Annotated in this window: 54 protein-coding genes, 3 pseudogenes and 1 other annotated feature (1 of these 58 running past the window's edge); of the genes and pseudogenes, 33 read left to right on the forward strand and 24 right to left on the reverse strand. The window is 62.4% G+C overall.

Annotated features, from left to right (window positions below):
- Positions 1-1345: 1345 nt before the first annotated feature.
- From ACT6VE_RS16800 to ACT6VE_RS16865, 14 genes are all read left to right on the forward strand, one after another.
- The gene (locus ACT6VE_RS16800) at positions 1346-1711 is read left to right on the forward strand and encodes an IS5 family transposase (protein WP_444799688.1); all 366 of its coding nucleotides are present in this window, start codon (positions 1346-1348) and stop codon (positions 1709-1711) included.
- Positions 1687-2100: a transposase gene (locus tag ACT6VE_RS16805; RefSeq protein ID WP_444799689.1), complete on the forward strand. Its 414-nt coding sequence runs from the start codon at positions 1687-1689 to the stop codon at positions 2098-2100. The genes ACT6VE_RS16800 and ACT6VE_RS16805 overlap by 25 nt, the downstream gene beginning before the upstream one ends.
- A 469-nt stretch (positions 2101-2569) precedes the next feature.
- Positions 2570-4228 carry a cytochrome-c oxidase, cbb3-type subunit I gene (gene ccoN, locus ACT6VE_RS16810; protein WP_444799690.1) on the forward strand — a complete coding sequence of 553 codons (1659 nt, stop codon included), beginning with the start codon at positions 2570-2572 and terminating at the stop codon, positions 4226-4228.
- A gap of 3 nt (positions 4229-4231) precedes the next feature.
- A complete protein-coding gene (ccoO, locus tag ACT6VE_RS16815) occupies positions 4232-4984 on the forward strand; it encodes a cytochrome-c oxidase, cbb3-type subunit II (protein WP_444799691.1) in 753 nt (250 codons plus the stop codon).
- Positions 4985-4993: 9 nt separating this feature from the next.
- Positions 4994-5164: a cbb3-type cytochrome c oxidase subunit 3 gene (locus tag ACT6VE_RS16820; RefSeq protein ID WP_312414975.1), complete on the forward strand. Its 171-nt coding sequence runs from the start codon at positions 4994-4996 to the stop codon at positions 5162-5164.
- Entirely contained in the window at positions 5155-6036 is an 882-nt protein-coding gene (ccoP, locus tag ACT6VE_RS16825; RefSeq protein WP_444799692.1) for a cytochrome-c oxidase, cbb3-type subunit III, read from the forward strand. The genes ACT6VE_RS16820 and ccoP overlap by 10 nt, the downstream gene beginning before the upstream one ends.
- On the forward strand, positions 6037-6234 hold the full coding sequence (locus ACT6VE_RS16830; RefSeq protein ID WP_444799693.1) for a hypothetical protein: 198 nt from the start codon (positions 6037-6039) through the stop codon (positions 6232-6234). It abuts the gene before it with no gap.
- A 15-nt stretch (positions 6235-6249) separates the two neighbouring features.
- A complete protein-coding gene (locus ACT6VE_RS16835; RefSeq protein WP_444799694.1) occupies positions 6250-7056 on the forward strand; it encodes a DUF2189 domain-containing protein in 807 nt (268 codons plus the stop codon).
- A gap of 5 nt (positions 7057-7061) precedes the next feature.
- Positions 7062-9299, forward strand: coding sequence for a heavy metal translocating P-type ATPase (locus ACT6VE_RS16840; protein WP_444799695.1), 2238 nt, complete (start codon positions 7062-7064; stop codon positions 9297-9299).
- Positions 9296-9496, forward strand: a complete 201-nt coding sequence (gene ccoS, locus ACT6VE_RS16845) for a cbb3-type cytochrome oxidase assembly protein CcoS (protein ID WP_444799696.1) — start codon at positions 9296-9298, stop codon at positions 9494-9496. The genes ACT6VE_RS16840 and ccoS overlap by 4 nt, the downstream gene beginning before the upstream one ends.
- Positions 9493-9762 (forward strand): hypothetical protein, encoded by a 270-nt coding sequence (locus ACT6VE_RS16850; RefSeq protein ID WP_444799697.1) that lies wholly within the window; start codon positions 9493-9495, stop codon positions 9760-9762. Before ccoS ends, ACT6VE_RS16850 begins: the two co-directional genes overlap by 4 nt.
- A gap of 157 nt (positions 9763-9919) precedes the next feature.
- Positions 9920-9975, forward strand: a sequence feature (sul1 is cis-regulatory element that is thought to sense ions involved in sulfur or methionine metabolism; They are found in Alphaproteobacteria).
- Between the two features lie 69 nt (positions 9976-10044).
- Positions 10045-11532, forward strand: a complete 1488-nt coding sequence (locus ACT6VE_RS16855; RefSeq protein WP_444799698.1) for a SulP family inorganic anion transporter — start codon at positions 10045-10047, stop codon at positions 11530-11532.
- A 191-nt stretch (positions 11533-11723) separates the two neighbouring features.
- Positions 11724-12827: a flavodoxin family protein gene (locus ACT6VE_RS16860; protein ID WP_444799699.1), complete on the forward strand. Its 1104-nt coding sequence runs from the start codon at positions 11724-11726 to the stop codon at positions 12825-12827.
- 84 nt (positions 12828-12911) lie between these two features.
- On the forward strand, positions 12912-13793 hold the full coding sequence (locus ACT6VE_RS16865; RefSeq protein ID WP_444799700.1) for an alpha/beta fold hydrolase: 882 nt from the start codon (positions 12912-12914) through the stop codon (positions 13791-13793).
- 49 nt (positions 13794-13842) lie between these two features.
- On the opposite strand, the gene ACT6VE_RS16870 is transcribed toward ACT6VE_RS16865, so the two are convergent.
- Positions 13843-15105: a DUF763 domain-containing protein gene (locus ACT6VE_RS16870; RefSeq protein WP_444799701.1), complete on the reverse strand. Its 1263-nt coding sequence runs from the start codon at positions 15103-15105 to the stop codon at positions 13843-13845.
- A 555-nt stretch (positions 15106-15660) separates the two neighbouring features.
- Here ACT6VE_RS16870 and ACT6VE_RS16875 point away from each other — a divergent pair.
- From ACT6VE_RS16875 to ACT6VE_RS16890, 4 genes and pseudogenes are all read left to right on the forward strand, one after another.
- Positions 15661-16125 (forward strand): hypothetical protein, encoded by a 465-nt coding sequence (locus ACT6VE_RS16875; protein ID WP_444799702.1) that lies wholly within the window; start codon positions 15661-15663, stop codon positions 16123-16125.
- A gap of 27 nt (positions 16126-16152) precedes the next feature.
- Positions 16153-17244, forward strand: coding sequence for a YihY/virulence factor BrkB family protein (locus ACT6VE_RS16880; protein WP_444799703.1), 1092 nt, complete (start codon positions 16153-16155; stop codon positions 17242-17244).
- A gap of 68 nt (positions 17245-17312) precedes the next feature.
- Positions 17313-17840: a DUF4142 domain-containing protein gene (locus tag ACT6VE_RS16885; RefSeq protein ID WP_444799704.1), complete on the forward strand. Its 528-nt coding sequence runs from the start codon at positions 17313-17315 to the stop codon at positions 17838-17840.
- 18 nt (positions 17841-17858) lie between these two features.
- A pseudogene (locus tag ACT6VE_RS16890) lies at positions 17859-18185 on the forward strand (GFA family protein).
- A 55-nt stretch (positions 18186-18240) separates the two neighbouring features.
- Here the strand turns inward: ACT6VE_RS16890 and ACT6VE_RS16895 are convergent.
- Entirely contained in the window at positions 18241-19554 is a 1314-nt protein-coding gene (locus tag ACT6VE_RS16895; RefSeq protein WP_444799705.1) for an Nramp family divalent metal transporter, read from the reverse strand.
- Positions 19555-19856: 302 nt separating this feature from the next.
- Here ACT6VE_RS16895 and ACT6VE_RS16900 point away from each other — a divergent pair, with 302 nt between their 5' ends.
- The 6 genes and pseudogenes from ACT6VE_RS16900 to arsH all read left to right on the forward strand — a co-directional run bounded on the left by ACT6VE_RS16900 (position 19857) and on the right by arsH (position 23375).
- Positions 19857-20210 (forward strand): ArsR/SmtB family transcription factor, encoded by a 354-nt coding sequence (locus ACT6VE_RS16900; RefSeq protein ID WP_444799706.1) that lies wholly within the window; start codon positions 19857-19859, stop codon positions 20208-20210.
- Positions 20207-20647 (forward strand): arsenic resistance N-acetyltransferase ArsN2, encoded by a 441-nt coding sequence (arsN2, locus tag ACT6VE_RS16905; RefSeq protein ID WP_444799707.1) that lies wholly within the window; start codon positions 20207-20209, stop codon positions 20645-20647. The genes ACT6VE_RS16900 and arsN2 overlap by 4 nt, the downstream gene beginning before the upstream one ends.
- Before the next feature lie 15 nt (positions 20648-20662).
- Positions 20663-21189: pseudogene (locus ACT6VE_RS16910) on the forward strand (arsenate reductase ArsC).
- Positions 21189-22247, forward strand: a complete 1059-nt coding sequence (gene arsB, locus ACT6VE_RS16915) for an ACR3 family arsenite efflux transporter (RefSeq protein ID WP_444799708.1) — start codon at positions 21189-21191, stop codon at positions 22245-22247. The pseudogene ACT6VE_RS16910 and the gene arsB overlap by 1 nt, the downstream one beginning before the upstream one ends.
- Before the next feature lie 2 nt (positions 22248-22249).
- Positions 22250-22672, forward strand: a complete 423-nt coding sequence (gene arsC / locus ACT6VE_RS16920) for an arsenate reductase (glutaredoxin) (RefSeq protein WP_444799709.1) — start codon at positions 22250-22252, stop codon at positions 22670-22672.
- Positions 22647-23375 carry an arsenical resistance protein ArsH gene (gene arsH / locus ACT6VE_RS16925; RefSeq protein ID WP_444799802.1) on the forward strand — a complete coding sequence of 243 codons (729 nt, stop codon included), beginning with the start codon at positions 22647-22649 and terminating at the stop codon, positions 23373-23375. The genes arsC and arsH overlap by 26 nt, the downstream gene beginning before the upstream one ends.
- Here arsH and arsK read toward each other — a convergent pair.
- Together arsK and ACT6VE_RS16935 are read right to left on the reverse strand one after the other, a co-directional pair.
- Positions 23367-24611 carry an arsenite efflux MFS transporter ArsK gene (gene arsK / locus ACT6VE_RS16930; RefSeq protein WP_444799710.1) on the reverse strand — a complete coding sequence of 415 codons (1245 nt, stop codon included), beginning with the start codon at positions 24609-24611 and terminating at the stop codon, positions 23367-23369. The genes arsH and arsK overlap by 9 nt on opposite strands.
- Positions 24577-24945 (reverse strand): ArsR/SmtB family transcription factor, encoded by a 369-nt coding sequence (locus tag ACT6VE_RS16935; protein ID WP_444799711.1) that lies wholly within the window; start codon positions 24943-24945, stop codon positions 24577-24579. The genes arsK and ACT6VE_RS16935 overlap by 35 nt, the downstream gene beginning before the upstream one ends.
- Positions 24946-24988: 43 nt before the next feature.
- Between ACT6VE_RS16935 and ACT6VE_RS16940 the strand changes: the two genes are divergently transcribed.
- On the forward strand, positions 24989-25498 hold the full coding sequence (locus ACT6VE_RS16940) for a DUF6428 family protein (RefSeq protein WP_444799712.1): 510 nt from the start codon (positions 24989-24991) through the stop codon (positions 25496-25498).
- 82 nt (positions 25499-25580) lie between these two features.
- Here the strand turns inward: ACT6VE_RS16940 and ACT6VE_RS16945 are convergent, their stop codons facing one another.
- The 13 genes from ACT6VE_RS16945 to ACT6VE_RS17005 all read right to left on the reverse strand — a co-directional run bounded on the left by ACT6VE_RS16945 (position 25581) and on the right by ACT6VE_RS17005 (position 40048).
- A complete protein-coding gene (locus ACT6VE_RS16945; protein WP_444799713.1) occupies positions 25581-26687 on the reverse strand; it encodes an ABC transporter ATP-binding protein in 1107 nt (368 codons plus the stop codon).
- Between the two features lie 38 nt (positions 26688-26725).
- Positions 26726-28129: an NAD(P)/FAD-dependent oxidoreductase gene (locus tag ACT6VE_RS16950; protein ID WP_444799714.1), complete on the reverse strand. Its 1404-nt coding sequence runs from the start codon at positions 28127-28129 to the stop codon at positions 26726-26728.
- On the reverse strand, positions 28126-28995 hold the full coding sequence (locus tag ACT6VE_RS16955; RefSeq protein ID WP_444799715.1) for a PfkB family carbohydrate kinase: 870 nt from the start codon (positions 28993-28995) through the stop codon (positions 28126-28128). The genes ACT6VE_RS16950 and ACT6VE_RS16955 overlap by 4 nt, the downstream gene beginning before the upstream one ends.
- The gene (locus ACT6VE_RS16960; RefSeq protein WP_444799716.1) at positions 28992-29837 is read right to left on the reverse strand and encodes a sugar phosphate isomerase/epimerase family protein; all 846 of its coding nucleotides are present in this window, start codon (positions 29835-29837) and stop codon (positions 28992-28994) included. The genes ACT6VE_RS16955 and ACT6VE_RS16960 overlap by 4 nt, the downstream gene beginning before the upstream one ends.
- A gap of 10 nt (positions 29838-29847) precedes the next feature.
- Positions 29848-30708, reverse strand: a complete 861-nt coding sequence (locus ACT6VE_RS16965) for a carbohydrate ABC transporter permease (protein ID WP_444799717.1) — start codon at positions 30706-30708, stop codon at positions 29848-29850.
- Positions 30705-31670, reverse strand: a complete 966-nt coding sequence (locus ACT6VE_RS16970; RefSeq protein ID WP_427140922.1) for a carbohydrate ABC transporter permease — start codon at positions 31668-31670, stop codon at positions 30705-30707. The genes ACT6VE_RS16965 and ACT6VE_RS16970 overlap by 4 nt, the downstream gene beginning before the upstream one ends.
- Positions 31671-31683: 13 nt before the next feature.
- Entirely contained in the window at positions 31684-33009 is a 1326-nt protein-coding gene (locus ACT6VE_RS16975; RefSeq protein ID WP_444799718.1) for an ABC transporter substrate-binding protein, read from the reverse strand.
- Positions 33010-33090: 81 nt separating this feature from the next.
- Positions 33091-34104 (reverse strand): SIS domain-containing protein, encoded by a 1014-nt coding sequence (locus tag ACT6VE_RS16980; RefSeq protein ID WP_444799719.1) that lies wholly within the window; start codon positions 34102-34104, stop codon positions 33091-33093.
- A gap of 166 nt (positions 34105-34270) precedes the next feature.
- Positions 34271-35293 carry a LacI family DNA-binding transcriptional regulator gene (locus ACT6VE_RS16985; RefSeq protein WP_444799720.1) on the reverse strand — a complete coding sequence of 341 codons (1023 nt, stop codon included), beginning with the start codon at positions 35291-35293 and terminating at the stop codon, positions 34271-34273.
- Positions 35294-35441: 148 nt separating this feature from the next.
- On the reverse strand, positions 35442-36572 hold the full coding sequence (locus ACT6VE_RS16990; RefSeq protein ID WP_444799721.1) for an NAD(P)/FAD-dependent oxidoreductase: 1131 nt from the start codon (positions 36570-36572) through the stop codon (positions 35442-35444).
- A gap of 44 nt (positions 36573-36616) precedes the next feature.
- Complete coding sequence (locus ACT6VE_RS16995) at positions 36617-37624, reverse strand: Gfo/Idh/MocA family protein (protein WP_050746681.1); 1008 nt, start codon at positions 37622-37624, stop codon at positions 36617-36619.
- A gap of 18 nt (positions 37625-37642) precedes the next feature.
- Positions 37643-39151 (reverse strand): amino acid ABC transporter permease/ATP-binding protein, encoded by a 1509-nt coding sequence (locus ACT6VE_RS17000; RefSeq protein WP_444799722.1) that lies wholly within the window; start codon positions 39149-39151, stop codon positions 37643-37645.
- Between the two features lie 60 nt (positions 39152-39211).
- Positions 39212-40048, reverse strand: a complete 837-nt coding sequence (locus ACT6VE_RS17005; RefSeq protein WP_444799723.1) for an ABC transporter substrate-binding protein — start codon at positions 40046-40048, stop codon at positions 39212-39214.
- A 229-nt stretch (positions 40049-40277) separates the two neighbouring features.
- On the opposite strand from ACT6VE_RS17005, the gene ACT6VE_RS17010 reads away from it, so the two are divergent.
- On the forward strand, positions 40278-41348 hold the full coding sequence (locus ACT6VE_RS17010) for a LacI family DNA-binding transcriptional regulator (protein WP_444799724.1): 1071 nt from the start codon (positions 40278-40280) through the stop codon (positions 41346-41348).
- 13 nt (positions 41349-41361) lie between these two features.
- Here ACT6VE_RS17010 and ACT6VE_RS17015 read toward each other — a convergent pair whose 3' ends face one another.
- The 3 genes from ACT6VE_RS17015 to ACT6VE_RS17025 all read right to left on the reverse strand — a co-directional run bounded on the left by ACT6VE_RS17015 (position 41362) and on the right by ACT6VE_RS17025 (position 45847).
- A complete protein-coding gene (locus ACT6VE_RS17015; RefSeq protein ID WP_444799725.1) occupies positions 41362-43413 on the reverse strand; it encodes an oxidoreductase in 2052 nt (683 codons plus the stop codon).
- A gap of 11 nt (positions 43414-43424) precedes the next feature.
- The gene (locus tag ACT6VE_RS17020) at positions 43425-44264 is read right to left on the reverse strand and encodes a sugar phosphate isomerase/epimerase family protein (protein WP_003501627.1); all 840 of its coding nucleotides are present in this window, start codon (positions 44262-44264) and stop codon (positions 43425-43427) included.
- A gap of 98 nt (positions 44265-44362) precedes the next feature.
- Positions 44363-45847 (reverse strand): FAD-dependent oxidoreductase, encoded by a 1485-nt coding sequence (locus ACT6VE_RS17025; protein ID WP_444799726.1) that lies wholly within the window; start codon positions 45845-45847, stop codon positions 44363-44365.
- A gap of 146 nt (positions 45848-45993) precedes the next feature.
- On the opposite strand from ACT6VE_RS17025, the gene ACT6VE_RS17030 reads away from it, so the two are divergent.
- Genes ACT6VE_RS17030 through ACT6VE_RS17040 form a run of 3 tightly spaced genes read left to right on the forward strand, consistent with a single transcriptional unit; the run spans position 45994 to position 48673 of the window.
- A complete protein-coding gene (locus ACT6VE_RS17030; protein ID WP_444799727.1) occupies positions 45994-46995 on the forward strand; it encodes an SIS domain-containing protein in 1002 nt (333 codons plus the stop codon).
- An 18-nt stretch (positions 46996-47013) separates the two neighbouring features.
- Entirely contained in the window at positions 47014-47724 is a 711-nt protein-coding gene (locus tag ACT6VE_RS17035) for a GntR family transcriptional regulator (protein ID WP_003501633.1), read from the forward strand.
- Between the two features lie 10 nt (positions 47725-47734).
- Complete coding sequence (locus ACT6VE_RS17040; protein WP_003501635.1) at positions 47735-48673, forward strand: ornithine cyclodeaminase; 939 nt, start codon at positions 47735-47737, stop codon at positions 48671-48673.
- Positions 48674-48677: 4 nt separating this feature from the next.
- Here the strand turns inward: ACT6VE_RS17040 and ACT6VE_RS17045 are convergent, their stop codons facing one another.
- The 3 genes from ACT6VE_RS17045 to ACT6VE_RS17055 form a co-directional block, all read right to left on the reverse strand.
- The gene (locus ACT6VE_RS17045) at positions 48678-49466 is read right to left on the reverse strand and encodes an amino acid ABC transporter ATP-binding protein (RefSeq protein WP_444799728.1); all 789 of its coding nucleotides are present in this window, start codon (positions 49464-49466) and stop codon (positions 48678-48680) included.
- Entirely contained in the window at positions 49463-50383 is a 921-nt protein-coding gene (locus ACT6VE_RS17050) for an amino acid ABC transporter permease (protein ID WP_035243839.1), read from the reverse strand. The genes ACT6VE_RS17045 and ACT6VE_RS17050 overlap by 4 nt, the downstream gene beginning before the upstream one ends.
- 91 nt (positions 50384-50474) lie before the next feature.
- Entirely contained in the window at positions 50475-51320 is an 846-nt protein-coding gene (locus ACT6VE_RS17055; RefSeq protein WP_003501639.1) for an ABC transporter substrate-binding protein, read from the reverse strand.
- A gap of 260 nt (positions 51321-51580) precedes the next feature.
- On the opposite strand from ACT6VE_RS17055, the gene ACT6VE_RS17060 reads away from it, so the two are divergent.
- From ACT6VE_RS17060 to ACT6VE_RS17075, 4 genes and pseudogenes are all read left to right on the forward strand, one after another.
- A complete protein-coding gene (locus ACT6VE_RS17060) occupies positions 51581-52669 on the forward strand; it encodes a LacI family DNA-binding transcriptional regulator (protein WP_444799729.1) in 1089 nt (362 codons plus the stop codon).
- 238 nt (positions 52670-52907) lie between these two features.
- Positions 52908-53795 (forward strand): PfkB family carbohydrate kinase, encoded by an 888-nt coding sequence (locus ACT6VE_RS17065; protein WP_444799730.1) that lies wholly within the window; start codon positions 52908-52910, stop codon positions 53793-53795.
- Positions 53796-53996: 201 nt separating this feature from the next.
- A pseudogene (locus tag ACT6VE_RS17070) lies at positions 53997-54908 on the forward strand (IS110 family transposase); the annotation flags it as partial.
- A complete protein-coding gene (locus ACT6VE_RS17075) occupies positions 54878-55318 on the forward strand; it encodes a hypothetical protein (RefSeq protein ID WP_444799731.1) in 441 nt (146 codons plus the stop codon). The pseudogene ACT6VE_RS17070 and the gene ACT6VE_RS17075, both read left to right, overlap by 31 nt.
- A 232-nt stretch (positions 55319-55550) precedes the next feature.
- On the opposite strand, the gene ACT6VE_RS17080 is transcribed toward ACT6VE_RS17075, so the two are convergent.
- Positions 55551-55967, reverse strand: the 3' portion of a protein-coding gene (locus ACT6VE_RS17080; protein WP_444799732.1) for an ABC transporter substrate-binding protein. 747 nt of this gene lie beyond the right edge of the window; 417 of the gene's 1164 nt are visible here — the last part of the coding sequence; the start codon falls outside the window, past its right edge; the stop codon is at positions 55551-55553.

Consider the following 55967-nt stretch of genomic DNA (forward strand, 5'->3'; position numbering starts at 1 on the left):
TGATGGAAGCGACGTCGTGCACCAAGGACAACGGGCGGCAGCGCCGGGAACATGCCGGTTACAGGTGGCACAGGTGGGACGAGATCTGAAAGGGTACATGGATACGCTCCATTGACACGTCGCGAAGCGACGCGAAACGAACCGCACTCTCAATTGTGTGGTTCCCGGAGCGGCTGGGGTATGTGGCGGCGTTACAGGATCAGTGCTGCCAGCTCCGGGTAAGGGAGCGTGCTTGATTAGTAAGCCTCGAAAAGATTGTGATCATGGTAGCTTGCATGACGCATATCTGCGCGAAGACCGCTTAGACTTCAAGATGTCTTTTCGCCGCATGATCGAAAAGTGTTCCAGAGCGTTCCACATTGCCGGTTACCGCCCCGTCTGCGAGGGCTTGAAATGGCTGTCGGTATCGAAGCGTGTCGAACCGCCTACGCTGTTTCACGTGACGCTTTTGCACACACTGAGGCCAAAATGCGATAGTAGTAAACCACCGCGACGCCGCTTCGCGTGCATATTGCTGAATGGACGCCATCGGTGTGAAAAGCAATAAAGCCGAGGCGTATACGCGATACAGCACCCCGGCTTAGTCACGAGACGTTCGGGGGAACCTTCGCAACGGCTATAGATTAGCACGACCCGGCACTGGCGAAAAGACATCCAAGATTAAGAGAGAAAATATCCAGTCTGTTCGACTGAGGAAATGCGTGTGACGATGCCTTTTTCCTCCTGGCACTATCTAGGGTGCTGGCAAAATTCGTCTCGCCCTCGTTGCCCGTCCGGTGCGGGATCCCCAGGTTACAGGACTACAAACGCTTGCGACTACTATCCAATACTCAGTCACAATACGTTGTGAAATTGCTTTCAATCTCACGCAACATCATAATCGATCGAAATTACAGTTGACTTCTAGCTTGCAGCCTTCCTGTAATTGGGCTCTGTAATTTATAGCGCGTGCGCGCCACCTCCTCTATACTATCGCGGTGAAGGTTTGCATCGTATCCTCGGCTCGCAAAGGACTCGACCAAATACTGGGAGAACGCGTACCGAAATGCAGGATCGAACCATGGCTCGTTACTGATTTCGTTGAACACATTCTCAAGCGCGGTTAAGTCATCTACTTGGCAGTTCCCACGTCCGCCCATTCTCCCACCTTTTTTTAGCGCTACGGAACAAGCATGGGGGGACATAACCCCTGGGTTGCTTATGCGCGTCATAGACTTGGATGCCCAATTAGGTATCCGGTGAGCGCTCCATTCGGATTAGTCTTATTGTGCACTAGGCAGTGTCCCCATAACGGGGTTCATGTCGGTGACGTTGTGTGATTCAATCTCCAAGAAAGGAGATTGTGATGCGCCGTCACGAACTGACCGACGAGGAATGGGCGGTTATCGCGCCGTTGCTGCCGACCAACAGCCGTGGAGTTGAGCGCGTCGACGACCGCCGGGTGATCAATGGTATCCTATGGCGCTTCCGGACCGGCTCATCCTGGCGTGATGTGCCGGAGCGCTATGGTCCGCGCACGACGCTCTACAATCGCTTCTCGCGCTGGCGCCAAGCGGGTGTCTGGGATCACCTTCTTGGCGCTGTTTCAAGGCATTATGCCGGAGAGATCGTCATGATCGACTCCTCCTGTGTTCGCGTTCACCAGCATGGTGCCAACGCAAAAAAGGGGGGCCTGCCGATCCTTGCATGGGACGTTCGCGTGGCGGCCTGACGACAAAGATCCACGCGCTCGTCGACGCTGATGGTTTGCCTGTTCGACTGGAGTTGAGCGCAGGTCAGGCCGCCGATGCTCCCATGGCCGAAAAGCTGCTGAGTGACATTCAGCCTGGCTCGACGCTGCTTGCCGACAAGGCCTATGACACCGACGCGATCCGTAACTTTGCCAAGCAACGTAAATGCTGGGCAAATATCCCCGCCAAGGCCACCCGTAAACAGATTCAGCTTCAGCAGCTGGGTCTATCGCCAGCGCAACCTGGTGGAGCGTTTCTTCAATCGCATCAAACAGATGCGTGGTCTGGCAACGCGATACGACAGACGTGCAGACAATTACCTCGCCGGGCTCAAACTTGCCGCGACGAGAATCTGGATCGCTTCAGCTAATGAGTCCACGCCCTAGTGGCCAGAGCTTACATTTCTTGGGATAATGCATGCACGAACACCCACAAGAGCGATTCCGATAGGCGCGTGATCAAATGCGAAATCGAACAGTCCATTCTCGCTTCCGGGGTTTCCAATTGAAAATGTGGGCCATCGTTTTCCATATGTAAGCATCGAACGCTTTGATCAACAATGGTCGTCCTTCATTCTTCCCGAAGGCATATGCCGCGTTTATGCGTCGAAGTGTTGGCATGGCTAACGGCTTGTTGCGCTCCAACTTCCATTACGTTCATCTAAAGATAGCCGCGAGCGCACTCAGAGCCGACCGAAGGACTTGCCATTCGTCAAGTTCACGGCGATTTTGTGCTGCGTAAGGATTTTTTTTCACCGCTCAGTCTTGAATTCGAGGAACGTCGTGTAAGTTCCCAAGGGAGAAATTTGCGGCGCGCTATAGCATGGGGAGACGTCGAAGATGGGGCAACTCACGACGGGGGAGCGGGATTTCGGTGCGATCATCCTGATCGTCCTTGCGATCATCGGTATCGCGATGGCGGCAGCGGGGCGCGCCGATGTCCTCGGTATTCACGGCGCGATGGTCCTCCTCTACAGTCTAGCACTGCTTTTTGTTCTCTTCTCGGGTGCCTTCGGAACGCCGCCAAGCCCCGCCCGCCTCACCCGCTACTATGACGATCCGATCAAGGTCGGCGTCGTGCTGACACTGTTCTGGGCAATCTTCGGCATGTTCATCGGTGTGTGGGCCGCCGCGCAGCTCGCCTGGCCAAGCCTCAACTTCGATACGTCCTGGGCGAGCTTCGGCCGCATCCGCCCGGCGCACACGTCCGGCGTCATCTTCGGCTTCGGCGGCAACGCCCTGATCACCACCTCGTTCCATGTCGTCCAGCGCACCTCGCGCGCCCGGCTGGCCGACCAGCTTTCGCCGTGGATCGTGCTGTTCGGCTTCAACCTCTTCTGTCTCATCGCGATTTCGGGCTATTTCCTCGGCGTCACCCAGTCCAAGGAATATGCCGAGGCCGAATGGTATGCCGATATCTGGCTGGTCATCGTCTGGGTGACCTATTTCGTGCTCTACGTGCGCACGCTTGCCCGGCGCAAAGAGCCGCACATCTATGTGGCCAATTGGTACTACATGGCCTTCATCCTCGTCGTGGCCATCCTGCACATCGTCAACAACCTCGCAGTTCCCCTCTCCTTCGCCCACGCCAAGAGTTACACGATCTGGGCGGGCGTGCAGGATTCAATGGTGCAATGGTGGTACGGGCATAACGCCGTCGCTTTCTTCCTCACCGCCGGCTTCCTGGCCATGCTCTACTACTACCTGCCCAAGCGCGCGGAGCGGCCGATCTTCTCCTACCGGCTGTCGATCCTCAGCTTCTGGGGCATCACCTTCTTCTATATGTGGGCGGGCTCGCACCATCTGCACTACACCGCCCTGCCCCACTGGGTGCAGAACCTCGGCATGACCTTCTCCGTCATGCTGCTCGTGCCCTCCTGGGCGTCCGCCGGCAATGCGCTGCTGACCCTCAACGGCGCATGGCACAAGGTACGCGACGACGCCACACTGCGCTTCATCATGATGGCGGCGTTCTTCTACGGGCTTTCGACCTTCGAAGGTTCCTTCCTCGCGATCCGCCCGGTCAACGCGCTGTCGCACTATACGGACTGGACGGTCGGCCACGTCCATGCCGGCGCACTGGGCTGGGTCGCGATGATCACCTTTGGCTCGCTCTATACGCTGGTGCCGGCGATCTGGAAGCGCGAGCGGATGTATTCGGCGGCCCTGGTCGAGGTCCATTTCTGGCTCGCACTGGTCGGGACGCTCATCTACGTCTTCGCGATGTGGAACTCCGGCATCATCCAGGGCCTGATGTGGCGCACCTATTCCCCGGACGACACGCTCGTCTATTCCTTCGTGGATACGCTGCTGGCGATGTATCCCTATTATATCGCGCGCGCCTTCGGCGGTCTTCTCTTCCTCATCGGAGCGATCGTCGCGGCCTACAATATCTGGATGACCGTGCGCAGCCCCGCCACCGCCACGCTTCCCCTCGATGAGGATCTGCCCGTCGACGAGCGGCCGGTCGGCGGCGCAACCCCCACGCCTGCGGAGTAGCCGATGCCGGAACTGATGCACAGGAAACTGGAACGCTCCGCAACGGGCTTCATGCTGGCCATCATCGCTGCCGCCAGCGTCGGCGGCATCGTCGAGATCGCCCCGCTCTTCACCATCGACGACACGGTCGAAACCGTCTCCGACATGCGGCTCTATACACCGCTGGAACTGGCCGGACGGGACATCTACGTGCGCGAGGGGTGTTATGCCTGCCATTCGCAGATGATCCGCACCCTGCGCGACGAAGTGGAGCGGTATGGCCCCTATTCGCTGGCCGTCGAATCCCAGTACGACCATCCGATGCTGTGGGGATCGAAGCGCACCGGGCCGGACCTTGCGCGCATTGGCGGCAAATATTCGGATTTCTGGCACGTCGCCCATCTGAACAATCCGCGCGACGTAGTGCCGGAATCCAACATGCCCTCCTATCGCTGGCTCGGCACGACGCCGCTGAAGCTCGCCGACCTGCCGCTCGCCCTTCGCGCGCAACGCGCCGTGGGGGTGCCCTATACCGACGAGATGATCGAAAATGCCGCGCGCGACGCCTACGGCCAGGCCGTGCCCGAAAGCGAACAGTCGTCGGGCGTGACGGAGCGATACGGCGAGGCGACGCAGGTCTCGGCCTTCGACGGCGTGACGACCAACGTGACGGAGATGGACGCGCTCGTCGCCTATCTCCAGGTGCTCGGCCAACTCACCCGCGCGGCTTACGAGAACACTGCCGCGCCCGAACAGATGCCGAACCCGGACAATTGAGGTGACGAGATGGCGTTGACCCATGAGACACTGCTCGAAGGCTCGAAGATGTGGGGCCTTTTCTACCTGATCGGTTTTTCGATCTGCGTGCTGATCTACACCTTCCTGCCCTCCAACCGGGAGCGCTTTGAACGGGCTGAGCGGGATATCTTCGACGAGGACGATGCCCCATGGAAGTAAAAGAGGTCGACCCCGTCAGCGGCCGCAAGACGACGGGCCATATCTGGAACGGCATCCGGGAACTCGACACGCCCATTCCGCGCGGCGTGCTGCTCTTCCTGATCGTCACGCACATCTTCGCCGTGCTCTGGTGGGTGCTGATGCCCACCTGGCCGCTCGGCAGGACCTACACCAAGGGCGTTCTCGGCGAGAACCAGAAGACCACCGTAGAAGCGTCGATCAAGGAGGGTGCAGGCGCGCGGACGCCGTGGACCTCTCGCATCGAGAACCTGTCCTTTGACCAAATCCGCGCCGACGAGCGGCTGATGGAGACGGTGCGCGCCAACGGCCACCAGCTCTTCGGCGACAATTGCGCCGCCTGCCACGGCCGGGATGGAAAGGGTCGGGAGAACTATCCCGATCTGACCGACGACGACTGGATTTGGGGCGGCGGGCCGGAGGCCGTCGCCCAGACCCTGACGGTGGGCGTCAATTCCCGCCACGCGGAAAGTCGCGTCGGCCAGATGCCCGCCTTCGGGCGCGACGAGATGCTCGATGCCAAGCAGGTCGTGGACGTTGCCACCTATGTCAGTTCGCTAAGCGACCCCGCCGTTTCCACCGCCGAGAACGTCGACCAGATCGACCGTGGGCGCGAGGTCTTCCAGACGACCTGCATCGCCTGCCATGGCGAGAATGCCAAGGGCAATCCAGAACTCGGCGCGCCCAACCTCACGGATAACAGGTGGATCTATGGCGGCAGTCTGCAGCGCATCATCGCGACCATCCATGGCGGTCGGCAGGGCCATATGCCGACCTGGGACGAGCGGCTGACGCCGGTCGAGATCAAGGTTCTGGCGCTCTATGTCGACGATCTCGGGAAGAGGACACCATAGATGATGAATGCCGCGCCCACCCGCACACGACGGTTTCACCTCCTCTGGATTTTGACAGCGGCGGCGATGACCGTATTCGTGAGCGCCAATGCCCATCTCGTCTACGTCGCCGTTTCCAGCGAGCCGGGATGCGTAGCGCATTTGAAAGACAAGAGCGGAACGCCGGGCGGATATCGCGCGGCCAAGTCTGCGTGCTGACGGGGAGACGGTGAGATGGTCGCAAGGCAACAGGCACCCGAACTCATATCCGAGGTATCGGATATCGAGGAGACGCGCAACGAGCGCTGGAAGCGCCACCTTTCCGCACGGGCGCCCGTGCAGTGGCTCGCCAGCGGTTGGCGTGACCTGTGGAGGAACCCCATGCCGAGCCTCCTCTACGGTCTCGCCGTCTTCCTCGCCTCGATCGTCTTCATCGTCTACATGTTCGATACCGGACGGGATTATTTCTTATTCCCGGCACTGGCAGGCTTTCTGATCGTCGGCCCGCTCGTCGCGGCCGGCCTCTATCTCAAGAGCCGCGACCTGGAGGCCGGGATACGGCCGACGCTGCGCTCCATGCTCGCAGTACAGCCGATGGCGGGAGCGCAGGTGTTTTTTACTGGCATGTTGCTCGCCATGCTGATGCTCCTGTGGATGCGCGCGGCCGTCCTGGTCTATGCGCTGTTCTTCGGCGTCCGCCCCTTCCCCGGGCTCGACCACATCGCCGAGATGCTCTTCACCACGCCGACCGGTTGGGCAATGCTGGTCGTCGGCAGCCTGATCGGCGCGCTCTTTGCCGGCTTCGCCTTCGCCGTCAGCGTCTTCTCCATTCCCATGCTGCTCGACCGGCGCGTCGACGCCCTGACGGCGATGGGCGTCAGCACGGCGCTGGTCTGGAACAACCTCGCCCCGATGCTGGCCTGGGGCGCCATTGTACTCGGCTTATTCCTCCTCTCCGTCGCGACAGGACTTCTCGGCCTGATCGTGGTCTTCCCCTGGCTCGGGCACGCCACGTGGCACGCCTATAAAGAGATGCGGTAGCGGCCATGTCCTGCTGTTCCGCCGAGATAGGACTGGATATCTCGCTGAGGCGCACCGGCTGCTCCGCCGACGAACTTGCGATTGCCAGCAGGGATCTGGGCAACGGGCTGCGGCAGAGTGTGCTCTCAATCCCCACCATGCATTGCGCTGCCTGCATTGGCGCGGTGGAAGCCGTCCTTGTCGACGTGCCAGGCGTGGAGCGGGCACGTGCCAATCTCTCGCTACGCCGCGTCACGATCGACTGGCGGCGACATCGAGAAACCGTGCCGGACCTTCTCGGAGCACTTGCGTCCATCGGATACCAGGCCGACCTTCCGACAGCCGAGATCGACGGCGAGGATAAGGTGCTTGCCGGACTGGTGCGTGCGCTCGCCGTCGCCGGCTTCTGCTCCATGAACATCATGCTGCTGTCCGTTTCCGTCTGGTCGGGGGCGGACGGGGAGACCCGACAAACATTCCACGCAATCTCGGCCCTGCTCGCGCTGCCGGCGGTTTTCTATGGCGGCGCCGGTTTCTATCGCTCCGCCTGGCAGGCGCTTTCCCATGGCCGAACCAATATGGACGTACCGATATCCGTCGGCATCCTCCTCACTTTCGCGCTCAGTCTCTACGACACCATCACCGACGCTCCCCATGCATATTTCGAAGCCGCCACGTCGCTGATTTTCGTCCTACTCATCGGCCGGGTGCTTGATCATGCGATGCGGCGGAAGGCGCGCTCCGCCGTCGCCGCCCTGACGCGGCTCATCCCGCGCGGCGCGAGCGTAGTGCAGCCTGATGGTCGCCTGGGCTATGTGGAACTGGGAGAAATCGAGGCCGGAATGCGCCTCGCCATCGCGGCCGGCGAGCGTGTGCCGACCGACGGCGTGGTGGAGGAAGGCCGCTCCGAGCTGGACGCCGCCCTCATCACCGGCGAGAGTCTTTGGCGCAGCGTCCGCGCCGGAGACAGCGCGCGCGCGGGCGAGCTGAACCTCGCCAACCCTTTCGTGCTGCGCGCCACCGCCGCGCCGGCGGATTCCACGGTCGCCGAGATGACGCGAATGATCGAGGCGGCCGAGAACGGCCGCTCGCGCTTCCGCCGGCTCGCCGACCGCGCGGCCAGCCTCTACGCTCCCGTCGTCCACAGCCTCGCCGCCCTCGCCTTCGTCGCCTGGTACCTTGTGACCGGCAATTTGCACGCTGCCCTCACCGTCGCGGTCGCCGTTCTCATCATCACCTGCCCCTGCGCGCTGGGGCTCGCCGTCCCCATGGTCCAGGTCGTGCTCGCCCGCCGCCTCTTCGAGCGCGGCGTGATGGCGACCGACGGCTCCGCTTTCGAACGCCTGCGCGAGATCAATACCGTCGTCTTCGATAAGACGGGAACGCTGACCTCCGGGACGCCCCGCCTTGCCAACCTGGCCGGGATCGCTCCCGAAGCGCTTGCGCTCGCTGCCGCCTTGGCGCGCAACTCCAGCCATCCGGTCGCCGGCGCGATTGCCGCCGCGGCTATCTCCACGCAAGCTCCGCCTGCCTTCGCCGATATCCGGGAAGAGGCGGGGGTGGGGCTGGAAGGCCGTCTCGGAGGCGATCTTTACCGGCTCGGCCGATCGGAATGGGCGCTATCTGCACAGGACACGTCGGCAACGACAGTGCTTTCGAAGAACGGCGAGGCTCTTGCGCTTTTCCGCTTCGGCGAAGATATCCGTCGCGGCGCGCGAGACCTTGTTGACACGCTCAAGGACCGGGGCCTCGACGTCGTCCTGCTTTCCGGCGACGGTCCCGAAGCCGTCGAGAGGGTCGCCGGCGCGATCGGCATCGCCGACCGACGCGCCCGGCTCCTGCCTGCCGAGAAGGTTCATGCCATAAAGAACCTGCAGGCGGCGGGGCGGCGGGTTCTGATGATCGGCGACGGGATTAACGACGCACCGGCATTGCGCGCCGCGGACGCATCCATGGCGCCCGCGTCCGCTAGCGACGTCGGCCGCAGCGCCGCGGATTTCGTTTTTCTCGGCAACGATCTTCGCGTGGTGACGGATGTGTTCGACAGCGTGGAGAGGGCGGCCGGACTCGTTCGGCAGAACTTCGCGCTCGCCGCCTTTTATAACCTCGCAAGCCTGCCGATCGCGCTCAGCGGCCATGTTACGCCGCTCATCGCAGCCCTTGCGATGTCCTCGTCCTCCCTCAGCGTGGTCGCCAACGCGCTGCGCCTCGCACGCACGCCGGGATCTAACGCGGCGCCACTCGCCGCGGAGGCGAGCGCATGACAGCGATGAGTGTGCTCGTTCCGCTTTCGATCATCATGGGTGTCGGTGGGCTCCTCGCTTTCCTGTGGTCTCTGCGAACGAGACAATATGAGGATCTCGACGGGGCCGCCGCCAGAATTCTGCTCGACAGCGACGATGACGATGCGATTGGCCGCGACCGGCAATATTCACCGCCCAGAGATGGAGGACGGAGATGACAGATAATGATAGGCCCACGATTGATGAACACAACAATCAACAGGTTGTCGTTGATCCGTCTGATGCCGTAACAGGGCTAGGTTTTGTGCTCGGCGGGGTCGGTGCGGCAGTGGGCGTTATAGCCGCGATCGTGCTGTCTCCACAACTTGAGGCCTCGACAATCCTCTACTGCGTAATCGGCGGACTTGCGGGTGGTTCGGCCGGAGTGGTCACGGGCGGCATGATAGGAGCACTTTTTTCGGTTGCGCGCGGCACGCCACGATGAAAGGCTTTTGAGCTTCCGCCTTGATCGTCTCATCACCGTTTGAATTGGCTGCCGACGGCGGGCCGGGAACATTCGAGTGGCGCCAAACAGCCGCATAGCGGTCGTTAAAAGGGTCGATTGACTGAGGCTCGGCCTCTTGTATAACGCCCCTATTCGCCCCGGACCCGGTGAAACTCCGGGTGGCTCTTCTGGCCGCCGATCCGCCAGACAACGCAGAGCATCAAACCTCTTCACGAGGCCGGACGCCGTCCGGTCTGGATGCGCTTCTTTGCGGACTTTCCCATGTTCAATCTGACGACCTACAAGCGCGAGTGGTTCGCAAACATTCGCGCCGATATTCTCTCCGGCATCGTCGTTGCGCTCGCCCTCATTCCCGAAGCCATCGGCTTTTCGGTCATTGCCGGCGTCGATCCGAAAGTCGGCCTCTTCGCTTCCTTCGCCATCGCCTGCGTCTCCGCTTTCACCGGCGGCCGGCCGGGCATGATCTCGGCTGCGACGGCCGCCACCGCCGTCCTCATGGTCACGCTGGTCAAGGAGCACGGCCTGGAATATCTCTTCTCCGCCACGCTGTTGATGGGCGTCATCCAGATATGTGCCGGCTTCCTGAAGCTCGGCCGCGTCATGCGCTTCGTCTCGCGCTCCGTCATCACCGGCTTCGTCAACGCGCTGGCGATTCTCATCTTCATGGCGCAGCTGCCGGAACTCATCGGTGTGCCGGGGCTGACCTATGCGATGATTGCGGCGGGCCTCGCGATCATCTATCTCTTCCCCTATGTCACCAGGGCCATCCCGTCGCCGCTGGTCGCCATCCTCGTGCTGACCGGCGTCGCCTATTGGGGCGGCCTCGACCTGCGCACGGTCGGCGATCTCGGCGAACTGCCCTCCGCGCTGCCGATCTTCGCGCTGCCGCAGGTGCCGCTGACCTTCGAGACGCTGCAGATCATTTTCCCGTACTCCATCGCGCTTGCCGCTGTCGGCCTGCTGGAATCGTTGCTGACGGCGCAGATCGTCGACGACATGACGGATACACCGAGCTCGAAGAGCCAGGAGTGTATTGGGCAAGGAGCGAGCAACATCGCCTCCAGCCTTATCGGCGGCATGGGCGGCTGCGCCATGATCGGCCAGTCGGTGATCAACGTTACCTCCGGCGGTCGTGGACGCCTCTCGACCTTCGTCGCCGGCGCCTTCCTGCTGTTCCTCATCCTCGTGCTGGACGATCTCGTGCGCATCATTCCGATGGCAGCACTGGTCGCCGTGATGATCATGGTCTCGATCGGCACCTTCTCCTGGCGCTCCGTCCTCGATCTGCGCCGCAATCCACCATCGTCTTCCATTGTTATGCTGGCGACGGTCGCGACCGTGGTCGGAACGCATGACCTCGCCAAGGGCGTGCTCGTCGGAGTGCTGCTCTCGGGCGTGTTCTTCGCCGGCAAGGTTGCCAAGCTCTTCCACGTTCGCTCGACGGAAAGTGCTGATGGCACGGAGCGCACCTATCATGTCGATGGCCAGATCTTTTTCGCGTCGGCGGAGAGCTTCACTGCCGCTTTCGATTTCACAGAGACGCTGCGCAAGGTGACGATCGATGTTGCGGATGCGCATCTCTGGGACATCACGGCCGTCGGCGCGCTCGACAAGATCGTCCTCAAATACCGTCGCCTGGGCATTGAGGTCGCCGTCATCGGCGTCAACGAGGCGAGCGCGCATATGCTCGACCGCTTCGCTCTGCACGACAAGGAGCATGCCGCGTTCTCGGCCCCGGCCGGACATTAAGTTTAGGGCATCGGGTTTGCGCCGTGCATGGATATGCCGGCTTCTCACAACACAAAGCGACGGCTTCACTACCAGGAGGCTGTCGCGGCCGCTCCTACAGCAACTTCCGCGTCCACTCTACGCGGTTCGCGTCTTGAGGAACGCAGAGCGGCCATCGGCGTTTCTCATGCTCTTCAGCGACGGAGCAGTCGATGTCAGCGCCAGAACCGCATTCCCCCGCAGACCTCGAGCCGCGAAAAGGCTGTCCCAGCCCCCGCCTTTCGGAGGAAGAGTTCAAGCGCCGTTTCCTCAACCAGTTTCAGGATCCCGCCTACGACAGTCTGTCGCCTGAGCTCGCCAAAGTCGCAGCCGCCGCCTGGGATGCCTATGCGAACTCCCGAAAGTCTCCCAACACCAGAAAGGCCGGACCCGGCTACGCCCACCCCGAATACGATCTATCCTTGGATTGGATCGCGGCCTGCGAAGCGATTGACGCAGCCCAGCATCGCCACGAAAATCCTGATGGTCCGCTCAGATTTCTGCTGATCAACGGTTCCTCCCGCAGTGAGCATACCTGTCCCGGCGAGTTGTCAAAAAGTTACCGCATGGTGGAAGCCGCGAGAGAGGAACTGCAGCAACAAACCGGCGTGAATATCGCCGTTCTCGACCTCAGTCGTCTCGCATCCGAATATGGCCGTCAGATCCACCCCTGCAAAGCCTGCTTCTCGACGTCGGCAGCGCTCTGTCATTGGCCGTGTTCCTGTTATCCGAACTATTCGCTGGGACAGGTCCACGATTGGATGAATGAGATCTATCCGCTGTGGGTGGAAGCACACGGCATCATGATCATCACGCCCGTCAACTGGTATCACACGTCGTCACCGTTGAAGCTGATGATGGATCGCCTTGTCTGCGCCGATGGCGGCAACCCCGATCCGACATCCACCCACGGGAAGCACGCCAAGGAAGCCAAGGAGATCGAGATGAAGGGCTGGGACTATCCCCGCCACCTGGCGGGGCGTGTCTTCTCGGTCATCGTGCATGGCGACACGGAAGGCGCGGAGAATGTCCGCCGCTCCATTTCCGACTGGCTAAAATCGATGGACCTCGAACCGGCCGGCACGCTGGCCGAGGTGGATCGGTACATCGGCTATTGGGAGCCCTATGCGACCAATCACGTTGCATACGAAAACGATCACGCGTTTCAGGACGAGGTCCGCAATGCCTCAAGGACGCTGCACGAGGCCGCGGCGGCCAGGCGGCGCGGACAGCAAGTCGCGGCGGGCGCCAGCCTGAGACAGCCAAGACAGAAATAGTCCCGAGAAACGGAAGCTTGCCGCCAAGCCAGCGCTTGAGGTTCCGATCGCACCTTCACCCCTGTGCCAACGAGTCGCCCCAACATGTTTGAAACGTTCACGCTTGAGATGATTGCCCTGCCGGAGGCAACTCTGCGTGTTCGATACGGAGGTTCCGGCCCGCCTCTTCTCCTCCTTCACGGCCATCCACGTACCCATACGACTTGGTATCGGGTCGCGCCGCTCCTCGCCCGGCACTTCACCGTCGTCTGCCCTGATCTCCGCGGCTTCGGCCAATCGAGCAAGCCAAGCGATGCGCATGACTTTATCGCATCCTCGAAACGCGCAAAGGCGCGCGACTGTATCGCGCTCATGGATCACCTCGGCTTTCCGACGTTCAACCTAGCTGGCCACGACCGGGGCAGCTACACGGCGTTTCGGGCCGCAATGGACTACCCTGACCGCATACAAAAGCTGGCTATCCTGGACGGTGTGCCGATCCTGGAGGCGCTCGAACGCTGTGACGCAGAGTTCGCGTCGCGCTGGTGGCACTGGTTCTTCTTCGCACAGCCAGACAAGCCCGAGCGGGCGATCATGGCAGACCCCGCTGCATGGTACGGCGGCACAGAGGATAAGCTCGGGCCGGAAAATTTCGCGGACTTCATGGCGGCGATCAATAACCCTGACACCGTCAAGGGCATGCTCGGGGACTATCGCGCTGGTCTGTTCATCGACCATGTTCATGACCGCGAAGACCGGACCGCAGGGCGGAAGGTGGCCTGCCCGCTGCACGTCATTTGGTCGCTCCGCGACGACTTGGCGAAAATCTACGGCGATGTCCTTGCCGTGTGGCAGCCTTGGGCGGAATTGCAAGTAACGGGCCGCGGCATCGATTGTGGACACCATGTGGCGGAAGAAGCGCCAGAGGACCTGGCGGAAGCATTGACTGGGTTCTTTCTACCAGACTGCATGATGGAAAAATGCTGACGGATCGATGTACCGCTCGTCGCATGGACAACATCGCGCCCACAAAAGCCTAATCGTCTGAAGTCGACTTCCTGAGGTCACGTTCCCAGTCGAACACGCTGCGGCCGTCGAGGGCTGCCGAATGACGAAATTCCCCGGCAACAATTTCCTTCAGATCGGGACCCGTCACATAGCGTTCGAGTTGCCGGCTTTGCTCGTCAAGGCGCTTCAGCGCCTGCAATTCTTCGTCCAACCCCAACCTCGCCTTTCGGACCGCGGATTTCATCACGCCGATCGTCTCGTCATAGACTTTCAACGGCACGGGGAAGGGGTGCCGGTCCTTGCCACCGTGGGCGAGCGAAAACCGGGCGGGATCGGAAAAGCGGCAGGGTGCGCCGTGTACAACCTCGGCCACCAGGGCCAGAGCCTGAACGGTGCGCGCGCCCACACCTGGTGTGAGGAGCAGGTCCTCGAAGTCGGCCGGTCCACGCTCCGCTGCCGCGGCGAGATTGCCGTGCAGGCGCCGCATGTTGACGTCGCTTTCGCGGACATCGTGATGCGCAGGCATCACGAGATGCGGCAAGGTGAGTTGCGCGCCGTTTTCTTTCACGCCGCACGCCGGCGCTTTCTCGATCAAGGCCAGTTCACGAAGGATACGGTCCGGCCCAAGCGTAGCAAGAAGATCGAGTTGCCCCTCGCGCGACAGCTTGGCGCGCGTGTCAGCGAGATTGACGATTTCCCCCTGGTCCCTCCCCTCGATGGCGGCATGCGGCGAGTCGAGGAAACCGGTCAACCCCTCGGATAGCCAGTGATACCGCCGAGCCTGCCGCCGGTCACCGTTCATGCCCTGCTGCACGACAACCCATTTGCCGTCATCGGCAACCACAAATCCGTGCAGATAGAGATCGAACCCGTCCTGCACCGCAGCACTGTCAACCTTCGCGACCAATCGGCTCGTCGTCGAAAGCCCCGCGCCGTCGAAGCCGACGCGATCGCCGATGCTCATCAGTTCGCCTGGCGTCTTGCGCGACTGGGCGCCGCGCCCGCCGCAGACATGCAGGCCCAACTCGCCGGAGAGCGGCACCAGACCGCGTTTCAGGGCGCCGAGAACGCTGGTCGTGATGCCAGAGGAATGCCAGTCCATTCCCATGACGGCGCCGAAGGACTGGAACCAGAATGGATTGGCCAGCCGCCGCAGATATTCGTCACGTCCATAGTGATGAACGATCGCCTCGGTGATGACCGCGCCGAGCCGCGTCATACGGTCCCCGAGCCATCTCGGAACCTTTCCGCCATGCAGGGGAAGATCGGCGCTTCCTGCGCGTTTCGCCAATGCCGTGCCCTCTGAAATACACGGGGAGAGATAAGTAGCGCAGGATCGACTTACAACATCGCGGTCCGCTCCGTCCGACACTTCTCACCCAGATGACATCCGTTGGCTCACCGCTCTGGCACGAGGGTCAAGCTCAATGCCATCTGCCCCTCCCATCTTTGCCCGCAAAATTTGCCTGGCGGGGAACTTCCGATCCTAGACTTGGTTTCCGTTGCGATCATGAAACGGAGATCAGGCAATGACCCTCAATCCTATCGGTGAGCCCGTCCCTCGTGGGGTGGTAGCATACCCCGCCCGTAACACCGCATCCGATGCGGAGGAGCCCCTCTCGCAAAACGGGCTGGACGCTTGGAACGAACTTGCTGAGATCGGCTTGAGCCTTGCCTTCCTTCCCGCCCTCGCATGGGCGAGCTTCGTCACAACCAGTACTACCGCCTGGCAGTCATGGACCTTTCCCGGTTTGCAAACCGATACGACGCCGGGTCCAGAACGTTCGTCTGTCGACAGCAGGCCGTTTCCAAGCTGATCCAGCCCCTTAGACTTATGGAGGTGTATGTGGACAACGAACCTATTTCGCCAGCTGTTCTGTCGTTGCTGAACGAGCAGGCAGAGCAAAGTGCAAAACGCAAGACTCGCTTAGACAAGGGACTGGAAGATACCTTTCCTGCGTCCGACCCGGTTTCGATAACGGATACAGCCACCGCGACCGGTTCGAAAGCGGTGGAAGGGGAGCCTCACGAACGCGAACTTCTGGGGCTCCACCCATCGAACGAGCTCTCAGCGTCGACAGATGATCATGCCGCCGAGCTTCACGCTATACGACGCGATCTCGAGACGCTCCGCGGGCGCTTCCGCGCCACCGCCTCCGGCGCCAGTGGCACCGCATGTGCCAAGGCCAGCGTGATCGAACGCCGTGTCGAGCGGATGATTAGCGAACAACCTCTGACAACCATCGGCTTCGCTATCGCCTTGTCCTTCATTCTGGGCGCCGGGTATGGTGTCAGGAGGAGAGACTATTGACAACAGATCCCGCTGGTCGTCTGTGAGATGTCGAAAGGTCGTCGCACAAGCCCGGCACCGCTAACCTCGCTGATCACGTTCACGGCAATTGCCGGCGCGGTGCTTTGGTTGGCGGCGCCGAGGTGGCGAGTGCGCGGAGTTGGTCCTGAAATCGACGCGCATGGACGTGAAGCGGAAGTGCCGGAATCCATACCGGCCCGCGGACTTCGCGATGTGTTCTGGCGGGTCTTCCACGAGGTTACGACCGACCGGGTGATGCTCATCTCGGCCGGTGTAACTTTCTATCTGCTACTGGCTATCTTTCCGGCTCTGGCAGCACTGGTTTCATTGTATGGCCTTGTCGCCGATCCATCGACCGTGGCAGATCACCTGAAAGCCCTGGGAACGCTTCTCCCGCCAGGTTCCTTCGAGATCGTGGCCAATCAGGTCGCCAGTCTCGCCGCCAGCCGGGACCGAACGCTTGGATTGACCTTCTTCGCCGGCCTGATCATTGCACTTTGGAGCACGCGAAACGGCGTTCTCGCGATCTTCGACGCGATGAATGTCGCCTACGACGAGGACGAAAAGCGCGGTTTCTTTAAGCGAAACATGATTGGGCTGGCGTTCACCATCGGCGGAATCGTCGGGCTCACCGTTTTGATCGGCCTCATTGCCGTATTGCCCGCTATCCTGGCCTACCTCTGGCTGGACGGCTCCGACGAGCGGCTTCTCCTGATCCTCCGATGGCCGATCCTGCTTGTGCTCGCTTTCGCCGCCGTTACCTGTATCTATCGGTATGGACCAAGCCGCGCGCCGGCGCGCCTGCGGTGGCTGACATGGGGCGCGGCTCTGACGGTGGTCGCGTGGATCATCATGTCCGTCGGCTTCTCCTTCTATCTCAGCAACTTCGCCGATTATAACGCTGCCTATGGCGCATTCGGTGCCCTGATGGGTCTTCTCATCTGGATTTGGCTTTCGGTTGGCATTCTCATCGTGGGTGCCGAGGTGAATGCAGAGCTCGAACATCAGACAGCGCGGGATACGACGACGGGCCCGCCGCTCCCAATGGGCGCGCGTGGCGCCTTCGTTGCCGACACATTGGGAGGGACGGCGGACGAGAGAAAGAGCAACGGAGACTAGGCGCCTTCCATGGATGCGCACGGAACAAGCAGGCGGTTGCAAGGTTCAAACAGCAAAGGAGACCTGCCATGAAAACGATAGCTACCTCGCTTGCCTTGTTTCTGATCTCATCCGCCGCCCTCGCCCAGTCGACCGCCGAAACCACAGGCGTCAACTCTGCGCTGAACATTCCCCCCAAAACGGAGGATTTCGTGAAGGAGGTATCGATGAGCGACATCTTCGAGATCGAGTCGAGCAAGCTCGCGTTGCAGAAGGGTAACGCCGCGACGAAGGCGTTTGCTCAACAGATGATCGACGCTCATGAGAAGACGACGGCCGAACTGAAGGGCCTGATTGACGGCGGCAAGGTGACGGCGCCTCCTGCCACAGGCATGTCCGACGCGCAGAAGAAATCGTTCGACGAGCTCAAGGATCTCTCGGGCAAGGAGTTCGACGATGCCTATCAGGACGACCAGGAAGACGCTCATGAAGATGCCGTCGATGTCTTCAAACGCTACGCCTCCGAAGGTGACAACGCCGATCTGAAAGCATGGGCGGCAAAGACGCTTCCGGCCCTCGAACACCACCTGAAGATGGCCGAGGATCTGGACGACTAGCGGCCGTACCCTTTCGCGTTGCGTGGCGCTCGCGCCAGGGTGGACATCTGCCATTGCACAGTCTGCCGGCAGGAGAGCGGCTCGGCCTTCACGTTGGTCGGGGTCTGGCCTGCCGGACAGTTCGAACATGCGGGGGAGACCGCCAGCTTCTCTGGCCAGCGCTTTTGGCCCTCAGTGCGGCACGCGTGTCTATTCGCTCGACACGCGCGAAGCAGAGGTGAAGCTCGGCATTTTGTCCAATGCGCCGACGCCCCTCACCCCCACTTACGAATTGTGGATCAAGCGCCGCGAACCCTGGCTCCGGCCTGTCGAAGGCGCCGAGCATATGAAGAAGACCGTCCGTAGCCATGATCGGCTCTTTCAATCACCCGAGCCGAATCGGCTCTTGGCCCTTCTGACATCACCGATAGATCATCATCGCCACCGCTGCGGCCGCCATCACTGCGGTTGCCGACCAGCCGGCGGCAACGAGCGTTGGCCGGGCCGTGAACTGCTTCATGCGTGCGTGACGGCTGACGACCATCATCATGCCGAGCATGATTGGAACAGCGACAAAGCCGTTGATAACGGCGCTCCAGAACAGAGCGCGGATGGGATCGACAGGAAGGAACTCGATGGAGAGGCCAAGCACCGTTGCGACCGCGATGACGCTGTAAAAGCCAACCGCCTCCTTCGGCCGGCTTTCAAGACTGCACGCCCACCCACAACACTCTGATGCTGCATAGGCTGCCGAGCCCGCGAGCACCGGAATGGAGAGCATGCCCGTTCCGATGATCCCGATGCTGAACAGCGCGAAGGCGAAGTTTCCGGCCACGGGCTTCAAGGCTTCAGCCACATCGGCGGCTGTCCCGATATGTGTCTTCCCGCTCGCATGGAGGGTCGCCGCGGTGCTCATGATGATGGCGATGGCGACAAGGTTGGAGATCGCCATACCGGCGAAGGTATCGATGCGGATTCGTTTCAGTTCCCGCTTTGCCTGGCGCGGCGCCTCCCGCAGCGGGTGGGCCTCATCCTTGCCGTCGATCTCCTCAACCTCCTGGCTGGTCTGCCAGAAAAAAAGATAGGGACTGATCGTCGTGCCGAGGATCGCGACGATAATCGTGAATGTCTCGCCGTTCAGCTCAAGCGAAGGCATGACGAAGCCCTTGGCTGCCTCCAGCCAGTCTATCTCCACGACGACGAGTACGGCGACGTAGGAAAGCAGCACCATCGTCAGCCACTTCAGGTAGAAGGCGTAGCGGTGGTAGGGCACGAACATCTGAAGTACGAGCGACACGACCGCGAAGGCGATGGTCGCCGGCATGCTCGGCAGCCCTGTCGCAAGTTCAGCCGAAGCGCCCATCGCGGAAAGATTCGCGCCGATATTTATCGTGTTGGCGACGAACAGCATGCCCACCAAGAGCAGCACCACTGAGCGTGGCCATATGGTGCGCAGGTTGGCGGCCAGCCCACAGCCCGTCACCCGACCGATCCGCCCGCTGATCATCTGGATCGCCGACATCAATGGATAGGTCAGCAGCATCAACCAGAGCAGATTGAAACCGAACTGCGCGCCGGCCTGCGAATAGGTCGCGATCCCCGAGGGATCATCGTCTGCGGCGCCTGTGATCAGGCCCGGCCCGAGTTGCTTCAGGATGGGTTCTGATCCGGCGTCGCGCGGAGGATCTCCTTGACCCGCTGGATCGGTTTGCAATTTAGATGGTGTATCCGTCATCGATCGCACGCTCCTGCATGGCGCAAGTGCTCAGCGGAGCGCCGGCACGCGAACCGGGATGGCGCAATGAAGTTCCACACCACCACCGTCATGATCCAGCCTCATCAATGAAATTCCCGAAAGGCCGAACGAAGAGGAGGGTAGACCAGGCGGGGATGACATCTCGCTTTCCGTCCGGGCAGCTCGCATAAACGAGATCACCAAGGCCGGCGCCAACAGTGCGAGACGCGTCGGAGGCATTTCTACGAGATCTTCTTGCTTGCTTCTGTTGACAATCTCAACATATCCGATAATCTGGATATATGGATAACAACACAGCGATCGCGGCGCTCGGCGCCTTGGCACAGACCACGCGACTGGAGACCTTCCGGCTTCTGGTCCGGCATGAGCCCGATGGCATTCCAGCGGGCGAACTCGCCCGTCTCATCGACGTGCCGCAAAATACCATGTCGGCGCATCTCGCAACGCTTTCGCGGGCAGGCTTGGTGACGAGCGAGCGGCAGAGCCGGTCGATCATCTACCGGGCAGACCCCAACGGCCTGCGTGAGCTGACGCTATTCCTCCTAAAGGACTGCTGTGGCGGATCGACAGAGCTTTGCGCTCCGCTCATCGCCGAGTTGACGCCTTGCTGCGCCCCGGAGGCGAAGCTGTCATGAGCGCGATCAGGTTGGAGCAAATTGATGGCAACGACGCTGGCCTCAAGGCAGCCTTGACGGAAGCGCATCTGCCAACTGATGACATCGAGGATCATGGTCGCACCTTCTTCAGGGCGCGGTCATCGGATGGCCGGGCTATCGGTTTCCTCGGTGTCGAGCGCTGCGGCGACGATTTTCTCCTCCGTTCGGTTGTCGTGCTTCCCGATCACCGCGGGCAAGGACTGGGAAGCGTTTTGGTCGAGCGGGCGGTGGCGGGTCTCGATCAGGCCGGCGACGTCTTCCTTGCCACGACGAATGCAGCACCGTTCTTCACGCGCGTCGGATTTTCTGAAGTCCAGCGAGACAGCGTTCCCGCAGCCGTGCTGGCGACCCGCCAGCTTTCCTCCATCTGCCCATCATCGGCGACGATCATGAAGCGTATCAAGCCGCCGACCTAACCACGAACCACGACCATGACCGATAAGACCTATAACGTGCTGTTCCTCTGCACGGGCAATTTCGCTCGTTCTATTCTCGCCGAATCCATCCTCAACAAGGAGGGCGGCGGACGATTTAGAGCCTTCTTCGCCGGCAGCCAGCCGAAGGGCGACGTCAATCCGCATGCCCTGAAGGAACTGGAAGCGTTGGGCTATCCATCTACGGGCTTTACCTCGAAGAGCTGGGACGTGTTCGCAGAACCCGGCGCGCAGCAGATGGATTTCATCTTCACCGTCTGCGACAGCGCCGCCGGTGAAGCCTGCCGGTCTGGATCGGCCATCCGATGACCGCCCATTGGGGTGTCGAGGACCCTGCCGCCGCCGCGGGCTCGGACGTCGAGATCCAGCGCGCCTTCGCTCAGGCCGCACGTTTCCTCAAGAACCGGATCGCGGCGTTCGTCAGCCTGCCGCTGGCATCCATCGATCACATGGCACTCGAGACGAAGCTTCGCCAGATCGGTGCGATGGAAGGTTCGACGTCGCCGCAGGGAAAGTCCGCCTGATGTCCACGTTCGAGCGCTATCTGACCATCTGGGTGTTCCTGTGCATCATTGCCGGTGTCGCCCTCGGCCACCTCATGCCCGGTCTCTTTCAGATCATCGGCGCGGCCGAGGTCGCCAAGGTGAACATTCCCGTCGCGATCCTGATCTGGCTGATGATCATTCCGATGCTGCTCAAGATCGATTTCCGGTCTCTGGCGCAGGTCGGCGCCTACTGGCGCGGCATCGGCGTGACCTTGTTCATCAACTGGGCCGTCAAGCCGTTCTCCATGGCGCTGCTCGGCTGGCTGTTCATCGGCTGGCTATTCCGCCCCTACCTGCCTGCCGACCAGATCGACTCCTATATCGCGGGGCTGATCATTCTCGCCGCGGCTCCCTGCACCGCTATGGTGTTCGTCTGGAGCAACCTGACGCGCGGGGAGCCGCTGTTCACCCTGTCTCAGGTCGCGTTGAATGATGCCATCATGGTCGTCGCGTTCGCTCCGATCGTTGGCCTGCTGCTCGGCCTGTCCGCCATCACCGTGCCTTGGGATACGCTCGTTCTCTCCGTCGCCCTCTATATCGTCGTGCCTGTCATTATCGCGCAGGTTATCCGCCGCCGGCTCACGGCTGACGGAACGACGCGGGCACTGGATGGCGTGCTAGCGAGGTTGCAGCCGATCTCGCTGGTGGCGCTGCTCGCAACGCTGGTTCTTCTCTTCGCCTTTCAGGGCGAGCAGATCATCGCCCAGCCCGCCGTCATCGGCTTGCTCGCCGTGCCGATCCTGATCCAAGTCTATTTGAACTCTGGGCTGGCCTATCTGCTCAATCGGATGACCGGCGAGCGACATTGCGTTGCCGGTCCATCAGCCCTGATCGGCGCCAGCAACTTCTTCGAACTCGCGGTCGCCGCCGCCATCAGCCTGTTCGGCTTCCAGTCCGGCGCAGCACTCGCCACCGTCGTCGGAGTTCTCATCGAGGTTCCGGTCATGCTCTCGGTCGTCTGGATCGTGAACCGCTCGAAGAACTGGTACGAGGCCGCCCCCGCTGTTTCCAGAACCATCGCCACCGAAAGGCACTGACCATGGATGCGATCATCTATCACAACCCCGCCTGCGGGACGTCCCGCAACACGCTGGCGCTGATCCGCGCTGCCGGCATCGAACCTGTTGTCATCGAGTATTTGCAGCACCCACCGACGCGCGAGCAGCTTGCCACGATGATCGCGGACGCCGGCTTGAACACTCGGGAAGCTATTCGCGAGAAAGGCACGCCTTATGCCGAACTCGGTCTCGACAACCCGGACCTGACTGACGAGCAGTTGCTCGACGCGATGATCGCAACGCCGATCCTGATCAATCGCCCCTTCGTCGTGACACCGCTCGGCACCCGGCTCGCCCGCCCGTCCGAAGCGGTGCTCGACATTCTGCCCGACACCTTCAAGGGGCCGTTCTTCAAGGAGGACGGCGAACAGGTTCTCGATCAGGAAGGAAAGCGCATTGCCTGACACATTTCCCGCATTGCAGGGCGATCACCTGCACTCGACCAATCTCGACGCCCTGCGTCCGGCATTCTCGACGCACATGCCGCGCATCATGATCCTCTACGGTTCGTTGCGCGAGGTATCCTATAGCCGCCTGCTCGCATTCGAGGCCCGCCGGCTGCTCGAACGGCTCGGATGTGAGGTTCGCATGTTTGATCCAAGCGGTCTGCCGCTGCCTGACGAAGCGCCGGTGAGCCATCCGAAGGTGCAAGAATTGCGCGATCTTTCGCAATGGTCGGAGGGGCAGGTCTGGGTGAGCCCCGAACGCCACGGCGCGATGACTGGCATCATGAAGTCCCAGATCGATTGGATTCCACTCTCGGTCGGATCGGTCCGGCCGACGCAGGGCAAAACGCTCGCCGTCATGGAGGTCTCGGGCGGTAGCCAGTCCTTCAATGCCGTGAACCAGATGCGCATTCTCGGCCGCTGGATGCGGATGATCACGATCCCGAACCAATCCTCGGTCGCCAAAGCCTATCAGGAGTTCGACGCCGATGGCCGGATGAAGCCCTCGTCCTATTATGACCGAGTGGTTGATGTCTGCGAGGAACTGGTGAAGTTCACCATCCTTACGCGCGATGCGTCCGCCTATCTCACCGACCGCTACAGCGAGCGGAAAGAACAGGCGGCCGAGCTTGAGAAGCGCGTGTCGCTGCGGTCAATTTGACAGGCTTGTGCTGGCGACGAGGTTCCGCTTCGTCGCCATCGCCACCGCGACAAACGCCATGATACCGATTGAGCCAAGGGCCGCGCTTAGCACGAGTGATGCGCCTATACCGAACTGCTCCATCGTCGCGGCGAAGGCGAAGGGGGCAGCAGCGCCGGCAGCCAGTCTCGCCGCCGCCATCTTGCCGGTGAGCGCACCATACCCATCCGAACCGAACAGGTAGAGCGGCAAGCTGCCCTGAGCGATGCTGTTGATGCCCGATCCGAGGCCAAGGCAAATTGAGAAAGCGACCGCGCCGGGGAGCCAGTTGCCGGACAGCGCCAGAATGACGACGCTCAGCACCATGAAAACGGCGGAGAGAACCGCAAGGCCCGGCGGTGCGAGGCGCGTTCCGAAGATCATATTGATCAGGCGGCTGAGGACCTGCGCCGGGCCGAATAGGGAGCCGATAACGACAGCAGCACTTCCGAAGCCGAGTGTGCCGAGCATCGGCACCATATGCGCCAGCATCGCTCCAAGCGTGAAGCTCAGCAGCGCGAACGCAGCCGACACGACGATCACCGCACCGCGCCGACGCTCGCGCGGAACAGCCCCGACGACAGGCTCGCGCATGGGTCTTTGCCCACCGGCCGCAGCCACCTTCCCCTTCCGCATGATCCAGACGTGGAACGGCATGCAGACAACAAGATTGAGCCCGGCATAGACGAGATAGATTTCCCGCCACGAGAGATAGCCGAGCAGCGCCGTGGCAATCGGCCAGAAGATCGTCGAGGCAAATCCCGCGATCAAGGTGAGATAGGTGATGCTGCGTGACGCTGACCGGGGATCGGCCTCAACCAGTGCTGCGAAAGCGGCTTGGTACTGGACCATGCCGGACGATATCTCCAGCAGGACGATGGCGAGTGCAAAGATCGCCACTGATGGCGACCAAGCGCAGAGGATCAAGGTCACTGCGGAAAGCACCGAGCCAATCGCCATGACGGTCGATGCGCCGACGCCATCCATCTGCCGCCCTATGTAGGGTGCCGAAAGGCCGCCGACGAACAGAGACGCGGAGAAGATGGCAAATACCTGCGCGACGGTGATGCCGAGATCCGCCGCCATGCCGGGCGCCAGAATGCTGAAGCTGTAGTAGAGCGTGCCGTAACCGATGATCTGGGTCAGGCCAAGTGCGGCGACGATGCCGACAGGAACGTTCCGATCACGCAACGATGTCGCCCTCGCTCCGGGCAACATCCGTCTTGCAGCAGCCATCGGGCCGTTGCACACCCTCGCGGATCATCGGATGACCGGCGCAGCAGTCCTCCATCAGGAACTTCACGAGATCGGCCAGCGCATCGTAGCTGGCGCTATAGACGATCGAGCGGGATTCCCGTCGTTGCGCGATCAGGCCCGACCGCTCCAATTCCTTCAGATGGAAGGACACGTTCGAGGGCGAGACGCCCATGCGTTCGGCGATCAGGCCGGCGGCAAGTCCGTCAGGTCCGGCGACGACCAGCGTGCGGACGATGGCGAGGCGGGTTTCCTGCGACAGGGCCGCGAATGACGTGAGGGCTTGACGCTCATCCATATTTCAATAATCCTTGAATCATTGAACAATAGGAGTAGCGCACATGACCGCAATCGACAAGGCCGTTTCCTCCGATATCACGCTTGGCCAGCTTCTCGATGGGCTGACGGCCGCGCCGGAAGCGCCGCTGGTGTTTCTCTATGAAGGGCAGCCAGTGAAGGCGGGCTACCACGTCACCGAGGTCAAGGCAGGCGCGTTCTCGGCACTCGACTGTGGCGCCAACCCGGAAGCTTGGTCGGAGATGTTCATCCAGCTCTGGGATATCGACGAGGACGGCCGGAGCCATATGCCGGCGGGCAAGTTCTCCGCCATCATCCGCAAGGTTTCCGATCGCGTTCGGCTCGATCCGGCGGCCAAGCTGACCTTTGAAGTCAGTGACGGAAATCGACCGATGGCCCTCTACTGCGCATCGTCACCGCGCATGGCCGAGGACAAAATCGAGGTGGCGCTGGCCGCAAGACCGGCAAGCTGCAAACCCCGTGATCGGTGGTTAGCAGAGAACCCCGCAGCAACAAATTCCTGCTGCGGCCCGGCAACAACCAATTCCAAGTGATGCGCCTAAAGAGCAGAAGGCTCTTGATCCGAATCGAACGGGCGACCCATTGTATTTTCTTGACTTCAACCTTCTGCGAAACCTACTGTATGTCGCACGAGACGGCGTCTCCGGCCGCGTCAAAGACGTGGAGGTCTAGCCGGCGCGCTGTGAAGGATATGTCCTGCAGGCGCGCGAACGCGCTCTCTCCATCCACCTTGATCAGGAATTTATCGCTGGTGCCGGGCAGATCCAGATAGAGGATTTGCACCTCGCCGAGATGTTCGATGAGATCGATGGTCCCCGTGAAGGTCGGATCGTTTTCGACGCCGGCAACGACCCGCGTATTTTCCGGGCGGATGCCGATGCTCACGGCCTCGCCTTTCGAAAGCCTGCCGGGTTCGGCGGTTAGTTCAAGCGTGATCCCGCAATCGAGCCGGCAGCGTGCCGATGTCGCGTCCCGCTCGACGACCGTTCCTTTCAGGATGTTCATCGCGGGCGAGCCGATGAACTGCGCGACGAAGAGGTTGGCCGGTTTGCGGTAAAGATCGGTCGGCGTGCCGACCTGCTCTATGTCTCCGTCCTTGAAGACGACGATGCGGTCCGCCAGCGTCATCGCCTCGACCTGGTCATGGGTGACGTAGATCATCGTCACATCCGGCATGCTTTGCTTGAGCTTGGCGATCTCGATGCGGGTGGCGACACGCAGGGCGGCATCGAGGTTCGACAAGGGCTCGTCGAACAGGAAGACCCGCGGATTGCGCACGATGGCGCGGCCGATGGCGACACGCTGCCGCTGCCCGCCGGAAAGTGCCTTTGGCTGGCGTTGCAGGTATTTGTCGAGCTGGAGGATTTCGGCCGCCTTGCGCACCCGCGCATCGATCTCCGCCTTCTGCGTTCCCGCGATGCGCAAGCCGAAGGCCATGTTCTCGTAGACGGTCATATGCGGGTAGAGCGCATAGGACTGGAACACCATGGAGATGCCCCGCTTGGATGGGGCGACGGCATTCATCCGCGCACCGTCAATGACAAGGTCACCGGACGTAATCGTTTCCAAGCCGGCGATCGAGCGCAACAGGGTGGATTTCCCGCAGCCCGAGGGACCGACGAAGACGATGAACTCGCCCGACTTTATCTCCAGGTCGATCCCGTGCAGGACTTCCAGTTCACCATAGGCCTTGCGGATATTTCTCAGCGACAGATCGGCCATCGTTCCATTCCGTTGTTCGATTTCAAAAGCACATGTCGTCAGGGCGCGAGCCCGGCCAGGAACCGCGTGATCGGCCCCGGTTTTCTGTCGAGAATTTCGAGGTCGTTCTTGCGCCGGATGGCGCGGCGAACGACCCGGGCGCCCAGATACCGCAGAGGCTCGGACGGCAGCCTCGTGCGCTTGCCGATGCCGACCAGACCGCATCGGCTCCAGATGTCGTCGCGCCCGAGGACGAGGCTCGCCATGATGCGGCCGGCGACAGGCGCCTGCGCGATGCCGGTGCCATTGAAGCCCATCGCATAGAAGATGTTCGCATGGTCCTTCAGATGCCCGAAGACCGGCAGATGCTGCGCCGTGCAGTCGATCGGGCCGCTCCAGTCATGGAGCACCGGCACGTCCTTCAATTCGGGATAGACCCGGTGCATTTCGCGGATATTCTCCGCGCCGCCGTCGCCGCTCCGGTTGAAACGGGCGTCGATACGGTCGCCATAGGCGATACCGCCCGTGCCCCGGCCGAAGATCACCGTACCCTCGGGCGTGCGCTGGTAATAGAGGACATGCTGCTGTGCGTCGCAGATCGATGCCCCGTCCGTCCAACCGATCCGCGCGAGGGTATCGGGCGCGGGCGCCGTCGCGATGACCTGGCTGCTGACCACATAGAGATAGGGATGCAGTTCCGGAATGGCGGAGAGCCACGCATTAGAGGCGAGCACCACCTTGCCGGCGGTCAGCGTTCCCTCCGCGGTTCGCAATTTGGGCCGGAGGCCAGGCACGATCTCTATCACCGGGCTGCGCTCATGAAGGACGATGCCTCTCGAAAGCGCCAGACTGCGCAGGCCGATGGCGAGCTTTGCGGGCTGCACCGTCCCTGCCCTTTCCTCCAGAATGCCGACATAGGAGACGGCCGAGCCAGTGCGATGCAGGATGTCTTCGCGCCGGAGCGGACGGAAGCGGTCCTCGCCGAGCGCGCGGCAAAGTTCGGTTGCCGCCGTCCAGGCACCTTCCTGGGCGGTCGAGCTGGCCGTCCACAGCCAGCCGTCGAGCCTCAGGTCCATGTCGATGGCGCCGGAGGCCTGCAGGCCGTTCAACTCCTCGATCGCGTCGGCGGTTGCCCGGCACAGCATGAGCGCGTCGTCTTCGCCGACAAGCGCGTGCAGCATGTCGATTTCAGCAAACCAGCTATGGACCTGGCCGCCATTGCGACCCGAAGCACCGGAACCGCAGAAATCCGCTTCGAGCATGGTGATGCGGGTTTCGGGCGCCTGTTCCTTGATCCGGAGCGCGGTCCAGAGGCCGGCATAGCCGCCGCCGACGATGGCAACGTCGCAATCCGCGCTGCCCTGTAAAGGTGGCGCGACGGCATCCGCCGCAATGCTCTGCAGCCAGAACGAGCGATCGCCCTTTGGCGCCGCGACGGGCGGCCTCAGTGTGATGGTGTTCATGTTCCCGCCCTCTCCCTGCTGCCGATGACATCGACGTATTTGTCAAGCAGCCAGTCCGGGATGGCCCGGATAGGCTGCGGGAAGCCGCCGAGATGGGTGCAGGTTTCCGACGCCCTTTCGGCGGCGAGGTCGAGCGCCGCCTGCACGGGCAGGCCCGCGAAGAACCGCGACGCGATGAAGGTCGCGATGAAGCTGTCCCCCGCGCCGCAGGTGTCGACGACGGTAACCGGCACGGAACCCGCCCTGGATGTCACGGTTCCATCGTCGTGGAAGGAGCCGCGCTTGCCGCAGGTGACGACGACCTGCCGGGCACCTGCGACCCTGAGCTGTGCGATCAGCGGTTCGACAGGCTCAGCCGGATCGTCCGGGCCGGAGGCGAAGACCAGCGGCACGTCGTGCAGCGAAAGGTCGAAATGCCGGGTGGAAACGTCGATGCTGAAGGGAACGTCATCCACGACGAGCCGGCGGACGAGCGCTTCGCTGGAATTCGTGCCGAGATGCACCCAGTCGGCTTGCCATAGCGCCTTGTAGCGGTCTGCATCCGGAACGTAATTTTCCCCCACGCCGAGCGACTCGAGAAGGAAGCGCCGTTCACCGGCGTCGTCCGTGAGCAACGTGACTGCCGATGCGCCGGGGCGGATCTCGACGTCATTGCGGTCGAGCCCCGCCTCCTCGATGGCGGCGAGCATGATGTCGGCTTCCGCATCCGGCCCCAGCGCGCCGAAATAGCGGGCATTCAAACCGTGCCGCCGCCATTGCACGGCAACATTGAGGGCATTGCCGCCCACGGTGACGAACCCTTTGCTGAGATAGGCATCGAGGCAATTGTCACCGACAGCGATCAGGTTGGGATTGGCCGTCGTCATTCTGTGTCCGCTTCATCGAGATGGGGGGCAATGGCGTCGAGGCATCGCCGCCAGGCGGCAAGGGGATCGAGCGCATAGGAACCGTTGCCGAAAGGTTCGAAGGTCAGCGTGCCGGCGAAGCCGTGCCTGCCGAGTTGTCCGAGATAGTCGCCGAGCGGCAGGTGGCCGTCGCCCCAGGCAAGATGCCCGGCTGGCGTTCCATCCACGATATGCACATGCGTGATGCGCTTGCCGAAGCGCTCGAAGTAGCCGTCGACGCTGTCGTTTGCCGTCGCCATGGCGACGAGATCGAGAACGATGTCGATATCGTCGCCGTCGAGCGCGCGCCAGAAGCTCTGAAGCGCGTCGGCATCAGTGACAATGTTGCTTTCGAGGCGCTGAAGGGGTTCCAGCAGGCAGCAGACGCCAAGCGAGCGTGCATGGGCCGCGATCCGGTTTATCGACTGGATCGAAGTGTTCCAGGCGGTTTCGCGGCTTTCGCATTCGAAGCCGCGGCCGGGTGTCAGGAAAAGATACTTCGTACCAAGTTCCGCGCAAATATCCGCTGCGCGCAGGAAACGCTCGACGCTCGCCGCGCGATAGGCGCTGTCGCCGGAGGCGATGTTGATCGGATAGAGGACCTGCTCGGGCGTGAAGCAGTGGACCGTCAGGCCGTTGTCGCCAAGGATCGCCCTCACCTCCGCAAGCCGCGCGCGATTGTCGTGGAAGAGATCGAGATGCGGGGCGACACCCCAGAACTCCATCTGCTGGAAGCCCATGCCGCTGAGTTTTTCGGCGGTCCAGCGGAAGGGATGGTGCTGGAAGGAGAAGTTCGCACCGATCAGCTGTTGTCGTTTCAACATGATGCCTGCTCTATTTTCCGATGCCTTCGGCCAGCCCGCGGATGAAGAAGCGCTGGGCCGCAAAGAAGGTGATGACGATGGGAAGTGCCGAGAGTGTCATGGCGGCGAAGACGACCGCGTAGTTGGTGCCGTGTTTTGCCATGATCGAGGTGAGGCCGACGGGCAGCGTCTGCAGATCCGCGCCGCTGGTGAAGATCATCGCGAAGAGATATTCGTTCCAGGCGAAGAGCACATGCAGGATGACGCAGGAGACCAGGATCGGCTTGCACAGCGGCAGCGTCACCTTCCAGAAGATCTGGCCTTCGCTGGCGCCGTCCATGATGGCGGCCTCGTCGAGGTCTCGCGGTAGCCCCAGCATATAGGCGCGGATCAGGAAGGTCGTGAAGGGAATGCGGAAGGCGGTGTAGAGAATGATGAGCGCCCAGTAGGTATTGTAGAGACCGAGGTCCTGCATCATGCGCACCAGCGGGATCACGGCGACCGTCGGGCTGAGCATGAGGCCGCCGAGCACGATGCCGACGAAGAACGGTTTGCCCGGCAGTTTCGAGCGGGTGAGGCCATACGCCGTCCAGGCGCTGACCAGCACCGTGCAGATGGCCGATGCGAGCGTGACGATGACGCTGGTCGCGATGTAGTTGCGGATGCCCTGGTTCCAGGCCGAAATGTAGTTCGCAATGCCGAAACCGCTCGGCAGCGCGAAGGGATTGCCGAAGATTTCGGCATTGGTCTTGAAGCCGTTCAGCGCCATCCAGAACAGCGGATACAGGACGAGGATGCCGAGGCTGATGAGGAAGGTCACGAGGCAGACTTTCGCCAGCACGGCGACGAAGTCGGTGCGCTCGGTTTCCCGGGTGTCATAGGCGAGGCTCAAAGCTCGACCCTCCGTCTTTTCGTGTACCAGAGCTGCGCGAAGCCGGTCAGGAGCGTGATGACGAAGATCACCGATGCGATCGCCGCGCCGTAGCCGAAGTCGTTTTCGATGAAGCCCTGCTGGTAAAGCCATGTGCCGAGCACCTGACTGCTGTTGTTCGGCCCGCCGCCGGTCATCACCATGACCTCGTTGAACACCTGAAACGCGCCAGTGATGGTGACGATCACCATGAGGCCGGTCATTTCACGGGTCAGCGGAAAGGTGATGTTCCACAGGCGCCGCCAAGTCCCCGCCCCGTCCATGATCGCCGCGTCGTAGAGTTCGCGCGGGATCTTCTGGATCGCGATGGCGAAAAGCAGGGTGGAATAGCCGAAGCCCTGCCACTGGCTCATGGCGATGATGGCGTAGATTGCGGTCCCCTCCTCGCCGAGCCAGGCGCGCGACCACTGCGCCAGGCCGACCTGTGCCAGTGCCGAGTCCAGGAGGCCGATGTCGGGCTGGTAGATGAAGTAGAAGAGAAGGCCGGTGACGGTGATCGAGATAGCTGAGGGTATGAAGTAGACGGCGCGCCAGAAGCGGCGCCATTTTTCCTCGGCAAGCCCCTCGATCAGCGCCGCGAGAACGAAGGCGCCGAAAACCTGGAAGACTACGGATATGACGGCATAAAGCGTGTTGTTGACGATCGCCGTCCAGACCACGGGGTCGCCTTGCAGGCGACGGTAGTTTTCCAGACCGATAAAGGCCGTCTCGCCGGTGAAGATGTCCTGGTTCTTCGTACTGACGACGAAGTTGTCGATGATAGGATAATAGACGAACCAGAGGATCAGGACGAAGGCGACCAGCACCCAGCGAAACGACAGGATCCCGGCCAGCGGGCCGAACCGGTTGCTTTCCGCCCGGTCCGGCCCGGTGAAGCCGATTTTGACGGCTTCACCCTTCTGCTCGTGCTTCATGACAGTCATTTCAGGCCGATCCTCACTTGGACGAAGCCGCCGCTTCCTTGACCCGCTCCATGACCTCTTCGGGCGTCATCGAGCCGCCGATCAGCGCCTGGAGACCGGACAGCCAGGCGGACGCCACACGCGGCGGGTTGGCCGTGTCGAGCCAAGGCATCAGGTAGGAAGCGTCGGCGATCACCTTGAGACCATCGACCACGGCCGGGTTCATGGCGTCCGCCGAATATCCGCCGACCGTCGCGCTCGGCTGGCCGTAAGGCGGCGCGGAGAGAACCTTGCCGTTCGCCGCCGAGGTCACGAAACGCATGAAGTCGATCGCAAGCGGGATGTTCTTGGATGCCGCATTGATCATGTAGCCTTCCGGCGCGCCTTCGACAGCCTTGGGATCACCCTTCGCATCCTTCGGCACGGGAAGCGTGAAGAAGCCGAAATCGTTCCGGTTCAACGCGCCGTCTGCGGTCGACTGATCGAATTCGATGATCTCCTGATAGTACATGGCGGATTTGCCGTTGCTGAACTGCTGCAAGGCCGAGGCATAGGATGAGCCGTTCGTGCCCGAACCGTCGGAGCATTCGTCGATGAGCTGCTTGAACTGCGTCAGGCTGGCGACATAGCCGGGATCGGCGAATTCGGCGGTGGCAGGGACGAAGTCCTTTTCGAGCGTCGCCTGCGGCACGTTGTAGGCCAGCAGCTGCCCGGCATAGTGTACGCCCGGCCAGCCTTCCTTGTTGCCGAAGGAGACCGGCGTCACGCCGGATTTCTTCAGGGCGGCGCAGGCGCTGAGCAGGTCCTCGAAGGTTTTGGGCTCGGCTATGCCCGCCTTTTCGAACAGGCTCTTATTGTAGCCCATGAACTTGGCGTCGAGATAAAGCGGAATGCCGTAAAGCTTGCCATTGTACTGGAAGGCGGAGACGGCAGCGGTCGCGAGCGTCTTGCCCCATTCGGTGTCCGGGCCGATGACCGGGGTCAGATCGACGGCGCGGTTTCCGCGCACGAAATTCTCGCCCCAGCTGCCCGTCCAGGTGAAGTAGACGTCCGGCAGCGAATTGGATGCGACAAGCGCCTTGGTCTTGCCCTTCACGCTGTCGTCGCTCTCCTGGATGAGCTCGACCTTCACGCCGGGATGAAGCTTTTCATATTCCCTGGCGGCGTCGACAAAGAAGGGAGAAAGCTGTTGCAGACCGAATTTCGTCAGCACGCTGACCGTGCCTGAATAGTCGACCGTCGCATTGGGATCGGCGCTGACCGGTTCGGCCGCAGATGCAGCACCGACGCTGCCGATGACGAAGGCGGCGGTCGCGATTGCCGCAAGGCTGGTCGTGCTCAAGAACGTATTGGCTTTCATTTCGCAGTTCCTCTCTTGTTTTCGTTACGTCAGGCATGCGTCAGGCAACCGGTCCGGCGCTGCCGCCGGACCGGAAGAATCTCAGTACTCGACACGCTTGTAGTAGCGGCGCGTGGTCAGCGGGTGATCGCGCAGCACTTCCAGATGGGCGCTCAGACGCTCCAGCATGGCCGCCAAGACGATCGGCGAGATGAGGCTGCGCGTCTTGGTCGAGACGCCTGGAAGCTTGGCGGAGGCCGCATCGAGAACGCGCACCTTGTCGGTGTAGCGCTTGGCGAAGTTCTCGACGCGATCGGTCAGCGGGCGGAAGGCATCCTCACCCTTGAAGACGAAGAGGCTGACGCCCGGCTCCACCAGTTCCAGCGTTCCGTGGAAGAAGTCGGATGCCTGCACGGGGCGGGTGCGGATCCATTGCATCTCCTCCAGAATGCACATGCCGTAGTAGTGCGCTTCCGGCCAGACCGAGCCTGCGCCGGTAAAGATGTGGTAGGTCTCGTCCTTGATTTCCCGGGCGAGCGCGGCGGCCTCGGCCTCGTAGCCTTCCTTCACCGAAACCAGCAGTTCCGGCAGCAGCGCCAGTTCGCCGACCGTCGCATCGAAATCGGCGTATTCGCCGCGCTCGGCCAGCAGGGCGAGCACGATGAGCAGGGTCTGGAGATAGAAGGATTCCGAAGACGTATCGTCCTCGGCGAAGTTGGTGAAGTTGTGGTCGGCGTCGCGGCCGAGCGGCGTATCCTTGTGGCCGGTGAGCGACAGCGTCTTCACGCCACGCTCCTTCAGGAAGGCGAGAAGCTGCACGCTCTCCTTGGTGGTGCCGGAGAGCGACGGCAGCACGACCAGCGCCTTGTCGTCGAGGCCTGCCGGCGGCTCCAGAACGACCTGTGCGGAATAGGCGGCCGAAACCGGGAAGAGCGTTGCGTTGCGTGCAAGCTCGATGGCCGGCTGGGTCAGAAACTGCACGCCGCCGGTCCCCATGAAGAAGATGCGTTCCAGACCACCATCCAGCAGTTCGCGCATCAGGACACGCACGTCCTTGGCGATTGCAACCGCGCCGCTTTGGATCTTTACAAAGCGATCCCTATCGAAATTGAGCATTTGAACCTTCCCGTTTTGCGCTCCGCAATCGTCCTCGAAGCGAGCTGACGTCTTCACGCAGTGATCCTTGAGACGATGTGAGATCGATCTCACATATATTTAGCGCACAAGAAATTCCCGCTGACAAGTAGGGTGTCAAAAAATTATGGGAGGTCGTTTTCGCCCGTTAACCGGCGCTATGGCGGCTGACGGAGCCGCGAACTATCAGCTTGGTTTCAAAGCGGATTTTCTGTGGCGGATCGCTTTTTCCGGAGAGCCGGTCAAACAGAAGCCGCGCGGCCGCCCGCCCGATTTCGGAAACCGGTTGCGAGACGACAGTGATCTGCGGATCGGTAAATGTCGCCAGATTGAAGTCGTCGAAACCGATCAGCGAGACGTCGTGGGGAATGGAGATTCCCATCGAACGGAAGGCAAGAAGAGCGCCCTGCGTCATCAGGCTGTCGACCGTGAAGAGCGCCGTCGGAGGCATCTTCTGACTGAAGAGCCGTATGGTCGCGTCAACGGCATGCTCTACCGTGGATTGTGAAACGGCGATCAGCCGGTCGTCCGGTGCGATGCCGTTGGCAGCAAGTGCGGTCCGGTAGCCGGTCATGCGCTCGCGCGAGGTGAAGATGCGCATATCGTCCTGCAGCAGGCCGATGCGGCGATGGCCCATGGCGATGAGATATTCCACCGCCTTGCGCGCGCCCCCTTCATTATCCACCACCACATGGTCGCTCTCGACGTCCTCGGCAACACGGTCGATCAGGACGAGAGGCACGTTCTCGAGGTTCAGGCTTTGAAGGTGGGCGTTGTTCGTCGCTGAGGTCGGCGCCACGATGAAGCCGCGTATCGACAGTGAGCGCAGGCTCGACAGAAGCGAAATCTCCTGGTCCAGCTCCTCCTCGCTGCTGCCGATCACGAGGTTGTGCCCGCATTCGCGCGCAAGAACCTCGATATCATGGGCGATCCGAGCGAAGAACGGATTCTGGATATCACCGAGGATACAGCCGACGATCGGCAATTGGCCGTTGCGCAGCGCCTGCGCCAGGCGATTGCCACGGTATCCCAGCTTTTCCGCCGCCGCCTGAACCTTCTGGGCGGTCTCGTCGCCAACATAGCCGTAACTGTTGAGAGCCCGGGCGGCCGTTGCGCGCGACACATTGGCGAGCGCCGCCACATCCTTCAAAGTCGCGGGTTTGCGAACCATGTCACCCTTCGATCATACAACAGGAGCCTTACAAGGCCCCCTTGTAGCTGCGGGTTTTCGGTTCGCATAGGGCCTCTGCAGCACGCAAATACAGAGGACAGGTCGCAACATCCGGCCCCGCCATTTACGGCGGGGCTCTCCCGTTCGCCTATCGCGACGCAAAACGCTCCGGCCGGAAGGTTGCAAGCATGGGATGCTCGGCGCCCGTCGCGATTTCGTGAGCCAGCAGTTCGCCAACGATGAGGCCGAGCGTTGCCCCGCTGTGGCTGAAGGCGACGTAGTAGCCCGGGATGGCCTTCAACGCGCCGACAACAGGTTCGCCATCACCGGGGATCGGCTTGCCCCCAACGCCTATGGAGGCGACCTCAAGCTTCGGATTGCCCTCCATCACCTTCGCGGCCTCGGTCAGCAAGGCATCCACGACGGCCTCGTCAATGTGGTAGCTACCATCCGCGCGCAGCCTCACCCCCTCGTCCGCCGCCCAGTCAGCATCCAGCGAGAAGCTGCCGCCCGGCGCCGGACGAACGGCGACACGCGGCGTGTTCAAGACGGCGCGCAAGGGATGGGCGAGCGGCCTGGTCTGAACCAGAAGGGCGACCGGCGTCCCGTCGCCGATGGTCTGGCCGTTCTCCGCAGCCATCCTCGGCACGGCGGGGCCGGTCGCCAGCACGACGGCATTGGCGAGGAAGCGCCCACCCTTTGCCGTTTCGGCCCCGACGGCCCGGCCGCCCTCGACAAGGACCCGTGCGGCCCCTTGCTCGGTCACCAGCACGCCCCCGAGCGCGGAAAACTCCTTGAGAAGCAGGCCGATCAGCGTCGGCAGGTCGACCCAGCCTTCACCGGGATTGAAAATCGCGCCCTGCCGCGTGATTGCGCGCGCATCGATGCCGGACGTGACGCCGGCGACGGCAGCGGCCGGAAGCCACTGCGCATCGTAGGCAAGCGAGACTTCGTAGCGAAAGGCCGCGTCGATCTCGTTGCGCGCGTCGTCGGCATCCCAGGTCAGGCCGCCGTCGAAGCGAAGCCAGTCGGCATCCGGAAACCGCGCCGCAAGCGTGCGGTAGCGGTCGATGCCGGCCATGCGCAGGTGGTGATAGGGTTCCGAGCGCATACGTGCCGAGTTCAGCCAGGAGAGCGAGCGACCGGAAGCCCCGTTGGCCGGCGGGCCGTCGTTGAGAATGGTCACGCGGATGCCGCGCCGCGCAAGCTGGACGCCCGTGGAGACGCCGAAAATGCCGGCGCCGATGATGACTGCCGAAGAGATGGTGTTGTCGGTCATGGTGGTGTCTTTCAGTCGGTTGGTTATGCGGATGGATCAGGCTGTCAAGGCTCTTCCCAGCGGCCGCTGACGGCGGAGCGGAAGAGCGCGTCGATCGCCTTCATGTTGGCGACCGTATCCTTCAGCCCCATATCGAGCGGCGTGCCGGAGAGCACGGCTTCAGCGAAGGCATCGGCCTGCTCGCGGTACTGGTCGACGGGTGCGATGGCGATCTCCTCGCGCCCGCCTCCGGCAAGATCGCGGCCGTCGTCCAGCACGAGCCGGGTCGGCGCATCGGCCGGCGCATTGAAGGGAATGGGGATTTCCAGGCGCGCCCGCGTTCCGAGCACCGTGACCTTCTGCGTGAGGGCAAGCTGGGTCGAACATGTGAAGGCAAGCTGCCGGCCCTCGGGAAACGCCAGCAGCCCGCTCGTCAGCCGGTCCGTGCCGAAGGCGGGATCCCTCTCCATCAAGGCGATCGCCCGCAGCGGCTCCGCGCCGAACAGGAAGCGGGCGGTGTTTACGGCGTAGCAGCCGACGTCGAACAGGCCGCCCCCGCCGATATCCGCTTGGTTGCGCACATTCCGCGGGTCGTCCAGATAATAGGAGAAGATCGTCTGGATGGCCCTCACCTCGCCGAGCCGTCCCTCGTTCACCAATGCGCGCGCCGTCTTCCATTGCGGGTGATGGCGCACCATGAAGGCTTCGGCGACCGGCAGGCCGGCGGCCTTCTGCGCGGCCGCAAGCTCCATCGCCTGTGCGGCATCCAGCGCGATCGGCTTTTCGCAGAGCACCGGCTTGCCATGTTCCAGCGCCCTGATCGTCAGCGGCACATGCAGGTGATTGGGTAGCGGGTTGTAGATCGCATCGATCTCGGGATCGGCCAGGAGATCCTCGTAGCTGCCATGGGCCTTGGGAATGCCGAAGCGCGCCGCCATCTCCGTGGCCCTGTCCAGATCGCGCGAGGCAATGGCAGTCACGCGGCCGAGGCGGCTGGACTGGATGGCGGGGATGACCGCTTTCGCCGCGATGCTCGCGCAGCCGAGCACGCCCCATCGTATCCGTGGTGTCATGGTGTCCTCCTTCCCGCCTCAGAGCACTTCCGCAAGGAAGCGCTGGAGGCGCGGGCTTTGCGGATTGTCGAAGATCGCCTCGGGTGTGCCCGCTTCCACCACGCGCCCCTCGTCCATGAAGACGACCTGATCGGCGACGCGGCGGGCAAAGCCCATTTCATGCGTGACGACGACCATGGTCATGCCGCGCGTGCCGAGATCGGCCATCAGGTTGAGCACGCCCTTGACCAGTTCGGGATCGAGCGCGCTTGTCACCTCGTCGAAGAGAATGACTTCCGGTTCCATGGCGAGCGCGCGGGCGATGGCGACGCGCTGCTGCTGGCCGCCCGAGAGGCCGCCGGGACGGTGATGCTGCCGGCTCGCAAGGCCGACATCGGCAAGTCGCGCCTTGGCGATGCGTTCGGCCTCGGCCTTCGGCAGGCCCTTGATCTTCGTCAGCGAGAGCATGACGTTTTCCAGCGCTGTGTGGTCGGGGAAGAGGTTGAAGTGCTGGAACACCATGCCGACCCGCCGGCGCAGCGTTTCCGGCTTCATGGCGAGGATGCTCTCGCCGTCGATGAGGATATCGCCGCTCTTCGGCTCGACGAGGCGGTTGAGCCCGCGCAGGAGCGTCGACTTGCCGGAGCCGGACGGGCCGATGATGCAGGTGACGCTGCCCGGCTTCACCGAGAGGTCGACGCCCTTGAGCACATCAAGCTCGCCATAGGCCATGCCGAGATTGCGTACATCGAGGCTTCCGCCCTTGAAGGCAGTTCCGGAGGTACGGCCGGCACCGTCCAGTTCGCTGACCTCCTCCAGCCCGCTGGTGACGACCGCCGGACGCTGCTTGCCGATGCGCAGGCGATTGTCGATGGCATTGACCACATGGGTGAGCGGCACGGTAACAACGAGATAAAAGACGCCCGCAAGGAGCAGCGGCGAAAGGTTGCCCGTCACCACGGCCTGGTCCTGCCCGACGCGAAATATTTCGCGTTCCGAGGCCAGCAGGCCGAGGAAATAGACCAGGCTCGAATCCTTGACGTTGCCGATGAACTGGTTGACGAGGGCCGGCAGCACGCGGCGAACGCCCTGCGGCACGACGATGAGGCGCATGCCCTGGCCGTAGCTCATCGACAGTGCCCGGCAGGCTTCCATCTGGCCGCGATCGACGCTCTGGATGCCCGATCGGAAAATCTCTCCGATATAGGCGCCGGCGATCAGGCTGAGCGCGAGGATGCCGAGCGGATAGGGCGACGGGCCGAACAGTTCGCGCCCGATGCGGGCAAACCCCTGGCCGATCAGCAGGATGGTGACGATGGCCGGCAGGCCGCGAAAGATATCCGTATAGAGGCGGGCGGGGATGCGCAGCCAGGGCGACCTGGAAATGCCCATGATGGCGAGCACCATGCCGATGGCGACGCCGAGCACCGTCGAGGCCGCGGCAAGGATCAGCGTGTTCTTCAGGCCGACCGTGATCATGGTCGGCAGGACTTCTGCCATGGCGTTCCAGTCGAGGAAGCTGCGGCGCAGGTTTTCAAGCCAGTTCATCAGGAGGTCCCTTGAAAGAAAGACCGGTCCGACCGACGAGGCCGGACCGGCAAGACGGCATCACTGCTTGGGAAGATAGGCGTCCGGCATCGGCGTGCCGGGGAACCATTTTTCATGCAGGGTCTTCCAGGTGCCGTCCTGCATGGCGGCCTTGAGGCCCTTGTTCAGCGCCTCGCGCAGGGCGTCATTGCCCTTGCGGACGACGAAACCGGCCGGCGCGTCGAAACTCGGGATGTTGACGGCGATCTTCAGCTCGGGGTAGCGCGCCGAATAATCCTTTGCCGCCTCGTAATCGAGGAAATGCGCATCGACCGTACCGTTGTTGAGCGCGGAGACGGCGGAGTTGTTGTCCGGGAACTTCACGAGATCCGCACCGGTGAAATTCTTCTCGGCATAGATTTCCTGGAGCGTGCCCTGCACGACGCCGAGACGCTTGCCCTTGAGGCCGGCCGCATCTTTGATGCCGGCGTCGGCCGTCAGAACCGTGAGGAAACCGGCAAGGTAGCCATCCGAAAAATCGACGGTCTCCTTGCGCTTGTCCGTCGTGCCGATGGCGGCGGCGGCAACGTCGAAGCGGCTGTTGGCGACCGACGGCATCAGGGCGGAGAACTCCTGACCTGTAAAGATCACCTGCTCCTTTTTGAAGCCGAGGCGCTCGGCAACATTGAGAAAGAGTTCGATGTCGAAGCCGGTGAAGTTGCCGTCGGCTGTGGTGAAGGCATAGGGCTTGGCATCGCCCATCGTACCGACGCTGATGACGGCGGGATCGATGAGGCCCAGCGGATTGTCCTGGGCGAGCGCCGGTGTGGTGGCGCCTGCCAGCACGCCAAGGGCAACCGCGATGGCGCCGGTACGCAGCCGGGCAAAGTGGGAAGTGAGAACTTCGGTAAATCGCATCTCGTTTCGTCTCCTCTGGTGGTGTCTGCGATGTCTCCAAGACGCAGGAAATCTCATCCGGACGGCGGCATGGGGCCACGCGTCCGGCCGATGCGCCTCGCATGCTGGAATTTGTGCTTCTTATTCCTTGAGACCGGTCTCAAGATAAAAGAGACCGGTCTCTTTGGCTTTTGACGATTGTTATCTTCGCATTTGCCAGTCGTCAATATCTCTTGTAAGGCTACCGTTCATGGATCAGAGCCCACCGCGAAACACCTCCGTCACCGTTGCCGACGTTGCGCATAAAGCCGGCGTCTCGAAGGCGACCGCCGCACGCGTTCTGGGCGGCTATGGAACTGTCAGCGACCGGGTACGCGAGGCCGTTACCGCCGCTGCACGCGCGCTCGATTACCGACCGAACGAACTCGCCCGCAGCATGACGACGGGCCGCTCTGGCACGATCGGCGTCGTAGTCGGCGATATCGAGAACCCGTTCTTCAGCCTCGCCGTGCGCGGCATCACCGACGTTGCCCGGCAAGCGGGCTTCACCGTCATCCTCATCAATTCGGGCGAAGACGTCGGCGCGGAAAAGGCGGCGATCAGAACCTTGCTTGCAAAGCGCGTCGACGGCCTCATCGTCTCGCCGGCCAAGGAGAGCGATGTCGAGCATCTGCGCGAAGCCGCCCGCTCCGGCCTGCCGCTCGCGTTGCTGGATCGCGGCAGCGACGCACTCGACGTCGATACCGTCATCGCCGACGACCGCCACGCTGCTGAGGGCATTACCCGCCGGCTCGTCTCGCTTGGTCATCACCGCATCGCTTATCTCACCGCCTGCGATACGCCCGATCACCGCTTCCATGCGGCGGGAGACATCAATACCGGCTCGGTGCGCCGGCGCATCGAAGGGTTTCTCGGCGTCTGTCGCGAAGCTGGCCTGATTGGCATGGAGGATTGGGTGCATGTCGGCGCCGCGACGCCGGAACAAACGCATCGCATCGTCACCGCAATGCTGCAATCGGCACAACGCCCGACGGCCATCATCGCGTCGGACAGCGTCATAGGCCTTGAAGTGTTCAAGGTTTGCCGTGACCTTGGGCTCAGCATTCCGGACGACCTGTCGCTGGTCTCGTTTCACGATGCGGACTGGACGTCCGTCACGACGCCGCCCGTTACCGTCGTGCGCCAGCCCGTCTATGGCCTCGGCGAGACGGCGGCCAAGCTGCTGGTCGAACGACTAAACGGGAAGGGCGGCAAGGCCAGCCGCATCGTCCTGCGCACCGAAGTCGTCGATCGTGCCTCCATCGCCGACGCTCCCGTATAACATCGAGACATCCTCAGAACTGTACCGCGAGCCGCAGGGCATCCAACATGGCGGCATGCACCGACCGGCTGCTGACGGCGTCGCCGAGCCGATGCAACTCGAAGCCGGCGGGCGGCCGCGCGCGCAAAGGCGCGGCGCCCAGCAGGCTTTCGACCGACGTGGCGCCATCATTTGCCGAGAGCGGGCGCAGTTCCGCGAAAAGGTCGTTCACCGGCACGGTGCCATGCTCGACAATGACCTGTGCGTGGGTCTCGAGCATTTCCCGGCCAGTCAGCAGGTGGCGCAACACCACCTCGCGTCGCCCCTCCCGCACGCTCACCGACACCAATTCGTATTCTAGCAGCACCCGAACATCCCGTTCGGCGAGCGCCTTGCGATAGGTGATGCTCGAATGGTGCTCCATTTCCGGCGCGACGGAGGGGTCGCGGGCAACGAATGTCACCCTCTTTCCCGCGGAGGCAATTTCCGCGGCAGCCGAGGGTGCGGGATGGCGTCCGGTCGCGTCGTAGATCAGCACCTCGTCAGCGATCTGCATTGGATTGCCGAGCGCATCGGAGACACTGAGGCAAAGGTCGCTGCCTGCGACCGGACCAAAATCCGGAATGCCGCCGGTGGCGACGAAAACCAAGTCGGGTTGTTCGGCAAGAACCTCGGCCGCCTCCGCGTACACATTCAGCCGAACGTCGACGCCGAGCCGCTCCAGTTCGGCGGCGCGCCAGTCGACGATGCCGATCAGGGCGCGACGAAGCCTGGTTCTCGCGGCCAGCACCAGCTGCCCGCCAAGCCGATCGGCCGCCTCCAGCAGTACAACCCGGTGTCCCCGCGCAGCAAGCACCCGCGCCGCCTCCAGCCCCGCCGGTCCGCCCCCGACGACGACTGCCTTTCGTCCCGCCTGCGGCGAGCGCTCGATCACCTGCGGCAGCCAGGTGTCACGACCTGTCGCCGGATTGTGGATGCAATGCACCGGGCGATAGAGACAGTGCGAAGCGCCCACGCAGGGGCGGATTTCCTGTTCCCGGCCTGCTCGCAGCTTGTTGACGATCTGGGGGTCGGCCATGTGCGCCCGCGTCATGCCGACCATATCGACCAGCGCTGCTTCGACCGCGTAACGCGCCGTCGCGACATCGGCAATCTTCGCGGCGTGGAAGACCGGAAGATCCGTCTGCGCCTTGAACGATCCGACCTGATGCAGCCACGGCGCGGAGGCGGCCGTCATGTCGGGAATGTTGTAGACGAGCAGGTTGAGACGCGTGTCGAACCGGCCGAAAATACAGTTGAAGAAATCGACCAGCCCTTCCCGCTCCAGCCTGTTGGCAACCGTAACCGCCTCGGCGAAGCTCAAGCCGTCCTTGTGGTCCTCATCGATCGTGTAGCGGATGCCCACCGGATAATCGCTTCCGACCTCCCGGCGGATCTCCTCGTGGACCATGCGCAGGAAGCGCATGCGGTTTTCCAAGGAGCCGCCGAACTCATCCGTGCGGCGATTGACCATCGGCGACAGGAATTGCCCAATCAAATGGCCGCCGGTCATCGTCTCGATGCCGTCAAGCCCGCCCTCCCGCGCGCGCCGCGCTGACTGGCCGAAGTCGCGCACGATGCGCGCGATGTCGTGGCGGTCCATTTCATGGGCAAAGCTGCGGTTATAGTCCTCGCGCGAATGGGAGGGGCCGAGCGCGGGAAGCCAGGCGCCGACAGTGGCGTTGGCACGCCGGCCGACATGGGAGATCTGGCACATCAGCGCCGCGCCATGGCGATGGACGCGTTCGGAGAAGGCACGGAACACCGGGACGACCGCATCGCTCGACACGTCGAGCTGCGTGCCACCCCAGCTCGTATCGGCGGAAACGCGCGCCGAGCCGCCGAACATCGTCAGCGCGAGCCCGCCCTTGGCCTTTTCCTCGTGATAGCGCTGATAGGCGTCGAGCGGAAGGCCGCCCTCGTCGAGGGCGGTCTCGTGGCTGGTGCTCATGATCCGGTTGCGCAGGGTGAGCCGGCCAACCTGCAACGGCCGCAGCAGCGGATCGGCCCTTCCTGCTGGCGCAACGGCTGGATTTTTCTCCTCCATGCCCGCACCGACTAAGCCGGACCGAGGGCCTTGCGCATGGCCTCGATGCACTGTTTCAGGGGCGGGGTGGGATCGACATTGTATTTCCAGTTGGTCAGTTCGATCGTCAGCGAACCCTCGTAATTCTGGCTGCGCAGATAGGCGGTAAGTTCGTCGAGGTCGATGATGCCGTCGCCCCAGGCGAGATGACTGCCACCGGCATCGGAATCTGTGAAATGCACATGCGCGACGCGGCCTGCGAGATGGGTAAAATAATCCTGAGGCGTCTCATGAGTCATCACCGCGCCTGCCACGTCATAGACCGCGAACAGCGCGGGGCTGTTCAGCGTGTCCATCAGGTTGCGGATTTCCCTGGCCGAGCGGATGATGTTGGCAAAGGAATCCGGCAGTGATTCCATCCAGAGATCGATGCCGAGTTTTTGCGCGCGGTCGCAGAGGATGCCCATGGAATCGACGCAGCGCTCCAGCGCCTGTTCCGCCGGCTCGTCGCGATAACCGCCGCCTGCCGTCACCAGAAGTGCCGGGGCACCGCATTCGGTGGCGAATTCCATGGATTCCAGGAAATAGCGCACCGAACGGTCGCGCAGCTCCGCTTCCTTCGCTGAGATGTTGATCGGATAGATGCACTGCTCCGGCGTGAAGGCGACGATATCGAGGCCCATGCCCCGCACTTTTCGTCCCAGCGCCCGCGCATCGGCCAGCGTCTTGTCACCGATATAGAAATGCGGCGCGGCGGCCCATAGCTCGATGCGAGAGACGCCGGCCTCGCAGACATCGGCCAGAAACCGATCCATCGTATGCCGGACATAGTGGAAATTCATCACGCTGATATTACGTTCATCCAGTGCCATGTCTCTACTCCTCCAATGGTCGCCTGTATAAAAGAATTCTCAAATATTGTGAGAACGTTCTCTCATGATTTCGTACAAATTCGTGTATTGTTGCCGGGCTAAGGCGTCCTGAGACCGAATTCGGTCATTGTCTCCGCGATGAAGGCGGCGGCCTGCGTCGCAGCCTCATCCGGCGTCCAGCCCAGATGTCGCGCCGCCAGTTTGGCAGCCGTTTCCGCAAAGCGTCGACCGAGATCCGCCTCCCAGCCGACGGAGAGGCGGCGGCGAAGGATGTCCGAGAGCGTGCATGCCTGCTCGTTGAGGACGGCATGGGCGACCGAGGCTTCGGTGACACAATGCAAATCCGGGTGGGGCGGCAAAGGCAGGTCCAGCGGGCGTGGCGAGCCGGACGGCCTCAGCCGGCGGGCAACGGCGCGCCTCAGCCGCCGCCCGGCGTCGCGATGGGTCATCAGCAGCCCGCCGGTGAAAGTGAAGACATTCGGCAGGCCTTCGTCGGTGAGGTCATGCTCGCGAACAGCGGGCGCGGAACCCCTGCCGTCCTTGGCGAGGCTACGCGGCCGCACGCCCGCCCAGGCATAGAGCACATCCTCGCGCGTTAGCCCGAAGCCCGGGAACAGGCGGCCGAGCTGATCGAGAATGGCCGCAATCTCGGCCTCCGTGGCGCGAAAACCTTCCGACCTGCCGTCCGAGATAGAATCCCAGGGCCCGACATAATGAAGTTCGCCCAAGGGGATCAAATAGAAGGGCGCGCCGGCCGCAGTCACGGTCTCGAAACCGATGCCGCGCAGGCTTTCTGGTAGCCGAACGACGATATTCGTGCCCTTTTCGCCGGTATTCTTGCGCAGATGCGGAGCCCCAGCCATGGCGGTGATCTCGTCGACCCAAACGCCGGCGCAATTGACGACGGCGCGCGCGAGAACGTCGCGCGAGCCCTTGGCTGCCTCCAGTGTAATCCGCCAGAAGTCGCCCTCCCGCGCCAGCCCCGTCACCGCCGTATGGTTCAGCGCCTCCATGCCGATCGCCCGGGCCTTCATGATCGTATCGACAACGATGCGCTCCGGCCAATGATACTGGTATTCGGTGAAAGTCATCGCTCCGCCGATATCCTGCAACCCCGCCATGCCCTGAAGCCCCGGATGCGCCCGCGCTTCCGCGGCAGACAGAATGCGAAGGTCGAGCGGCACCCGGCCGCCGTCGCTGGCTGCCATCAGGCGAAAGGCAAGCCGGGCCTTCCAACGGGGAATGGCGTTTTCCGGAGTTAGCGGAACGATGAAGGTGACGGGTTTTACCCGCTCGGGCGCCAGGCGCACAAACTCCGCCCGCCCTTGCATCGCGCGGCGCATCAGGCTGAGACACTCGATGGCGCTGCGCGGATGGGCGAGAAAGGTGGCGATCGAGCCGCTGGCGGCCGAGAGATAGCCGAGCCCGCAATGCTGCAGGCGCGAGGTTCTGCTGGATGTCCCCGCACCATAGTCGTCGCGCTCGACCAGCAACGTGCGATAGCCGGCCGCCGCCAAGTGCTGCCCTGCCGATGCGGCGATGATGCCTCCGCCGACTACGAGTGTGTCGTAGACACCGCTCACGCTCACCTCCCCGCCATCGCCACAGCGACAGATTCTTACTCCGAATGTGAGAACGTTCGCAAAATTTTGCCAATGGTGTCAAGACCGCTTGACGACAAAGCCGAGGCTATAATACGTATTATAACGTCATATAGAAAGGTTCGCCCATGTCCCTCCCCTCTGCCTTCGATGCCGGCGTCGTTGCCGGGCTCTCCGCGCTTGACGCAAAATCGGTGAAGCATGTGTTCTTCGTCGCCTGCGGCGGCTCGCTGTCGGTCATGCATCCGGCAAAGTTCCTGCTCGACCAGCATTCACCGCTGCCATCGGATGTCTATAACGCCGCCGAGTTCGTCTCCCGCGCGCCGCGTGCACTCGACAAGAATTCGCTGGTTATTCTCTGCTCGATGACCGGCACCACGAAGGAAACTACCGCCGCGGCCGAATTCGCACGCTCGAAGGGCGCGACCACCATCGGCCTGACGGTCGAGCCCGCCTCGCCGCTCGCCAAGGCGGTCGATCATGTCGTCGGCTTCGAGGCGCCCTACACGACCGGCGTGCCGATTGACGCCAGGGACAGCAATTATTCGCGGATCTACCAGATCGTCATGGGCCTCGTGGCGCTGACCGGCGGCGAAGACCTGACCGGGACGCTGATCGGCAGCCTTGCCGCCCTGCAGCCGGCGATCGATCGGGCGCATGCAACCTTCGCGCCGATGTTTGAGGACTACGCGCCACGCTTTGCCAAGGAGGACGTGATCTATACCGTCGCCAGCGGCGCGAGCTACGGCGCGGCCTATTCCTTCGCCATCTGCGTGCTCATGGAAATGCAGTGGATCAACAGCCAGGCGATCCACGCCAACGAATTCTTCCACGGCCCCTTCGAGGTGCTGGACAAGGACCGCGCCTTCATCCTGCTGAAGGGCCTCGACAGCACGCGACCGCTCGAACAGCGCGCCGACGAATTCCTGCACCGCTTCGGCTCGGCGGAGAACATTCTGGTTCTCGATGCCGAAAAGCTCGATCTCTCGGGCATCGATCCGCAATTCCGGGGCAATGTCGTGCCGCTGATCTTCTTCGACACGCTCTGGCGTTTCGCCTATAAGATCGCCGACCTGCGCAAGCACGATATGCTGGAAGCGCGGCGCTACATGAAAAAGATCAGCTACTGAGAAAGCCCGGAAGAGCGGATGGAAGACCAAGCGAATCTCTTGCCGCTCTATGAACAGGTCCGGCGCGCGATCCTCGCCGGCATCGATGCCGGCGAGTTCGCCGAGGGCAGCTTCCTGCCTCCGGAACCGGAGTTGATGGCGCGTTATGAGGTCAGCCGGATCACCCTCAGGCGCGCCATCGGAGAGCTTTGCGCCGATGGCCGCCTGCAGCGGCAGCAGGGCCGCGGCACGATCGTCATGCCGGGCAAGGTACGCCAGACCCTGGTCTCTCTGTCAGGCTTTTCCGAGACCATGGATGGGCTCGGCCGGAGGGCCGGCCACCGCATCCTCTCGCGTTCCGACAATCCGGACGCCCCGGCCATCCGGGCCCGGCTGCAGGCCGAAGCACTGATCCGCTTCGACAGGCTGCTGGAGGATAACGGCCGGCCGATGACGCTTGAAACGCTCTGGTTCGATGCGCTGCGCTTTCCCGACGTGATCGAGCCGGTCGCCGGCGGCGGTTCCTTCTTCGCGGCCCTGCGCGAAAAAGCCGGCATCGAGCCGGCTCATGCCGAGCGGCAGATCGATGTCGCCCTTGCCACCGCCGGCGAGCGCTCCATCCTTGCCGTCAGCGCCGCCCAGCCCGTTTATCGCATCGAAAAGATCGTCACCGATGCCGAGGGCCGACCGCTCGCCTTTTCGCAGCTCGTCACGCCCAGCCATCTGGTCACCTACACGATCAAGACCTGAAAGGTTCGACATGCATGTTTTCGACGCCGCCGCCGTTCACGCGGCGCTTCCCTGGCCGTATCTGATCGAGGCCCTGCGCAAGGCGCATCTCGGCGGCATGCCTGCTTCCGAGGTCGTGGTGCAATCCGATCCCGCCGGCGGCGACGCACAGTTCGTCACCCTGCCCGGCTGGGCGTCCGGCGGCCCGATCGTCGTGAAAATGGTCGGCGTCTTTCCGCAGAATGCGAATCTCGAGCCGCCGCAGCCCGCCGTTCAGGGACTGGTAGCGCTGTTTGACGGCAAGACCGGCGGACCGCTGCTGGTCGCCGACGGCGCGGCCATGACGGCGCGCAAGACCGCCGCCGACTCCGCCCTTGGCTCCGCCATTCTCGCCCGCGAGGATGTGGAAGACCTGCTGATCGTCGGGGCCGGCGCTCTCGCGCCGCATTTTGCCGAAGCACATCTGACCGCCCGGCCGTCGTTGCGGAGGGTCACGATTTGGAACCGCACGTCCGCCCGCGCCGAAGCCGTGGCGGCCGAGCTTCGGGCAACGGGTATCGACGCGAGGGCAACCGACGATCTCGACGGCGTCGTCGCCCGCGCCGATATCGTGTCCTGCGTGACAATGTCGGATACAGCACTGGTCAAGGGCGCGCTCCTGCGGCCCGGCACCCATCTCGATCTTGTCGGCGCTTACCTGCCCACGCTTCGGGAGGCGGATGATGCAGCCCTTGTGCGCGGCACGATCTTCGTCGACAGCCGCAACAACATGAAAGGCGGCGGCGATCTTTCGCAGGCCGTCGCCTCCGGCGCCATCACCTGGGACGCGGTGAAGGCCGATCTTTTCGAACTCGCGCAGGGAAAAAGAGAAGGCCGTACCGGCGCCGGCCAGATCACCGTGTTCAAGAACAACGGCGGTGCCCATCTCGACCTTTTCACCGCATCCGCCTTATCGCAGACGCTCGGCTGACGCTTTACGCGTCAGCCAGGACGCGCGCCAGGAACGCCCGCGTGCGGTCATGCTGCGGGCGCGTCAGCACGTCCCCCGGCCGGCCTTCTTCCACGATCACCCCGCCATCCATGAAGATCAGATGGTCGGCCACATCGCGCGCAAAACCCATTTCATGGGTAACCACGACCATGGTCATGCCGTCATCGGCCAACTGCCGCATGACGGCCAGAACCTCGCCGACAAGCTCCGGGTCGAGCGCCGAGGTCGGCTCGTCGAACAGCATCACGTCCGGTTTCATCGCCAGAGAGCGGGCGATCGCCGCACGCTGCTGCTGGCCGCCGGAGAGCTGGGCTGGATAGTAGTTCGCCCGCTCCTTCATGCCGACGCGCTCCAGGAGCACCATCGCCTCCTCGACCGCCGCGGCCCGCGGGACGCGCTTGACGAGAACCGGGGCCTCGATGACATTTTCGAGCACGGTCTTGTGCGGAAACAGATGGAAGCCCTGGAACACCATGCCCATGCGCTGGCGCTGGCGGGCCAGTTCGTTGAAGCTCATCTCATAGAGCTTGTCGCCCTTCCAGCGCACGCCGACGGGCTCACCATTGAGGAAGACGGCGCCGCCCGTGGGCTTTTCGAGATAGTTCAGGCAGCGCAGCAGCGTGCTCTTGCCGGAACCGGAAGGGCCGACGACGCAGGTCACGTCGCCGCGCATCACCGCGACATCGATGCCGCGCAACACCTCATGGGCGCCGAAACTCTTGCGCAGGCGCTCGACCTTCAGCAGCGGTTCGATCATCATCTCGGCGTTCATCCCTGGGCCTCCCGTTGGCGCGCGAACAGGCGGAACATGCCGCCGGATTTCTTCTCACCCGCGCGATGGTCGGATTTCAATCGATGCTCGACAGCATGTTCCACGGCCGTCAGGATGGTGGTGAGCACGAGATACCAGATGGTCGCGACCAAAAGCAGCGGCACGGTCTGGTAGGTGCGCGCATAGACCATCTGCGCGGAATAGAGCAGATCGGGCAGCGCCAGCACGGAAACGAGCGAGGTGAATTTCAGCATCGAGATCGTATCGTTGCCGATCGGCGGAATGACGATGCGCAGCGCCTGCGGCAGCACGATACGGCGAAGCGCCTGGCCGCGCGTCAGCCCAAGCGTCGCGGCGGCCTCCGTCTGGCCGGTATTGATCGCCTGGATGCCGGCGCGGATCATTTCGGCGGCATAGGCGCTTTCGGTGAAGGCCAGGCCCATGATGGCGGCGCTGAACGGCGTGATGAGTTCATTGGTATTCCAGGAGATGAGCTTCGGCCCGCCGAACGGAATACCGATTGAGATCTCCGGCAGGAGAAGCGCCAGATTGTACCAGAAGATCATCTGCACCAGCGGCGGCACGCCACGGAAAAACCAGATCCAGCCCCAGCTCACCGACTGGAAGACGCTGCTGGCCGACAGGCGCATGATGGCCAGCACGACGCCGATCGCCAGCCCCAGCACCATGGCGAGCGCCGTCAGGAGCAGCGTCATGCCGAGACCGGAAAGGATCGCCGGGTTGAACATATACTCGGCGACGACGCTCCACTGCATGTTCTTGTTGGTGACGAGCACCTGAAGGAAGACGACGGCGAGGATCGCAAGCGCCACGCCGCCGATCCAGTGGCCGACCTTTGGCACCGCAATGGGCTTCACATCATGGATGGAGGGGCGCGAAAGTGGTTCTTCAGACATCGTCATTCCTAGCTGCCCGCTTCGGGCCTGTCCGATCCGGCCCGAAGCGGGCTTCGGGCCGGAATGGTTTTGCATGCGGCAAAACGGTGCCTCACAGATCGGCCGGATGCTCTTCCGTGATCAGCAGCGCCTTGCTCAGCATGCCGCTGTCGTTGAGGCCCCACTTGGCCATGATCTTCTCATAGGTGCCGTCGTCGATCATCGACTGGATCGCATCCGTCAGCACCTGGCCGAGCGGATCGCCCTTGCGCACGCCGATGCAGCTATTGACCGGCGACAGGACCAGATCGGACACCTTCAGGTCGCCGGTCTGTTTAGCCATATAGGCAAGCTTCACCGATCCGCCCACCGTCGCCTGCGCCCGGTTGGAGCGCACGGCAAGCTCCGCCTGTGCCTGCGTGCCATGCGTCTGCATGACGACCGGCTTGTCCTTGCACTCATTGGCGTTCAGTTTTTCAAGAAGGCCGATGTCCCAGGAGCCGTTCAGGACGGCGATCGTCAGCCCGCAGGCATCCTCTGCCGACTTGATGTCGAGCGTGCTGTCTTTCGGATAGGCAAAGGAGGTGCCGATGCGGCGCTGGGAAACGAAGTCGAGCGTCTTCAGGCGCTCCGCCGTCGTACCGAAGGACGAGAAGCCGGCATCGAAACGCTTGGACTGCAGGCCCGGAATGATGGCGTCGAAGCTCGTGCCCTCGAAGGTGAAGGTCACGCCGAGGCGCTGTTCCATCTCCTTGGCGATGTCGACGCTCCAGCCCTTGAGCTGGCCATCGGCATCCTGGTACTCGTCCGGCGCCCAATCGTTGAAGACCGCGGCCTTGATGCCGTTGTCCTTGTATTCCTGCGGCAGCGCATCGTGCAGCGCGGGAATGACATCGGCCAGCGCCGGCATCGCCAGCGCGGCGCTCAGCACACATCCGGCCAGAATGGATTTAAACATGACGACCTCCTTGTTGTAGCGAACCCGGCGGGCTCGGACTTCCGTTCTCTGGTTCCCCTTGAAAAATTAACGAGAACGTTCTCACATATGAGACACGGAGATTGCCCTGCCGTCAAGCGCCGTCTTATCAAGACATCGCGCTCAAAGCCGTTGAAAACCCCTGCCGATCTGCTAACACCTATAAAGAGTTGCCGATTTTTCCCGACGAGACATGAAAAGATTCTCAGTTCGGCAGATCAGTTTGTGAGAGGAATGGCCACGTGGCTCCGAAAAGCAAGGCAACGATCACAGAGGTTGCACGGGCGGCGGGTGTTTCCACGGCGACTGCAGGACGCGTGCTCGGCGGCTACGGCTACACCAGCGATGACAAGAAGGAACAGGTTCTCAAGGCGGCCCAAAGCCTCGGCTATCGCCCCAATGCGCTGGCCCGTAGCCTCATCACCGGCAAGACCCGCACGCTCGGCGTCGTCGCCGGCGATATTCAGAACCCGTTCTACGCCTCTGTTTTGCGCGGCATTTCCAACGTCGCGGAAGCGAACGGCTTAGGCCTGTTGATCACCAACAGCGATGAGGCGCAGCCCAAGGAGGTTCACTCGGTCGAGCTTCTGACGCAAAAACAGGTGGACGGGCTGATCGTCACGCCGAGTGATACGCGCAAGGCGCGGCATTTGCATAGTCTCAAGGCTATGGGCGTTCCACTCGTGCTGATCGACCGCGCCGTTGCCGGTCTGATGGTCGATCGCGTCGCGACCGACAACATAGCCGCGTCGGAGCAGGCCGTGCGCCATTTGATCGCCGCCGGCCATCGCCGGATCGGCATCGTGGCGGAACTCGCGGACGAAGAGAGCGGCGGGCTGGAGACCTTCCTCGCCCGCGCCGTCGCCGGCGATCCTATCGAAAGCGAGACGCTCTATCCGAGCTGGCAGCGTCTTCTCGGCTATATCCGCGCGCACCGGATCGAAGGCCTGCCTGTAGATCCGTTCCTGACACTGCGGGCCGGCAGCTATTCCGCCTTGGCCGCACAGGCCGTCGTAACGCGCCTGATGACAAGCCCTGAGCCTCCAACGGCGCTGTTCACCACGGACGGCACCATGTCGGAAGGCGCCATGCGGGCGCTCGCCGAGTTGAAGCTCTCCATCCCGCAGGATGTATCGATCATTTGCTTTGACGATCTCGACTGGATGAGTTTTCACCGTCCCGGCATCACCACCGTCGCACAGCCGCGGCTTGCCATGGGCGAGGCCGCCGCGCGGATGCTGCTGGAGCGCATCCGCGGCGAGGACTATCCGCCGCGCACCGTGCTGATGCCTGCGGAATTGATCGAACGCGGCTCGGTTGCGCAGCTCTGATTTCCGCGCGGAACAGTCCTCCCCGCAAGCCGAACGCGAGGACTTATTGCCTGTTGTTTTTCCATACCGTTCTCGCGGCAATACCGACGGCCACCCTTCACCGAGCCTGGCCGTTTCCTCCATATTTCATCATCGCTCCTGATATCCGGCGCGCGCGGCGCACGAAATCGGTTGCCTTTTTCAGCTCGATCCCTTAACTGAGAACGTTCTCAGTTTGATTCTCAGGAGAGCTTACCCGATGCCGCGTCCCGCCAGAATTCTCGCCTTCGGCGACAATGTCGTCGACTGCTACCGCGACCAGAACTTGATGTTTCCCGGCGGGAACTGCGTCAATCATGCCGTCTTAGCACGCCGCGCCGGCGCCGAAACCGCCTATGCCGGCGCGGTCTGCGATGACGATGCCGGCCGCCTGATCCGCCGGGCGCTGACCGAGGAAGGCGTGGATGTCTCGTCGCTGCGGGTTGAGCCGGGGCAGACAGCCTATTGCGTGATCGAGACGCGGGACGGCGACCGGGTCTTCGTGGGCGCCAATCTCGGCGTCTCGATCATCGCGCCGACAAGGACAGATCTGACGCGGCTTTCAGATTTCGATGCCCTTCACACCGGCCGGTCGAGCCATGTGGACGCCTGGCTGCCGCGCTTTGCCGAGGGGACGAAAATCTCGTACGATCTCGCCACCGTGCACGATCCTGACCGCATCGCACGGGTGGCTCCGCACTGCTTCCTGATCGCCTTCTCCGCCAGCGGCGCGTCCCGTGAAGATTCGTTCGCGCTGGCCGAACGCGCGCGCATGGCGGGCGCCTGCTGGAGCCTCGTCACCCGTGGTATCGAAGGCGCTATTCTCGCCGGCGACAGTGGCATCGTCGAAGTCCCGGCTAAACAGGTCGACCCCATCGACACGCTGGGAGCCGGCGACACCTACATCGCCAACGTCCTCGTCGGCCTGCTCGATGGCCTCCAGCCCGAACTCATCCTGACAAAAGCCGCAGAAGCCGCCGCGCAAACCTGCCTGATGCGCGGCGCCTTCGGCCACGCTGCCCCGATGAGCATCGACCTTTCAAACATGATGAGCCTGGAAGAGGTCTATCGCACCACCCGCCCTGCGGAGGCGCCTCAGGAAGCCTGAGAGCAGGTGCCGGCCTTCGCAAGTTGGTTAGGCAACGGGATCATCGGGAACCCTTTCCAAAGCTCTTGAACATGGGGTAATCGCGGACGGTTTCCCCCAAAGTCATTGCCTTAGCAATATCTGACGTGGGTGGTTGCCCCCGGTAAGATGAAATACGGGCTCACGATTGGAACCGGGCCCAGCATCAAATGGGAGGCAACCATGGACCAATATATCGGGCTTGATGTTTCGTTGAAAGATACGGCGGTCTCGATCCGAGAAGATAGGAAGCGGATCTGGCGAGGCAAATGCCCTTCTGATCCGAAAGCACTGTCGCAGATCATCCGCAAACATGCTCCGCACGCAAAGCTGGTTGTCTTTGAGACAGGCCCGCTATCGACTTGGTTCTATCACGCGCTTACAGCCGAAGGAATTCCCGCGGTTTGCATCGAAGCACGTCATGCGCAAAAGGTTCTAAATGAGACCATCAACAAGACTGATGCCAATGATGCGGATGGCCTAGCGCAGTTAGCCGAAGCCGGATTTTACAAAGTCGTGCGGGTAAAGACCTTCGACAACATGCTGACGCGCACACTGGCGGCAGCGCGTAGCCAGCTCGTAAGCATTTCCAAGCAGCTCAGCAACCAAATACGTGGTCTCCTGAAAACGTTTGGTCTTATCGTGCCCAAAGGGGAAGGTCGGGTATTTGATGCCAATGTGAGAGAGTTGCTGAATGAAAATCGCGGCCTGGCAGCTGTGATACTGCCCCTGCTCGATGCATGGCGCGACATACGTAAGCGTGCAGCCAATCTTGATCATCAGTTGCTCGCAGCTTCCAGACAGAGCCGGGCTGCGAAGCTCCTGATGACGATTCCAGGCGTTGGTGCTGTCACGGCCCTCTCGTACATTGCCGCGATCGAAGATCCTGAAAACTTCCCCACCTCGCGCTCCGTTGGCGCTTGGCTCGGGCTTACGACGCGGCGCTATCAGTCCGGCGAAACCGATTATGATGGCCACATCTCGCGACGCGGTGACGGTCGGCTGCGGGGATTACTCTACGAGGCAGCAACTGTCCTTTTAACAAGAACCACTGCCAGGACAGGATGCAGTCTCAAAACCTGTGGACTGAAGCTGCTCTGCTGCTTGCCGGACTGAGCACGTTGCTGCTCTGCGCGCGCGATCTTATTACCCGCAAGACGGCTGCGGATATTCCTTCGAGCCTCGTCGCACTCCTGACCACCCTCGCCGTTCCGGTGGTGTCGGCTCCGCTTATGATTTTTTCCGGAGTAAATCCGATGGGTATGCGCGACATCGGCATCCTCCTCGTCGCAGCCGTTTTCGTCACCTTCGGAAATTGGTTGCTGGTTCTTTCAATGCGAGCGACGACGCTCGGAGCGATCGCTCCCTTCCGCTACTTCGCCATCCCCATCTCCATGCTGGCCGGCATTCTCGTCTGGAGCGAGGTGCCAAGCCTCTCAATGCTCCTTGGCGCGGTGTTGATTGCAAGTGGCGGCGTCGTGGCTCTGGGTTCGTCCAGAGCATAAACCCTCGCCGCGCTCAGCACGTCGGCATCAGTCCGTGGGCGATGACAAGGAGTCGTAACAATCGGCGGTGATCGATGGCAATGGTTTTCAGGCGAGAATTACGAGGCGAGATGCGAGCCGGTGATGCCGCCGGCAGGCTTTGGCCTGCCGCGAACGCCGCGCCATTCCGCCGGCCGCTCGTCTTCGTCCCAGTCGAGATCATTGACCAGCGTGGCATCGTCCGTGGCGCCAGCTACGCTTCCAGCAGCTCGCGCCAGCGGCGAACCACGTAAGTGTGTTCGTCCATGAATGTGTTCCAGACCCGCACCCGGCCCATATGCTCGGAGTAGGAACCACCCTCGCGCACGTGCCCGGTTGGAATGGCGAGCGTGCCGAATGGATCAGGCAAATCGGTCGAGGCGGGCATGCCTTCGTACCAGTAGTCCCACTCGGCAGGCTCAAGATATCTTTGCGCGCGCTCGGGCAGGAAGGCGTAGTAACCCTGTCGCGACAGGCAGGCGCCGGGCCAGCCGTCCGCCCACCAGTTGAGATAGGCATAGGCTGCGTCCAGCGCGGCCCCTTCCGTTGAGGCGGAAATACAGAGGTCCGAATGCCAACCACGTCCGCCTTCCACGGGATTGGCGACGGTGACGGCCACCTTTTCCCGCCG

The sequence above is a fragment of the Shinella sp. genome, assembly GCF_052438155.1.
Lineage (GTDB): Bacteria > Pseudomonadota > Alphaproteobacteria > Rhizobiales > Rhizobiaceae > Shinella.

Bases quoted from the DNA above. Each gene is read 5' to 3' on its own strand.
- ACT6VE_RS16800 (WP_444799688.1), top strand. From the start codon at position 1,346: ATGCGCCGTCACGAACTGACCGACGAGGAATGGGCGGTTATCGCGCCG.
- ACT6VE_RS16805 (WP_444799689.1), top strand. From the start codon at position 1,687: ATGGGACGTTCGCGTGGCGGCCTGACGACAAAGATCCACGCGCTCGTC.
- ccoN (WP_444799690.1), top strand. From the start codon at position 2,570: ATGGGGCAACTCACGACGGGGGAGCGGGATTTCGGTGCGATCATCCTG.
- ccoO (WP_444799691.1), top strand. From the start codon at position 4,232: ATGCCGGAACTGATGCACAGGAAACTGGAACGCTCCGCAACGGGCTTC.
- ACT6VE_RS16820 (WP_312414975.1), top strand. From the start codon at position 4,994: ATGGCGTTGACCCATGAGACACTGCTCGAAGGCTCGAAGATGTGGGGC.
- ccoP (WP_444799692.1), top strand. From the start codon at position 5,155: ATGGAAGTAAAAGAGGTCGACCCCGTCAGCGGCCGCAAGACGACGGGC.
- ACT6VE_RS16830 (WP_444799693.1), top strand. From the start codon at position 6,037: ATGATGAATGCCGCGCCCACCCGCACACGACGGTTTCACCTCCTCTGG.
- ACT6VE_RS16835 (WP_444799694.1), top strand. From the start codon at position 6,250: ATGGTCGCAAGGCAACAGGCACCCGAACTCATATCCGAGGTATCGGAT.
- ACT6VE_RS16840 (WP_444799695.1), top strand. From the start codon at position 7,062: ATGTCCTGCTGTTCCGCCGAGATAGGACTGGATATCTCGCTGAGGCGC.
- ccoS (WP_444799696.1), top strand. From the start codon at position 9,296: ATGACAGCGATGAGTGTGCTCGTTCCGCTTTCGATCATCATGGGTGTC.
- ACT6VE_RS16850 (WP_444799697.1), top strand. From the start codon at position 9,493: ATGACAGATAATGATAGGCCCACGATTGATGAACACAACAATCAACAG.
- ACT6VE_RS16855 (WP_444799698.1), top strand. From the start codon at position 10,045: ATGTTCAATCTGACGACCTACAAGCGCGAGTGGTTCGCAAACATTCGC.
- ACT6VE_RS16860 (WP_444799699.1), top strand. From the start codon at position 11,724: ATGTCAGCGCCAGAACCGCATTCCCCCGCAGACCTCGAGCCGCGAAAA.
- ACT6VE_RS16865 (WP_444799700.1), top strand. From the start codon at position 12,912: ATGTTTGAAACGTTCACGCTTGAGATGATTGCCCTGCCGGAGGCAACT.
- ACT6VE_RS16880 (WP_444799703.1), top strand. From the start codon at position 16,153: ATGTCGAAAGGTCGTCGCACAAGCCCGGCACCGCTAACCTCGCTGATC.
- ACT6VE_RS16885 (WP_444799704.1), top strand. From the start codon at position 17,313: ATGAAAACGATAGCTACCTCGCTTGCCTTGTTTCTGATCTCATCCGCC.
- ACT6VE_RS16895 (WP_444799705.1), bottom strand. From the start codon at position 19,554: ATGACGGATACACCATCTAAATTGCAAACCGATCCAGCGGGTCAAGGA.
- ACT6VE_RS16900 (WP_444799706.1), top strand. From the start codon at position 19,857: ATGGATAACAACACAGCGATCGCGGCGCTCGGCGCCTTGGCACAGACC.
- arsN2 (WP_444799707.1), top strand. From the start codon at position 20,207: ATGAGCGCGATCAGGTTGGAGCAAATTGATGGCAACGACGCTGGCCTC.
- arsB (WP_444799708.1), top strand. From the start codon at position 21,189: ATGTCCACGTTCGAGCGCTATCTGACCATCTGGGTGTTCCTGTGCATC.
- arsC (WP_444799709.1), top strand. From the start codon at position 22,250: ATGGATGCGATCATCTATCACAACCCCGCCTGCGGGACGTCCCGCAAC.
- arsK (WP_444799710.1), bottom strand. From the start codon at position 24,611: ATGTTGCCCGGAGCGAGGGCGACATCGTTGCGTGATCGGAACGTTCCT.
- ACT6VE_RS16935 (WP_444799711.1), bottom strand. From the start codon at position 24,945: ATGGATGAGCGTCAAGCCCTCACGTCATTCGCGGCCCTGTCGCAGGAA.
- ACT6VE_RS16940 (WP_444799712.1), top strand. From the start codon at position 24,989: ATGACCGCAATCGACAAGGCCGTTTCCTCCGATATCACGCTTGGCCAG.
- ACT6VE_RS16945 (WP_444799713.1), bottom strand. From the start codon at position 26,687: ATGGCCGATCTGTCGCTGAGAAATATCCGCAAGGCCTATGGTGAACTG.
- ACT6VE_RS16950 (WP_444799714.1), bottom strand. From the start codon at position 28,129: ATGAACACCATCACACTGAGGCCGCCCGTCGCGGCGCCAAAGGGCGAT.
- ACT6VE_RS16955 (WP_444799715.1), bottom strand. From the start codon at position 28,995: ATGACGACGGCCAATCCCAACCTGATCGCTGTCGGTGACAATTGCCTC.
- ACT6VE_RS16960 (WP_444799716.1), bottom strand. From the start codon at position 29,837: ATGTTGAAACGACAACAGCTGATCGGTGCGAACTTCTCCTTCCAGCAC.
- ACT6VE_RS16970 (WP_427140922.1), bottom strand. From the start codon at position 31,670: ATGACTGTCATGAAGCACGAGCAGAAGGGTGAAGCCGTCAAAATCGGC.
- ACT6VE_RS16975 (WP_444799718.1), bottom strand. From the start codon at position 33,009: ATGAAAGCCAATACGTTCTTGAGCACGACCAGCCTTGCGGCAATCGCG.
- ACT6VE_RS16980 (WP_444799719.1), bottom strand. From the start codon at position 34,104: ATGCTCAATTTCGATAGGGATCGCTTTGTAAAGATCCAAAGCGGCGCG.
- ACT6VE_RS16985 (WP_444799720.1), bottom strand. From the start codon at position 35,293: ATGGTTCGCAAACCCGCGACTTTGAAGGATGTGGCGGCGCTCGCCAAT.
- ACT6VE_RS16990 (WP_444799721.1), bottom strand. From the start codon at position 36,572: ATGACCGACAACACCATCTCTTCGGCAGTCATCATCGGCGCCGGCATT.
- ACT6VE_RS16995 (WP_050746681.1), bottom strand. From the start codon at position 37,624: ATGACACCACGGATACGATGGGGCGTGCTCGGCTGCGCGAGCATCGCG.
- ACT6VE_RS17000 (WP_444799722.1), bottom strand. From the start codon at position 39,151: ATGAACTGGCTTGAAAACCTGCGCCGCAGCTTCCTCGACTGGAACGCC.
- ACT6VE_RS17005 (WP_444799723.1), bottom strand. From the start codon at position 40,048: ATGCGATTTACCGAAGTTCTCACTTCCCACTTTGCCCGGCTGCGTACC.
- ACT6VE_RS17010 (WP_444799724.1), top strand. From the start codon at position 40,278: ATGGATCAGAGCCCACCGCGAAACACCTCCGTCACCGTTGCCGACGTT.
- ACT6VE_RS17015 (WP_444799725.1), bottom strand. From the start codon at position 43,413: ATGGAGGAGAAAAATCCAGCCGTTGCGCCAGCAGGAAGGGCCGATCCG.
- ACT6VE_RS17020 (WP_003501627.1), bottom strand. From the start codon at position 44,264: ATGGCACTGGATGAACGTAATATCAGCGTGATGAATTTCCACTATGTC.
- ACT6VE_RS17030 (WP_444799727.1), top strand. From the start codon at position 45,994: ATGTCCCTCCCCTCTGCCTTCGATGCCGGCGTCGTTGCCGGGCTCTCC.
- ACT6VE_RS17035 (WP_003501633.1), top strand. From the start codon at position 47,014: ATGGAAGACCAAGCGAATCTCTTGCCGCTCTATGAACAGGTCCGGCGC.
- ACT6VE_RS17040 (WP_003501635.1), top strand. From the start codon at position 47,735: ATGCATGTTTTCGACGCCGCCGCCGTTCACGCGGCGCTTCCCTGGCCG.
- ACT6VE_RS17045 (WP_444799728.1), bottom strand. From the start codon at position 49,466: ATGAACGCCGAGATGATGATCGAACCGCTGCTGAAGGTCGAGCGCCTG.
- ACT6VE_RS17050 (WP_035243839.1), bottom strand. From the start codon at position 50,383: ATGTCTGAAGAACCACTTTCGCGCCCCTCCATCCATGATGTGAAGCCC.
- ACT6VE_RS17055 (WP_003501639.1), bottom strand. From the start codon at position 51,320: ATGTTTAAATCCATTCTGGCCGGATGTGTGCTGAGCGCCGCGCTGGCG.
- ACT6VE_RS17065 (WP_444799730.1), top strand. From the start codon at position 52,908: ATGCCGCGTCCCGCCAGAATTCTCGCCTTCGGCGACAATGTCGTCGAC.
- ACT6VE_RS17075 (WP_444799731.1), top strand. From the start codon at position 54,878: ATGCAGTCTCAAAACCTGTGGACTGAAGCTGCTCTGCTGCTTGCCGGA.